This is a genomic window from Mycobacterium sp. NGS29 (assembly GCF_059812965.1).
The window spans coordinates 57,672-113,394 of record NZ_JCALDR010000018.1; the positions used below are offsets into that span (position 1 = coordinate 57,672).

Below are 55,723 nucleotides of genomic sequence, written 5' to 3' on the forward strand. Positions count from 1 at the left end.
CTGGCCACCCCGGCCGACATCGAAGTCACCGACGTCCACCAGGCGATTCTGGACACTCTGGCCGGCGGCGGCGCGTACTTCTTCCGCCAGCTCGCCCAGGGTGGCCACGCCGAGGCAGCGCTCAAAGCGGCGCTGTGGGAACTGATCTGGGCCGGCCGCGTCACCGGCGACACGTTCGCGCCGGTGCGGGCATTGCTGGGCGGCGGCGCGGGTGCCCGCAAACGCTCGGCTCCGGCGCACCGCACCCCACGCGCGCCGCGGCTGAGCCGCTACAGCGTCGCGCATGCGCAAACCCGGCCCAACGACCCCACCGTGGCCGGACGGTGGTCGGCGCTGCCGGTGGCCGAACCGGACTCCACCCTGCGGGCGCACTTCCAGGCCGAGCTGCTGTTGAATCGACACGGCGTGCTGACCAAAGGCGGGGTGGCCGCCGAAAGCGTGCCCGGCGGTTTCGCCACCCTCTACAAAGTGTTGCGCGCGTTCGAGGATGCCGGTCGCTGCCAGCGCGGTTACTTCGTCGAATTGCTGGGTGGCGCCCAGTTCGCGGTCGCCTCAACCGTCGACCGGCTGCGCAGTTACCTCGACGGTGTCGATCCGCAACGGCCCGAATACCACGCGGTCGTGCTGGCCGCCGCCGACCCGGCCAACCCCTACGGTGCGGCGCTGCCGTGGCCCGCCGCGCGTACTGACGGGGCACGGCCCGGCCGCAAGGCCGGCGCACTGGTGGTGTTGGTGGACGGCGCGCTGGCCTGGTTCCTCGAGCGGGGCGGCCGGTCCCTGCTGACCTTCACCGAGGACCCCGGGGCCGCGCGCGCGGCGGCCGCCGCGCTCGCCGATCTGGTGGCCGGCCGGCGGGTGTCGTCGATCCTGGTCGAGCGGGTCGACGGCGTCTCGGTGCTGCAGCCCGACGGACCCCAGGACGTGCTGGCAGCGCTGGTGGAAGCCGGATTCGCCCGGACCCCACGCGGACTGCGACTGCGTTGAGCCATGCCTGAAGGGGACACGGTCTTTCACACCGCGGACGCGCTGCGCCGCCAGTTGGCCGGGCAGACGCTGACGCGCTGCGATATCCGGGTGCCGCGGTACGCCACCATCGACCTGACCGGGCAGGTGGTGGATGAAGTGCTCAGCCGCGGCAAGCACCTGTTCATCCGGGTCGGCTGGGCCAGCATCCACTCACACATGAAGATGGACGGCAGCTGGCGAGTCGGCAGCCGGCCCAAGCCGCGCATTGACTACCGGGCACGGATCGTCCTGGAAGCCGGTGACACTCGCGCCGTCGGAGTCGACCTGGGGGTGCTGGAAATCCTCGACCGAGCCACCGATGCGGCTGCCGTCGAGCATCTGGGACCCGACCTGCTGGGCGACGACTGGGACCCGCACCGCGCCGCCGCCAACCTGACCGCCGACCCGGACCGTCCCGTCGCCGAGGCGCTGCTGGACCAGCGAGTCATGGCCGGGGTCGGAAACGTCTTCGCCAACGAACTGTGTTTCGTCAGCGGACACCTGCCGACCGCGCCGGTCAGCGCTGTCGCCGACCCGCTGCGGCTCGTCTCCCGGGCCCGGGACATGTTGTGGGCCAACAGGTTTCGCTGGAACCGCTGCACCACCGGCGACACCCGGGGTGGCCGGTTGATGTGGGTCTACGGGCGCGCCGGGCAGGGTTGCCGGCGCTGCGGCACGCCCATCGCATCCCAGGACCCGGCGCCGGGCAGCGCCGATCGGGTGCAGTACTGGTGCCCGTCCTGCCAGCGCTAGCGCTAGCCGTCCCGGCCGTGGGACAGGAAGAACTGGGCGATCACCTGCGAGCCGTCGAACGCCCGCGTGGTGGACCCGATGACCGTCTTGGGCAGGTACTGCTTGCTGCCCGGCCAGGTGTGGCCACCCTTCTCGATCTGGTAGTGGATCACTTCGGTGTTGTCGGCGCAGTTGCGGGAATCGAACCGGCGCACGGCAGTTCCGTCGCCCACGTCGGGCAGTTGCTCGACGGTGGGGTTGCCCGGGCAGCGGTCGACGACCCGCCACCGGTCGACGATGCTGTTGGCCGAGATCGCGTGGCTCAGTCCGCCGCGACCACGGACATCGCCGCCGTTGTACGGCACCACCGCATCGCTGGTGCCGTGCGCCTCCAGCACCGACACCGGCCGCGACGGATTGCACGCCACACCTACCCCCAACGTGCCCGAAATCGGCGCGATCGCGGCGAACACATCGGCGCGGTCGCAGGCCAACCGGTTGGACATGAACCCGCCGTTGGACATGCCGGTCGCGAAGACGTGCCCGGGGGGCACATTGAATTCATCGCGCAATTTAGTCACCAGCGTCACCAGAAAACCGACGTCGTCGAGCCGGCGGCGGTCCGCCGGAGCCGCCCCCCGGCCGTCGGCCCAGCTCTTGTCGTAGCCGTCGGGATAGACGACCAGCAGGCCGTTGGCGTCGGCGACGGAGTCGAAGTCGGTAAGCCCGCGCTGGCCGGCACCCGTGCCGCCGCCACCGTGCAGGTTCAGCACCAGGCCCACGGTGGGCCCGGGCGGCACATGCACCACATAGGTCCGGTTCAGGCCGCCGTACTGGAGCATCCCGGCCTGATTCCGGGCACCGGCGGCCTGCACCTGCCGTTCGCTGCACCCGGCCAGACAGACCAGCAGAACGGCCAGGGAGAGCAATCGCGCCCAAGGCATCAGTCAAAAGTACCGATCGCAGCGAGTGGAGCGGTACGGCGGCGGGGTGAACACTCATCCCGCCGACGGCGAGCGTGGAATGAACTTCCCCTCGACCTCCAGACCCATGGCCAGGTCTTCGTACTTCTGGTCCTTGCGTTTACGCCAGCCGCTGCCTGCGGCAATCGGTGGCGCCATCAGCGGCGGCAGCATCGGGAATCCGGCGTCGACGTCGCCTGCGGGCAGCGGCGACGCCGCCGAAGCGAGCTGCACCGGCAGGTGGGCGGCGGTCAGCACGCCCGTCGCGGCGGGCGGCGCAGACAGGTTGCCCATCGACACTGCGACGCCCATCGCTCCCGTCGGGGTCCCCGCCGCGCTGAAGGCTCCGACTGCCTCAGCCAGACTGGCCTCCGCACCGCCCAGCGCCGTCTCCCCTTCCGACAGGCCGGAGAAAACATCCGGAGCGATTCCCTGCAGTGCCTGGGCCGAGGTGGTCTGCGCAAAGTAGCTGAGCAGGTTGATCGGGAACCCGGACGAGACGAACTGGTTCAGATAGGTGTTGGTCAGGCCGAACCAGCCCTGATTGGGGTCGAACGTGACGCCCACCGCCTGCAGCAGCGCATCCAGCGGAGACACCGGCGGCGCGACCGCATCGGCGGGCAGGACCAGCGTCGCGGCGGCCGCCGCGGCGGGTACGGCCTCCGCCTGCGCCACCGATACGGCCTGCGCCTGCGCCGCTGAGCTGCCCGGGTCTGCGATGGACGGCGGCGTCGAGAACAGCTGCCGCACCGCGGCCTGTGCGGTGGTCGACTCGTAGCTGTACATCGCTGTCGCGTTGTTGACCCACATGCGCTCGTACTGGGTCTCGGTGGCGGCGATGGCCGCGAGATTGTGGCCGAAGGTGTTGGTGGCCAGCAGTTGCGCGAGTTGGGCGCGGTTGGCCGCCACCGTTGCGGGAGGGACCACCGAGGCGAGAGTGGATCCGAACGCGGCGGCAGCGACCTGCGCCGAGGCGGCCAGCTGGTGACACTGCGCCGCAGTGGTGCGCAGCCAGGTGAGATAAGGCGCGACGGACTGGCTCATCGCCAGGGTGGAGGTGCCGCGCCATTCCGCGGCCAGCATCGACAGCACGGCGGAGTAATTGCCGGCCGTCTCATCCAGGTCGGTGCTGAGCGCCTGCCACGCGCTGGAAGCCTCGAGCAGCGATCCGGCACCGGGACCGGCGTGGATCAGCGCCGAGATGACCTCGGGAGGCAGACCTATGTATTCCATAGCACCTTTATATGACGTAGTGAAGGAATTTTTGGAAACTTTATGTCGACCGCAGCGGGAAGAACCCCGAAACATTGCGCGTCGGCCAAGCCCCGATCACGCGATGGCGCTCACCGCGGCGGCCAACCGAGAACCGAAATCGGCCGGCACGGGAACGTAGCCGTTGTCCGACAGCCCGGCCTGACCAGGACCGATCGTGGCTTGCAGAAATGCCTTGACCGCGCGGCCCGCTTGGGCATCTGGGTACTTCGAGCACACGATCTCGTACGTCGCCAGCACGATCGGGTAGGAGCCCGGTTGGTTCGGCCGGTAGAACGAAATCGTGTCCAGCGCCAGATCGTTGCCCTCCCTGGTGAACCAGGCACCGGCGATGGTCTTGCCTACCGAGTCACCGCTGATCGATACCGGTTCAGGACCGGCCGACGTGATGATCCCGGCGGTGTTGAGCCGTTGCCGCTGCGCGAAGGACCACTCCAGGTAGGTGATCGACCCCTCGGTGGCACCGACGGCGGCGGCAACGCCGTCGCTTCCGGCGAATCCGTCGCCCACACCGCCCTTGAACTGCTTTCCGGCGCCCCTGCCCCAGGCGCCGTTGGCGGCCGTGTCGAGGTATCGCTGGAAGTTGTCCGAAGTTCCGGACTCGTCCTTGCGGAACACCACCCGGATGGGCGCCGCCGGCAGCGCGACGCCGGCGTTGAGCGCGGCGATCGCCGGATCGTTCCAGGTGGTGATGGCGCCGTTGAAGATTCTGGCCGCGGTTGGGCCGTCGAGACTCAACGACGACAGGCCTTTGATGTTGAACGCGATCGCGATCGGACCGAACACCACCGGCAGGTTCCACGCCGGTGACCCGCAGCGCTGCGTGGCCCGGTCGTACTCGCTCCTGCTCAGCGGTGAGTCGGAGCCGGCGAACTCGGTCCGGTTGTCCAGGAAATCGCTGATCCCGCCGCCGGATCCGTTGGTCGTGTACTTCAGCGTCTGGCCCGGACATGCCTGTTCGAACGCCTTGACGAACAGGGTCATGGCATTTTCCTGCGCGGTGGACCCGCTGGCGCGCACGGTCGGCTCGCCGCCGCAGGCGACGTTCGCCGACCGCGTGGTCGCACTCGACGCCGGGCTCGGGTGCTGCTGCGTCCCGCAGGCCGAAACCGCCGCGGCGGCGAGGGCGGGCGCGCTCAGGAGGGCACCGAACCGACTAATTTTCACGGTGATTCCTCGGACGGCAGGTGGTGGGCGTCCCCGCGATCATCGGGTCCGGTACAGATCATCCAGCAGGGAAATGTGATCGGCCATCGCTGCGGCGGTCCGGGGTCGCCAATTCAGCCACAGTTCCGTTTGGGTACACGGTCCGGACACCTAAGCTGTTAGCTCATACCAACTTCACATGCAATGATCAGCATGTCAGCAGGACATGACGCGACCAGCACAGGCGAGGGGGTTCAGCGATGGCGATCCGCCGGCTGCGTACGAGCTTTCTCGTGCTGCTGGGACTGCTGAGCTGTGCCGGCGTAGCCGCCCCACGCGCGCACGCCGACGCTGTCGACGACCAGTTCCTCAACGCGATGCGGTCCAAGGACATCCATTTCGGCTCGTCGCAAGCAGCCCTGCTCGCCGGCCATCAGGTGTGCAACGAACTCGACCAGGGCAAGCAGAAGAGCGACGTCGCCAACGACGTGTCCACCAGCAGCAACCTCGACGGCTATCACGCGGGGTTCTTCGTCGGCTTGAGCATCGCCGCGTTCTGCCCCAGGCATCACGCGTCAAATTAAGTTTGTGTGTCCGTCTCGGATTCGCGGGCTCGGCACACATACACTCTGGCGATACGCCTCACCGGGAGTCGAACTGATCAGCAGAGTGTTCTCCGTCGTCGTCGCCGCGCTGTGCGCCGCCCTGGTCACCGCCACCGCGGTCGGCGCCGAAGATGAGGCCGAGCCCAACATGTTCACCGAGCTCAGTTGCACGTGCGACGTGGTGCCGAGCGAGGCCATCGCCTCCGGGGACCCGGTCAGCGCAGGGATCAAGGACGGTCTTGCCGGGTTGCCGGGAGCTCTCGGCGACTGACGAACTCCCGGTGCGCGCCCGTCACCGGATCGTCGAATTCGATGCGCTGCGCCAGCAACTGCAGCGGCGTGGTGAAGTCGCCGTCGGGGACGGCTATGACGTTGGGGTACAACGGATCTGCGAAGATCGGCAGCCCCAGCGACGCCATGTGCACCCGCAACTGGTGGGTGCGTCCGGTGCGTGGCGTGAGCCGGTAGAGACCGACGGGCGACAGCAGCTCGACCAGTGTCTCGGCGTTGGCAGGTCCCGGTTCGCAGACCGCCTGCAGTTGGCCTCGATACTTGACGATGCGGGTGCGCACCAGCTGCGGCAGCGTCACCGACGAGTCGACCGCCGCTCGGGCCAGATAGACCTTGCTGACCTCGCCCCGGGCGAACAGCGTCTGATAGGCGCCCCGGATCTCACGTCGGGTGGTGAACAGCAGGACGCCGGCCGTCAGCCGGTCCAGCCGGTGCGCGGGGCTGAGTTCGGGTAGGTCCAACGAGCGCCGCAACCGCACCAGCGCGGTCTGCGCGACGTGGCGTCCGCGCGGCATCGTCGATAGGAAGTGCGGTTTGTCGGCGACGACGATGTTGTCGTCGCGGTAGAGCACCGGGATGTCGAACGGCACCGGCACCTCGTCGGGCAGGTCGCGGTACAGGTAGACGTGCGCGCCGCCGGGCAGCACGGTCGCGTCGTCGATCACCGCGCCGTCGGCGTCGACGACTTCGCCGGCCAGGACTTTGGCGCGCGCGGGCGCGCCGAACCGCGCGGTCAACTCCGCCAGGACCGGCCCGCCGTACATCCGGACCCGTGCCGGACCCAGCCCGTCGCGAACCGGCAGCGGGGCGGCCCTCAATTCAGGGGCACCGGTTCGAGGATCTCCGCGCGCGCCTCGGGTGCGCTGGCGCGCAACTCGTCGGCGGACACGTCGTCGGGCTGGGCCTGCGACAGGATCTCGGCGGTCACCCGCGCCTTGTAGTTGTCGACCTCGCGATCCACGTCGGCCGCACTCCAGCCCAGCACCGGCGCCACCAGCTCGGCCACCTCGCGCGCGCAGTCGACGCCGCGGTGGGAGTACTCGATCGAGATCCGCATCCGGCGCGCCAGGATGTCCTCGAGGTGCAGCGCCCCCTCAGCCGCGACGGCGTAGAGTGCTTCCACTTTCAGGTACCCGGGCGCGTCGGTGATCGGCCCCAGCAGGCTGGGGTCTTTGGCCGCCATCGCCAGTACCTCGTCGATCAGCGACCCGTAGCGATCCAGCAGGTGGCGCACCCGGTAGGGGTGCAGGCCACGCATCGCGCCGACGTTCTGGGTCTGGTTGATCAGGGCGAAGTAGCCGTCGGCGCCCATCAACGGCACCTTCTGGGTGATCGTCGGCGCGACCCGGGCCGGAATGAACTCGGCGGCGGCATCCACCGCGTCGGCCGCCATCACCCGGTAGGTGGTGTACTTGCCGCCGGCGATCGCGACCAGGCCGGCCGCGGGCACCGCCACGGCGTGCTCCCGGGACAGCTTGGAGGTCTCCTCACTCTCCCCGGCCAGCAGCGGCCGCAGCCCGGCGTAGACACCGTCGATGTCGGCGTGCGTCAACGGGGTGGCCAGCACGGTGTTGACCGTGCCCAGGATGTAGTCGATGTCGGCCTTGGTGGCCGCTGGATGGGCCAGATCGAGGTTCCAGTCGGTGTCGGTGGTCCCGATGATCCAGTGGCTGCCCCACGGGATAACGAACATCACCGACTTCTCGGTGCGCAGGATGATCGCGACGTCGCTGACGATGCGGTCCCGCGGCACCACCACGTGCACGCCCTTGGAGGCGCGCACCTTGAACCGACCGCGTTGCTTGGACAACGCCTGGATCTCGTCGGTCCAGACTCCGGTCGCGTTGATCACCACGTGCGCGCGGACCTCGGTGATCTCGCCGTCCTCGGAGTCGCGCACCCGCACCCCGGTGACCCGGTCACCCTCCCGCAGCAGCGCCACCACCTGGGTGGACGACCGCACCACCGCGCCGTAGTGCGCCGCGGTGCGCGCCACCATCATGGTGTGTCGGGCGTCGTCGACCACGGTGTCGTAGTAGCGGATGCCCCCGATCAGCGAGTTGCGCTTGAGGCCCGGGCTCAGCCGCAACGCCCCGGCGCGGGTCATATGCTTCTGCGCCGGCACCGATTTCGCGCCGCCCAGACTGTCATAGAGGAAGATGCCCGCAGCCATGTAGGGCCGTTCCCACAGTCGCTTGGTCAGCGGGAACAGGAACGGAAGCGGCTTGACCAGGTGCGGCGCCAGCGTGGTCAGCGACAGCTCGCGTTCGAACAGCGCCTCGCGCACCAGGCCGAACTCGAGTTGTTCCAGATAGCGCAGGCCGCCGTGGAACATCTTCGAGGAGCGACTCGAGGTGCCCGAGGCGAAGTCACGCGCCTCCACCAGCGCCACCTTCAGCCCGCGGGTGGCCGCGTCCAGGGCGCAGCCCGAGCCCACCACCCCGCCGCCGATCACCACGACGTCGAATTGCTCGGTACCGAGACGCTCCCAGGCGAGTGCCCGCTGTTCGGGGCCCAGGGCCGACGCGGCGGGTTCGCTCTCGATCGGGTTGCTCACGACCACAGACTCCTGTCGGTTACTCGTCAGTAGCGGTACTCAGCCAAGGCTAGTGGGTTGCCGGTCCTCGAGTCGGTCTTCACTCTGTGAATTCGACGATCAGTCCAGATCGTCGTGGGCCATCAGCCGCCGGGCGGCCTCGGTGATCGAACCGGACAGCGACGGATAGACGGCCAGGGTCTGGGCCAACTCGTTGACCGTGATCCGGTTCTGCACCGCGACCGCGATCGGCAGGATCAGCTCCGAGGCGATCGGCGCCACCACCACCCCGCCGATCACCACGCCGGTGGATTTGCGGCAGAAGATCTTGACGAAGCCCTGCCGCAGCCCCGACATCTTGGCGCGGGCGTTGGTGTGCAGCGGCAGCATGATGGTCCGGGCGCTGAACTCGCCGTCGTCGATCGCCGACTGGGGAACCCCGACGGCGGCGATCTCCGGCCGGGTGAACACCGTCGCCGCGACCGTGCGCAGCCGGATCGGGCTGACACCTTCGCCCAGCGCGTGATACATCGCGATGCGGCCCTGCATCGCCGCCACCGACGCCAGCAACAGCAGGCCGGTGCAGTCGCCCGCGGCGTAGATGCCCGGCACCGACGTCCGCGACACCCGGTCCACCTTCAGATAGTCGCCGGGGCCCAGCTCGATGCCGACCCGCTCCAGCCCGAGACCACTGGTGTTGGGGACCGACCCGATGGTCATCAACGCGTGGCTGCCCTCGACCGTGCGTCCGTCGGTCATGGTGACCAGGACGCCGTTGCCGGTGCGCTTGACCGACTCGGCGCGCGCGTTCTTGAACAACTTCACGCCGCGCTCGGCGAACGACTCTTCGAGCACCGCCGCGGCGTCGGCGTCTTCGTAGGGCAGCACCCGGTCGCGGCTGGCCGCCACCGTCACCGGCACCCCGAGCTCGGTGTAGGCGTGCACGAACTCCGCGCCGGTCACCCCCGAGCCCACCACGACGAGGTGTTCGGGCAGCTCCTTGAGGTCGTAGAGCTGCCGCCAGGTCAGGATGCGCTCGCCGTCCGGCTGCGCCGACGGCAGGACACGCGGGCTGGCGCCGGTGGCGATCAGCACGACGTCGGCGTCGTGCTCGGTGACGGTCCCGTCCGCGGCCGTAGCTTTGATCCGGTGCCGGGCCAGGTTGGGGGCCGGGTCGATCAGCTCACCGCGCCCGGCCACCAGGTGCACGCCCACATCGCGCAGTTGCGCCGCGATGTCCTCGGACTGCTCGACGGCGAGGTTCCTGACCCGCGCGTGGATCTGCGGCAGGTCGATCTTGGCGTCGTCGATGTCGATCTCGAAGCCGAGTCGCGGCGCCCGGCGCAGCTCGGTACGCAGCCAGGTCGAGGCGATGAAGGTCTTGGACGGCACACAGTCGTCGAGGACGGCCGCGCCGCCGATGCCTTCGGAGTCGACGACCGTGACTTCGGCATCGGGGCGCGAGTTGGCGGCCACCAGGGCCGCCTCGTATCCGGCCGGGCCGCCGCCGAGGATCACGATGCGCGTCGTCACAGCCACCAAACCTAGCGTCTAAGCTTTCCCCGTGCCGCTCTACGCCGCGTACGGCTCGAACATGGATCCCGAGCAGATGCTCAAGCGCGCACCGCACTCGCCGATGGCCGGAACCGGCTGGTTACCGGGCTGGCGGCTGACGTTCGGCGGGGAGGACATCGGCTGGGAGGGTGCGCTGGCCACCGTCGTCGAGGAGCCCACCTCGCAGGTGTTCGTGGTGCTCTACGACATGACGCCGGCCGACGAAATGAACCTGGACCGGTGGGAGGGCTCGGAGTTCGGCGTGCACAAGAAGATCCGCTGCCGCGTGCAGCGGGAATCCTCCGACACCGACATCGACCCGGTGTTGGCGTGGCTCTATGTGCTGGATGCCTGGGAGGGCGGGCTGCCGTCGGCGCGCTACCTCGGTGTGATGGCCGATGCCGCCGAAAAGGCCGGCGCCCCAGCCGATTACGTGCACGATCTGCGGACCCGCCCGGCCCGCAACATCGGTCCGGGGACCAGCGCCTGAGGCTTTCCGGTGCGCCCTGGTGCGCCCGGGTGCGCCCTGGTGCGCCCTGGTGCGCCGAGCGTCCTCATAGGTGCGGCGAAATGCCCGTTGTGACGGCATTTTCAGGCCGCTGGTGACGGTCCCGCCGCGCGACCTCGGTCCAGTCGCGTTCTGAGCCGGTGCACGAGATGCCAGGGTTCACACCTGACGTCCTGGGCCACCATCGCCACGACCATGAAGCCCAGATCCTGCAGCGCCGCGGTCCGGAGTCGGTCGTATCTGAACGCTTCGGGACTGCTGTGCGAGTCCACGCCGTCGTACTCGGCGACGACACGACATTCCGGCCAGGCGAAGTCGACCCGCCACAGCCGCCCGGTCAGGTCGACGATGTTGTACTGCAGCACCGGTTCCGGCAGTCCGCCGTCGATCATGACCAGGCGGGCTTCGCTCTCCATCGGCGACTCGGCCAGCGGTGACGCCAGCGGAAGCAGCGCCCGGGCGGTGCAGATGCCGCGACGCCCGGCCTGCGACTCGACGGCTTCGGCCAGCTCGTCGGGCCGGCAGCGACCGCTGCGCAGGGCCGCGTCCAGAGTAGCCAGCGCACGCGGCCGGCGCAGGCTGCGCGCCACCTCGATCGCTGTCCACGCGGGCGTCGTCGTCGGCCGGCCGCGCACTGATACCAGTGGCGCGTCCTCGCGGCGGTGCACCACGAGACCCCGCGTGGAGTGCAGGTGGCCCTGGTCGGGGTTGAGCACGTGCAGGTCGGTGTCGCGTTCGGTGGCAAACCCGTAACCGGCCGCGGCCGTGTGCAGGCAGGTGGCGACCGTCGTGCCCGCCAACAGGTCGAGCCCGCGCAGTCGCAGAGCAGCGGTGTCGCGGCCGCTGCCGTAGACGCCGTGCCAGATCCGGCGCAGCTCGCCGCGCCGGACGCAGGTCTCCAGGTTGCGGCGGCTGACCATGCTCAGGGCCTGGGCCGCGGTGACGACGCCCTGTTGTTCGTTGAGCAGCTGACCGAGTCCGGCATGCACGCGGCCCATCTTCGGCACCACGTAACGCGCCCACAATTCACCGCGCGAGCGTCCTCAAAATGCCGGTCGCAGAGCCGTTTTCGCGCACATATGGGGCCGCTCGGCAGTAACAAGCAGACCAAGTACCTCAGAAGGCAGCGGATTGCTCGATGATGTTGGCCATCACCCGCACGCCGATGGCCAGGGCGCGCTCGTCGAGGTCGAAGGTGGGCTGGTGCAGGTCGAGCTGCGGCCCCTCGCCCGACCAGACCCCCAACCGGGCCATCGCCCCGGGTATCTCCTCGAGGTACCAGGAAAAGTCCTCGCCGCCGCCGGACTGCCGGGTGTCGGCCAGCACGTCCGGGCCGACGGCCTCGATCGCGTGGGTGAGGATGCGGGTCGAGACGTCCTCGTTGACCACCGGCGGCACGCCGCGCCGGTACTGCAGCGTGTGCTCGATGGCCAGCGGCGACAACAGGCCCGCGACGGCGTCCCGGATGATCGCTTCCAGATCGACCCACGTCTGCCGGCTGGCGGTGCGCACCGTGCCCGCCAGCACCCCGGACTGCGGAATGGCGTTGGGCGCGTTGCCGGCGTTCACCGCCCCCCACACCAGCACGGTGCTGTTGCGCGGGTCGATGCGGCGCGACAACACACCCGGCAGGCCGGTGATCACCGTGCCGAGCCCGTAGACCAGGTCGGCGGTCAGGTGCGGGCGCGAGGTGTGCCCGCCGGGCGAATGCAGCGTGATCTCGAGCTGGTCGGCCGCCGAGGTGATCGGCCCCAGCCGCACTGCGACCTTGCCCACCTCGAGCCGGGGATCGCAGTGCAGCGCGAAGATCCGCGACACCCCGGTCAGCGCACCGGCGGCGATCGCATCGATCGCACCCCCGGGCATCAGCTCCTCGGCGGCCTGGAAGATCAGCCGCACCCCCACCGGCAGCTCAGGCACCGACGCCAGCGCCAGCGCGGTGCCCAGCAGGATCGCGGTGTGCGCGTCGTGACCGCAGGCATGTGCGACGTCGGTGACGGTCGAGGCGTACGGCGCGCCGGTCCGCTCGGCCATCGGCAACGCGTCCATATCGGCGCGCAACGCGATCCTGGGTTGGTGCTCGGGGCCGAAGTCGCAGGTCAAGCCGGTGCCGCCGGGCAGCACCTTCGGGTTCAGCCCGGCGTTGGCCAGCCGCTCGGCGACGAACTGCGTGGTGGCGAACTCCTGTCGGCCCAGCTCGGGGTACCGGTGGATGTGTCGGCGCCAGTCCACCAGGTCGTCGTAGTGCGCGGCCAGCCAGGATTCGGCGCTGTCGACCAGACTCATGACGCCACCCGGCGTCCCCGCAGCTCCAGCACCCGCTCGCGTTGACCGGAGTCGGATGCGAGCGCGACCACCGTGCGCGCCAGCATGATCGCGCCCTCCACGACGGCCCGGTCGGCGCTGGGTCCCGCGGCCGCGGCGGCGAAGGCCCGCTGATGCACGGTGGCGCCGCCGGCGTCGACGCCGATCACCGGATGAATGCCCGGCATCACCTGCGTCACGTTGCCCATGTCGGTGCTGCCCATCGGCAGTCCCACCTCGACCGCGGCGGGCACCGGCTCGCGACCCAGCCGCCGCATCTCCGCCCGGAACACGTTGGCCAGCCACTCGTCGGGCTGCAACTCCAGGTACGCCGGGCCGGCCGCGTCGATCTCGTATTCACAGCCCGTGGCCAGCGCCCCCGCGGAAAAACACGCGTAGGCGCGGCCTTCCAGCTCGCGCAGCGAATCGGAGTCGATCGCGCGCATCGCGTACTGCAACGCGGCGCGGCCGGGGATCACGTTCACGGCCTGTCCGCCGTCGGTGACGATGCCGTGCAACAGCTGTCCGGGCGCCAACTGCTGGCGCAGCAGGCCGACCGCGACCTGCGCGACGGTGACCGCGTCGGCGGCATTGACCCCCAGCTGCGGGGCGACCGCGGCGTGCGATTCCTTGCCCCGGTAGTGCACGGTCACCTCGGACAGGGCCAGCGACCGCGCCCCGGCGATGTCGGTGGGCCCGGGATGCACCATCACCGCCACCGCGACATCGTCGAACGCCCCGGCTTGCAGCATCAAGGCTTTGCCGCCGCCCGATTCCTCGGCCGGCGTGCCCAGCAGGGCCACCGTCAGGCCGAGTTCATCGGCGACGTCGGCCAACGCCAGCGCTGCGCCCACCCCCGCGGCCGCAATGATGTTGTGTCCGCAGGCGTGCCCGATCTCGGGCAGCGCGTCGTACTCCGCGCACACCCCGACGACCAGCGGGCCGCTGCCGAACTCCGCCCGGAATGCGGTGTCCAGTCCGGCGACCGGGCCGATCTGAAACCCGCGCTGGGCGATCAGCTCTTTGGCCTTGGCACAGCTGCGGTGCTCGGCGAACGCCAGCTCGGGCTCGGCGTGGATGGCGTGGGAAAGCGCTACCAGGTCACCGCCGCGCCGGCGCACCACTTCTTCGACGCGGTCCAGTGCTACGGGCATCTCGGCAGTATCTCATCGGCGCCCATGCCATCGGTCAGACCCGTGCGGCAAGGAACTGCGCGGCCTGGCCCGGCCAGGGCGGGTTCTCGTAGGCGTGATGCGCCTCGCGGTCGCGACCCCCGACCACGCAGACCGGATCGTTCTCGCTGCACAGGTCGATCGCCCGGCCCGCGAACCCGCCGGAGGTGGACAGCGGGGTGTTGAACCGGTTGCCGGGGTTGCCGAACACCGCGACGGCGGTGACGCGCCCGGTCAGGAACGGATCCAGCGGCGCAGCCGAGCCGAACGTGCCGATCCGCTCACCCAGCGGCGGCACCCCCGCCAGCATCGAGATCGCGGCCGCACCCTGGGAGAAGCCGCCGAGCGCGATCTTGGTGTTGGGGCACTGTTCGGCCATGAAGGCGATGTGGTCGCGGGCGTCGTTGGCCGCGTCGCCAGTGGTGAGGAAGTTGTAGCTGGCCGCGTAGTTGATCGGGTACACGCCCAGGCTGCGGCCGCCCAGGGCGGGGCCCAGCGCGGCCAGCAGCGCGTCCCCGACCCGGCCCAGGCCGGGCGGTTCAGCGGTGCCGCGGGCGAAGACGAGTTCGACGTCGGGGCACTCGTCGGCGATCGCGCGGGGCGGCGGGGCGATCAGCAGCGCGAAGACGGCAGCGAAAACTACGGCGGCCAACACAACACAGGACGGTTCGCGCAATCTCACAGAGCCGATCATCACACACCTCCGGAGTGCGGGGCGCGACGAGCTAGGCTCGCGCAATGTGACCAGCATGGCGCCCCGTCCTGACGAGATCGCGGCGCAGGCTGCTCGCGTCATCGCCGAACGCACCGGTATCGACCGGCACGACATCGCGGTGGTGCTGGGGTCGGGATGGTCACCGGCGGTCACCGCGCTGGGCGCCCCGACCGCCGTGTTGGCGCAGGCCGAGATCCCCGGCTTCGCCCCGCCGCAGGCCGCCGGTCACGCGGGTGAGTTGCTGTCGGTGCCGGTCGGCGCGCACCGGGTGCTGGTGCTGGCCGGCCGCATCCACCCTTACGAAGGACACGACCTGCAGCACGTCGTGCACCCGGTGCGGGCAGCGTGCGCCGCAGGGGCCCGGATCGTGGTGCTGACCAACGCGGCGGGCGGGTTGCGGGCCGACATGGCGGTCGGCCAGCCGGTGCTGATCAGTGACCACCTGAATCTGACCGCGCGCTCACCCCTGGTCGGCCCGCACTTCGTCGACCTCACCGACGCCTACGCGCCGCGGCTGCGGGCGCTGGCCCGCGACTGCGATCCGCAGCTCACGCAAGGCGTCTACGCCGCCCTGCCGGGGCCGCACTACGAGACCCCCGCCGAGATCCGGATGCTGCAGGTGCTCGGCGCCGACCTGGTCGGGATGTCCACCGTGCACGAGACGATCGCCGCGCGGGCGGCGGGTGCGGAGGTGCTGGGCGTGTCGCTGGTGACGAATCTGGCGGCCGGGATCTCCGGTGCGCCGTTGAGTCACGCCGAGGTGCTGGCCACCGGCGCCGCGGCCGCCGCCCGGATGGGGTCGCTGCTGGCCGACGTGATCCGCCGGGTGCCGTGACCCCGGAAACCTGGATCGCGCACGACCCCGACCCCCAGACGGCCGCCGAACTCGCCGCGCTGGATCCCGACGAGCTGGCCGCGCGTTTCGCCCGACCGCTGCGGTTCGGCACCGCCGGGTTGCGCGGGCCGGTGCGCGGCGGCCCCGACGCGATGAACCTGGCCGTGGTGCTGCGCGCGACCTGGGCGCTGGCCCGGGTGCTCGACCGGCCCGGCACCGTGATCGTGGGACGCGACGCCCGGCACGGCTCGGCGACGTTCGCCACTGCTGCCGCCGAAGTGCTTGCCGCTCAAGGTTTTTCAGTGCTGCTATGCAGCGCTCCGGTGCCTACGCCGGTGGTCGCCTACGCGGTGCGCGCCACTGGAGCGGTCGCCGGCGTGCAGATCACCGCCTCGCACAACCCGGCGGGCGACAACGGCTACAAGGTGTACCTCGACGGCGGTGTGCAGATCATCTCCCCCGCCGACCGCCGGATCGAAGCCGCGATGGCCGACGCTCCACCGGCCGACCAGATCGCCCGCACCCCGGTGCCGCCCGCCGACACCGATCTGGTCGAGCGCTACATCCGGCGGGCGGCCGCAGTGCGGCGCGGCGACGGCACGGTGCGGGTGGCGTTGACGCCGATGCACGGGGTGGGCGGCGCGGTGGCCGTCGAGACGCTGCGCCGGGCCGGCTTCGCAGATGTGCACACCGTCGCCGCGCAGTTCGACCCCGACCCCGACTTCCCCACCGTCGCCTTTCCCAACCCGGAGGAGCCGGGTGCCACCGATGCGCTGCTCGCGCTGGCCGCCGACGTCGGCGCCGACGTCGCGATCGCGCTGGACCCCGACGCCGACCGGTGCGCTGTCGGGATACCCGGGCCGAGTGGCTGGCGGATGCTTTCCGGTGACGAAACCGGGTGGCTGCTGGGCGATTACATTCTGTCCCGGCACCGCGGCGACCCTCCCACGGTGGCCAGCACCGTGGTGTCGTCCCGGATGCTGGCCGCGATCGCCGCGCACCGTGGCGCGCGGCACGTCGAGACCCTGACCGGGTTCAAGTGGCTGGCCCGCGCCGACGCCGATGAGCCGGGCAGCCTGGTGTACGCCTACGAGGAGGCGATCGGGCACTGCGTCGACCCGGCCGCGGTCCGCGACAAGGACGGCATCAGCGCCGCGGTGTTGTGCTGCGATCTGGTGGCCTCGCTGCGCGGCCGCACGGTCTCCGACGCGCTCGACGACCTGGCCCGTCGCCACGGCGTGCACGAGGTCGCCGCGGTGCCGCGCCGGGTCGCCGACACCGACGAGGCCGCCGCGCTGCTGCGTCGGCTGCGCGAGGCACCGCCGCCCGAGCTGGCCGGCTTCGACAGAACCGCCAGCGCCGACGCGCTGATCTTCACCGGCGGTGCCGACCAGACGTCCGTACGGGTGGTGGTCCGGCCGTCGGGTACCGAGCCGAAACTCAAGTGCTACCTCGAGATTCGCTGCACACCCAGCGCAGACCTGGATGCTGCCCGCATCCGCGCGCGTTCGGTGCGCGACGAACTGGTGGCTGCGATAGCCCGCTGGTGACTCAGCGCGGACCGAACTGACGATCGCCGGCGTCTCCGAGTCCGGGCACGATGTAGGCGATCTCGTTGAGCCCGTCGTCGATGGCCGCGGTGAACAGGCGCGCGTCCGGCGCCACCTTTTCCATCGCCGCCACCCCGTCCGGCGCCGCCACCACGCACAGCGCGGTGAGGTCGGTGGCGCCACGCTCCTGCAGCTGCTCGATGGTGTGCGCCATCGAGCCGCCGGTGGCCAGCATCGGGTCCAGGATCAGCACCGGCAGCCCGGACAGGTCGTCGGGCAGCGACGCCAGGTAGGGCACCGGCTGGGCGGTCTGCTCGTCGCGGGCCACACCGACGAACCCGACGTGCGCTTCGGGCAGCAGGGCATGTGCCTCGTTGACCATGCCCAGGCCGGCCCGCAGCACCGGCACCAGCAGCGGCGGACACGCCAGCTTGGACCCCGTCGTCTCGGCGAGTGGCGTGCGGATCGGCACCGGGACACTGGGCGCCTCACGCAGCGCCTCGTAGACCAGCATCACCGTGAGTTCGCGCAACGCGGCGCGGAACGTGGCATTGTCGGTGCGCTCATCACGCAGCACGGTCAGCCGGGCGGCGGCCAGCGGGTGATCGATGACGTGCACGTCCATCGGCCCGACCCTATATAACGATCGGGTGCAGGCCGGCTGACACGCGCGTCGTCGTGCGGCCGGCAGGCCATTCCCAGCCCTATACTCCGGGCGTGCGACGCCATCTGACCAGCCTTTTCTGTGCTATGGCGGTGCTTTGCGCGCTGCCGCTGCCCGCGGCGCGGGTGAGCCTGGCCGCCGCGACCCTGCCCAGGTATGCGCACGTGGTGATGGTGATCGAGGAGAACCGCTCGCAGGCCGACATCGTCGGCAACAAGGCGGCACCGTTCATCAACGCGCTTGCGGCCGGCGGCGCCATGATGGCGCAGTCGTTCGCCGAGACCCACCCCAGCGAACCCAATTATCTGGCCCTGTTCGCGGGCAGCACCTTCGGCGTCACCAAGGACAGCTGCCCGCTCAACGCGGGTGCCGCCCCGAACCTGGCGTCGGAGTTGCTGGCCTCCGGCCGCACCTTCGGCGGCTATTCCGAGGACCTGCCCGCGGTCGGTTCGCCGGTGTGCAGCGCGGGCAAGTACGCCCGCAAGCACGTGCCGTGGGTGAACTTCAGCAATGTGCCGGCCAATGTCTCGGTGCCGTTCTCGGCGTTCCCGCAGCCGGGCGGTTACGCGAACCTACCCACCCTCTCGATCGTCATCCCCAACAACGACAACAACATGCACGACGGGTCGATCGCCCAGGGCGACGCCTGGCTGAACACCCACCTCGCCGCGTACGCCACCTGGGCCAGGACCAACAACAGCCTGCTGATCGTGACGTGGGACGAGGACGACGGCGGCCCCCGCAACCAGATCCCGACGGTGTTCTACGGCGCGCACGTGCAGCCGGGCAGCTACAACGAGACCATCAATCACTACAACCTGCTGGCCACGCTCGAGGAGATGTACGGGCTGCCCAAAACGGGCCTGGCGGCCACCGCCGCACCCATCGCAACTATTTGGGGCGGATAAGCCGGGTCGGGCCGGGTCGCTATTGTGTGCCGCATGGCTGCTGACCTCGTGCCCATCCGCCTGAGCCTGTCCGAGGGGGACCGTTACACGCTGTGGGCGCCCCGCTGGCGCGACTCCGGGGACGAGTGGGAAGCGTTTCTGGGCAAGGACGACGACCTGTACGTTTTCGAGAGCGTCGCCGACCTGGTCGCTTTCGTGCGCAGCGACGCCGACAACGACCTGACCGACCACCCGGGCTGGCAGAGCGTCACCGAGGCGCACGCCCAGAAGCTGGAACCCGCCGAGGACAACCAGTTCGACCTGGTGGCGGTCGAGGAGCTGGTCGCCGAGAAACCGACCGAGAAATCGGTGACGGCGCTGGCCGGAGCGTTGGCCATCGTCTCGTCCATCGGGTCGGTCTGCGAGTTGCCGGCGATCTCGAAGTTCTTCAACGGCAACCCGATGCTGGGCACGGTCTCAGGCGGCATCGACCACTTCGCCGGGAAAGCCGGTCAGAAGCGGTGGAACACGATCGCAGAGGTGATCGCACGTAGCTGGGACGACGTGCTCGAGGCCGTCGACGACATCGCCACCGTCCCCGAGGTCGACGAGGACCTCTCGGCCAAGGCGGCTGCAGAACTCGACGAGGAGATCGAAGAAGACGAAGAGCCGGCCGTCACGGAGGACGCCGACGAGGCCGCCGAGCCGGAAGACGAGGCCGACGAGGCTGCGGCCGACGAAGACGAAGACGAAGCCGAAGAAGACGACGACGACGAAGAAGAAGAAGGCCGCGCCGAAGGCGACACCGTGGTGCTCGGTGGCACCGACGACTTCTGGACGCAGGTCGGCATCGACCCGATCCAGATCATGACCAGCTCGGGCACCTTCTATACCCTGCGCTGTTATCTGGACGACCGGCCGATCTTCCTGGGCCGCAACGGCCGGATCAGCGTGTTCGGCTCCGAGCGGGCGCTGGCGCGCTACCTCGCCGACGAGCACGATCACGACCTGTCGGACCTGAGCACCTACGACGACATCCGGACCGCCGCCACCGACGGCTCGCTGAAAGTCGACATCACCGACGAGAACGTCTACGTGCTCAGCGGACTGGCCGACGACTTCACCGACGGACCGGAAGCGGTGGACCGCGAACAGCTCGACCTCGCCGTCGAGCTGCTGCGCGACATCGGGGACTATTCCGAGGAGAGCACCGTCGACAAAGCGCTGGAGACGAACAAGCCGCTGGGCAAGCTGATCGCCTACGTGCTGGAGCCGGACTCGGTGAGCAAACCCGCCGGACCGTACGCCGCGGCGGTGCGGGGCTGGGAAAAGCTGGAGTCCTTCGTGGATTCGCGGCTGCGGCGCGAATAGGACGAGACCGGTATGGCTGACGTGGTGGTTGCGGCGCCGGAGCTCATCGCGCAGGCTGCGACCGATCTGGCGGCCATCGACTCGGCGCTGCGCGCAGCGCACCTCACCGCCGCGGCGCCCACCCAGGGCATTGTTCCCTCGGCCGCCGACGAAGTGTCCGGCGCCGTCGCGCAACTGTTCGCCGAATTCGGCCGGGATTATCAGAGCGTGGCCGGGCAGGTTGCCGCCTATCACGAGAAGTTCGTGCAGCAGCTCGGGGCGGCAGCCGGCGCCTACGCGGGCGCCGAGTCGGCCAACGCGGCATCGCTGCAGCCGCTGCCCGCCGCCACGCTGACCGACGTCGTGACCTCGATCATCGGCGACGTGACGTCGCTGTTTTTCCAGCTCGCGGCCGCTCTCTACTACGTGTTGTTCCTGATGCTGATCCCGATCTACGCCGCGCTCGCGATCTATCTGCCCTTCGCCTACCTGGGGTCGCTACTGGGGATCTAGACCGGCGACGCACGCCGCCAGGATGTCGTCCCAGTATTTGAGTGCGAAATGACCGTTGCCGGGGGCCCAGTGCAGATCCACCTCGGGGATCGCGTCCTCGAGATATTCGCCGATCGCCCGCGGGATGAAGGAGTCCTCGTCGCCCTGCCAGATATGCGTCGGCACCGCGACCTGACTGACCTCGAACCCCCACGGCCGGTAGATCAGAAACGACTCGTACGCGGCGCCCCGGCCGCCCTGCCGGAACGCTTCACGCTGGACGGCGCCGAAGTGCCGCAGGAAGAGCTCGTCGCGCATGTGGTCCCGGTCGATGTCGGGCAGTGACAGTGTCACCAGCCGGCCGAACAGGCCCGACGCGAATTGCGCACACCAGCCCAGCGGCACATACGCGGCGTTGAAGATCCAGGTACCGCGTTGTGCGGCACGGAAATAGAGCGTGTCGGTGCGACTGAGACTGGCCCGGATGCGCGGTGTCACCAGCGGACCCCACGGTGCCAGCGCTCCCACGAACTTCAGCCGCGCCGGCGGGATCAGCGCCCCGCACGCGAACAGGTGCGGCCCGGCACCGGAATGCCCGACGACGCCGAACTCGCCCAGTCCGAGCCCGTCGGCCAGGGCACACACGTCGGCCGGCCAGTCCCGGAACCGGCGCCCACGCTGCAAGGTCGACTGCCCGAACCCGGGCCGGTCCACCGCGATCAGCCGGATGCCGTGCCGGCGCGCGGCGCCGTCGGCAAAGGCGCCCTCTAACCGGCAACTCGGGGTGCCGTGAAAGTAGAACGCGGGATAACCCGCGGTGTCGCCGTACTCGAGATAGGCCAAGCTGCGTCCGTCGGGCAGGGTGAACGTCGACGCCTCGTCGACGCGAACACGCTCGGGCAGCTGCACACCATTGATCGTATTCAGCCGATCAGCACCGCGTACTGCGGCTTGATCACGTCATCGATGATGGCCAGCCGCTCGTCGAACGGGATGAAGGCGGATTTCATCGCATTGATGGTGAAGCGCTGCAGATCGCTCCAGCCGTAGCCGAACGCCTCGACCAGACGGAACATCTCCTCGCTCATCGTGGTGTCGCTCATCAACCGGTTGTCGGTATTGACGGTCACCCGGAAACGGCTGCGGGCCAGCAGGTCGAACGGGTGCTCGGCAATGCTGGCGACCGCACCGGTCTGCACGTTGGAACTGGGGCACATCTCGAACGGAATCCGCTTGTCCCGCAACAGTGATGCCAGCCGACCCAGCCTGACCGCACCATCGACGATTTCGATGTCGTCGACGATGCGCACGCCGTGACCGAGCCGGTCGGCGCCGCAGAACGCGATCGCCTCATGGATGGACGGCAGGCCGAATGCCTCCCCCGCGTGGATTGTGAAGCGCGCGTTGTTATCCCGCATGTATTCGAACGCATCCAGGTGCCTGGTCGGCGGGTGGCCGGCCTCGGCTCCGGCGATGTCGAATCCGACTACGCCCTTGTCCCGGAACCGGATCGCCAGCTCGGCGATCTCGCGGGACATGGCGGCGTGCCGCATCGCGGTCACCAGGCAGCGCACCTTGATACCGTGACCAGTTGCGGCACATGCTTTTTCGCCGGCCGCGAAGCCCTCCAGCACCGCGTCCACCACCTGGTCGAAGGACAGGCCGCGGTTGATGTGCAGCTCGGGGGCGAACCGGACCTCGGCGTACACCACCGAGTCCGCGGCCAGATCTTCCACGCATTCGTGGGCCACGCGATACAGCGCGTCGGGCGTCTGCATCACCGCCACGGTGTGCGAGAACGGTTCCAGATAACGCTCCAACGAGCCGCTGTGCGACTGGGTGCGAAACCACGTCGCCAGCGCGTCGGCGTCGGTGGCCGGCAGCCCGTCGTAGCCGATCTCAGCGGCGATCTCCAGCACCGTGGCCGGCCGCAGCCCGCCGTCGAGGTGATCGTGCAGCAGCGCCTTGGGCGCCGTGCGGATCTGTTCCAGGTCCAGGTTCATGGTGTGATCCGATCGATAATCAATGGCCTGCGCTCGGGCGGGTGGTCGGCCACGTGCCAGGCGCCGTCGAGTTCGGCCAGCGCCGGACCGAGCCGCCCGGGCGTCTCGGTGTGCAGGGTGAACAACGTCTCGCCGGCAGCCACCGGATCGCCCGGGCGGCGATGGATCCGGATCCCGGCGCCATGCTGTACCTGCGCACCCGGCCGGGACCTGCCCGCGCCGAGCCGCCACGCCGCCAACCCCACCGCCATCGCGTCAATGTCGCCCATTGTGCCGCCCCGGGTGGCTGCGACGGTTTCCGAATGCCCACCAACCGGCAACGGTTTCGCCAAATCTCCGCCCTGCGCGGCGACCAGCCGACGGAAGCTGTCCATCGCGGTCCCGTCGCGCAAGGTCTGTGCGGGATCGCGGCCGTCCAGGCCGGCCAGCTCCAGCATCTCGGCGGCCAGCCGCACGGTCAGTTCCACCACGTCGGGCGGCCCGCCACCGGCCAGCACCTCCAGCGACTCCTGCACCTCCAGCGCGTTGCCGACGGTCAGCCCCAGCGGGCACTGCATGTCGGTGAGCAGCGCGCGGGTGGGGACGCCGTGCGCGAGCCCCAGCTCGACCATGGTGTGCGCCAGCTCGCGGGACTCCGCCTCGGTCTTCAGGAAAGCCCCGGAACCGACCTTGACGTCCAGCACCAGCGCGCCGGCACCCTCGGCCAGTTTCTTGCTCATCACCGAACTGGCGATCAACGGCAGGGATTCGACGGTCCCGGTGACGTCGCGCAGCGCGTACAGCTTGGCATCCGCCGGCGCCAGTTCACCGGCGGCGAAGATGGCGGCGCCGACGTCGCGCAGCTGTTCGCGCACCCGCTGACCGGACAGGTCCGCGGTGAACCCGGGGATGGATTCCAGTTTGTCCAGGGTGCCGCCGGTGTGGCCCAACCCACGTCCGGCCGCCTGCGGCACCGTGCCGCCACAGGCGACGACGACGGGCACCAGCGGCAGCGTGATCTTGTCGCCGACACCGCCGCTGGAATGCTTGTCCACAGTCACCCGGCCCAGCTCGGTGAAATCCAGCCGTGGGCCCGACGCCAGCATCGCCGCCGTCCAATCGGTGATCTCGCCGCGGTCCATGCCGCGCAGGAAGATCGCCATTAACAACGCCGACATCTGTTCGGGGGCCACCCGGCCGCCGGTGTAGGCGTCGATCACCCAGTCGATCGCGGCCCCGGAGAGCCGGCCGCCGTCCCGCTTGGTGCGGATCACCGTCGGTGCGTCAAATGCGAAGTCTGTCAAGACGATTCCCGACCCAGATCGTCGGGACCGAACGCGTCCGGGAGCAGCTCCGCCAGGCGTCGCGGCCCACGCGGGTGGTCGATCAGCAGTTGCGGACCGCCGTGTTCGAGCAACACCTGGCGACAGCGCCCGCACGGCATCAGCGGCGCACCGCGCCCGTCGACGCAGGCCAGCGCGATCAGTCGGCCCCCACCGGTGGCGTGCAGCGCGCACACCAGCCCGCATTCCGCGCAGAGACCAAGGCCATATGAGACATTCTCCACATTGCAACCGGTGACCACCCGGCCGTCGTCCACCAGCGCCGCCGCGCCCACCGGGAACCCCGAGTACGGGGCGTACGCCAGCGCGGCCGCACCGATTGCTTTGTCCCGCAACACGTTCCAATCAATGCCAGGCACTGCGCAACCCCGCTCAACCAATGACTGCCTTCAGGTAAAGCCACCCTAACCTGAAAACAACATGCGATTCTGATCGGATGGTTCGGGACTACGGGCCACCTCGCGGCGTTATGTTTGGTAGCGGTTCTGCAAGGCTTTTCCCGGGCCGCTTCCAGGCCTCTTTCGAAGGCGGGTGATTCAGACGACGACGACCGCGGACCCGGCACCGCTGGGATCCTCTCGCAAACGAAGGCCGCCGCGGACCCTGTACCGGGGCGACCCCGGCATGTGGGCGTGGGTGTTGCACCGCATCAGCGGCGCCACGATCTTCTTCTTCCTGTTCGTGCACGTGCTGGACGCCGCCGTGCTCCGGGTGAGCCCGCAGACCTACAACGAGGTCTTGTCGACCTACAAGACCCCGATCGTCGGGCTGATGGAATTCGGTCTGGTGGCGGCGGTGCTCTTCCACGCGCTCAACGGGATCCGGATCATCCTGATCGACTTCTGGGCCGAAGGTCCGCGCCACCAGCGCACCATGCTGTGGATCGTCGCCGTGGGGTTCCTGGTGCCGTTCGTGATGGCCGGGGTGGTCATCGGCATTCACGCCTGGGATCACCTGCGATGAGCACACCCGATCTGCAGCTCGGCCCGGGCCAGGTCGCCCCGGTGCGGCAACGCAGCTACGACCGGCCGGCCAGCCTGGACAACCCGCGCTCGCCGCGGCGTCGCGCCGGCATCCCCAACTTCGAGAAATTCGCCTGGCTGTTCATGCGGTTCTCCGGGATCGCGCTGGTGCTCCTGGCGATCGGGCATCTGTTCATCATGCTGATGTGGGACGACGGTGTTTACCGCATCGACTTCAACTTCGTCGCCCAGCGCTGGGCGTCGCCGTTCTGGCAGTTCTGGGATCTGGCCCTGTTGTGGCTGGCGCAACTGCACGGCGGCAACGGTCTGCGCAACATCATCGACGACTACACCCGCAAGGACGTCACCCGCTTCTGGCTGAACAGCATCCTGCTGCTGTCGATGGGGTTCACGTTGGTGCTGGGCACCTACGTGATCGTGACCTTCAACCCGAACATCTCCTGAGAGGGGCGCCTTGATCCAGCAACACCGATACGACGTGGTGATCGTCGGGGCGGGCGGAGCCGGGATGCGGGCCGCGGTGGAGGCCGGCCCCCGCGTCCGCACCGCAGTGCTGACCAAGCTCTACCCCACCCGCAGCCACACCGGCGCCGCCCAGGGCGGCATGTGCGCCGCGCTGGCCAACGTCGAAGAGGACAACTGGGAGTGGCACACCTTCGACACCGTCAAGGGCGGCGACTACCTCGCCGACCAGGACGCCGTGGAGATCATGTGCAAAGAAGCCATCGACGCGGTGCTGGACCTGGAGAAGATGGGGATGCCGTTCAACCGCACCCCGGAGGGCCGCATCGACCAGCGCCGGTTCGGTGGGCACACCCGCGACCACGGCAAGGCCCCGGTCCGGCGGGCCTGTTACGCCGCCGACCGCACCGGCCACATGATCCTGCAGACGCTGTACCAGAACTGCGTCAAGCACGATGTGCAGTTCTTCAACGAGTTCTACGCATTGGACCTGGTGCTCACCCAGACCCCCACCGGGCCGGTCGCCACCGGGGTGGTGGCCTACGAACTGGCCACCGGTGAGATCCACGTCTTCCACGCCAAGGCGGTCGTGCTGGCGACCGGCGGATCCGGCCGGATGTACAAGACCACCTCCAATGCGCACACGCTGACCGGGGACGGCATCGGGATCGTGTTCCGCAAGGGACTCCCGTTGGAGGACATGGAATTTCACCAGTTCCATCCGACCGGCCTGGCCGGTCTGGGCATCCTGATCTCCGAGGCGGTGCGCGGCGAGGGCGGCCGGTTGCTCAACGGGGAGGGCGAACGCTTCATGGAGCGCTACGCCCCGACCATCGTCGACCTGGCGCCGCGCGACATCGTCGCCCGGTCGATGGTGCTCGAGGTGCTGGAAGGCCGGGGCGCCGGCCCGCACAAGGACTACGTCTACATCGACGTCCGTCACCTCGGCGAGGAGGTGCTGGAAGCCAAGCTGCCCGACATCACCGAGTTCGCCCGCACCTACCTGGGTGTGGACCCGGTGCACGAACTGGTCCCGGTCTACCCGACCTGTCACTACGTGATGGGTGGCATCCCGACCACGGTCACCGGCCAGGTGCTGCGTGACAACACCAACACCGTGCCCGGACTGTTCGCGGCCGGCGAGTGCGCGTGCGTCTCGGTGCACGGCGCCAACCGGCTGGGCACCAATTCGCTGCTGGACATCAACGTCTTCGGGCGCCGCGCGGGCCTGGCCGCCGCCGCGTACGCGCGGGGGCATGACTTCTCCGACATGCCGCCCGAACCCGCGGCGATGGTGCAGGGCTGGGTCGCCGACATCCTCTCCGAGCACGGCAACGAGCGGGTCGCCGACATCCGCGGTGCCCTGCAACAGACCATGGACAACAACGCCGCGGTGTTCCGCACCGAGGAAACGCTCAAGCAGGCACTCACCGACATCCATGCGCTCAAAGGGCGGTACTCCCGAATCACCGTGCAAGACAAGGGGAAACGGTTCAACAGCGACCTGCTGGAGGCTATCGAGCTCGGCTTTCTGCTGGAGCTCGCCGAGGTCACCGTGGTGGGTGCGCTGAACCGCAAGGAGTCGCGCGGCGGGCACGCCCGCGAGGACTACCCCAACCGCGACGACGTCAACTACATGCGCCACACCATGGCCTACAAAGAAGGTGCCGACCTGATCAGCGACATCCGGCTGGACTTCAAGCCGGTGGTGCAGACCCGGTATGAGCCGAAGGAGCGGAAGTACTGATGACTGCCGAGCCAGAGGTCCACACGCTCGAACCCCCGCTGCCGCCGGTCCCGGACGGCGCGGTGATGGTGACGCTGAAGATCGCCCGGTTCAACCCGGACGACCCGGAGAAGTTCGCGGCCACCGGTGGCTGGCAGAGCTTCCGGGTGCCGTGTCTGCCCAGCGACCGGCTGCTGAACCTGCTGCTGTACATCAAGGGCTACCTGGACGGGACGTTGACGTTCCGCAGGTCGTGCGCGCACGGGGTGTGCGGCTCGGACGCGATGCGGATCAACGGCGTCAACCGGTTGGCCTGCAAGGTGCTGATGCGCGATCTGCTGCCCAAGAAGCCCGGCAAGAAACTCACCATCACCGTCGAACCGATCCGCGGGCTGCCGGTGGAAAAAGACCTCGTGGTCGACATGGAACCGTTCTTCGAGGCCTACCGCGCAATCAAGCCGTACCTGATCACCAGCGGCAATCCCCCTACGCGCGAACGTATTCAGAGCCCAACCGACCGCGCCCGCTACGACGACACCACCAAGTGCATCCTGTGCGCCTGCTGCACCACCAGCTGCCCGGTGTTCTGGAACGAAGGCAGCTACTTCGGGCCGGCGGCCATCGTCAACGCGCACCGGTTCATCTTCGACAGTCGCGACGAGGCGGCCGCCGAACGCCTGGACATCCTCAACGAGGTCGACGGGGTGTGGCGTTGTCGCACCACGTTCAACTGCACCGAGTGCTGCCCGCGGGGCATCGAGGTGACCAAGGCGATCCAGGAAGTCAAACGCGCCGTGATGTTCACGCGCTGAGTCAGCTCGGCGGCAGTTTCAGCACCCGGTTGTTGCCGGAATCGACGACGTAGACATTCCCGGCGGCATCGACTGCGACGCCCTGCGGATTGCTCAGTCCCTGGAACGGCAGCGTGATCATCGTGTTGGAGGCCTTGACCAGCTTCAACACACTGTTGTGGCGGGTGTCGGTGACGTACAGGTCGTCGTCGGCATCGACGGCGATGTATTCCGGCCGACCGACCGCGTAGGACAGCACGGTGGCGACCGTCGCGGTGGCGGGTAGTTTGATCACCCGCTCGTTGTTCCGGTCGACGATGAAGAGTGTCCCGTTGCCGTCCAGCGCCACCGCCGAGGGATGGTTCAAGCCGGTGAAGGGCAACTCAGTCTGGTCCACGGCCGGCCCGCGCAGCGTCAGCACCTTGTTGAGCCGGGAGTCGACGACGTAGACGGCAAGGTCTGGACCGCGGGTGGAGATCGCGACGCCACTGGGTTCGGCCAGGCCGGCGAACGGCAGGACGGTCTGATCGGTCGATCCCGCGGTCAGCTGCAGCACTCGGCGGTTCTCGCCCACCACGACGGTGCCTTGGCTGTCGACCGCGATGTCGGTGGGGTGGTCCAACCCGGAGAACGGCGCAACGGTCTGTTCGGTCGAGCCGGTCGCCAGCTGCACGACGCGGTTGTGGCCGGTGTCGGTGACGTAGACGGTGCCCTTCGCGTCGACGGTGATCCCCAGCGGCCCGTCCAGGTCACTGAACGGCAGTACCGTCTGCGCCGCCGACTGGGTGGGACGAGATCTGTTGTGGGTCACCAAGAATGCCGCGCCGCACGCGACGACCAGCAGGGCGGCCGCGGCGGCGACAACACGGCGACGGTTGCGTCGCGGTTGCGGTGCCGCCAGCATCGTGGCGTCCAGTACCGGGTCGTCGATCGGTGCCGGCGTTGGTTCGCCGGGGTCGGTGAGGGCTTTGCGGGCGGCGACAGCGAGCTCGCTGGCCGACTGGTAGCGGGAATCGGGATCCTTGGCCATGCCGCGCGCGATCACGTTGTCGAACCCGGCGAGGGCAGGGTTGCAGCTGCTCGGCCGGGGCGGATCGGTGGACAGATGCGCGCCCACCAGCTGCCCGATACTGTCGCCGGCGAACGGCAGTTGACCGGTTAGACACTCGTAGAGCACACAGGCCAGCGAATACACGTCGGCCCGGGCGTCGGTGATCGACCCGCTGGTGAAGCGCTCCGGCGCCATATAGGCCGGGGTCCCCGGCGCGATGTTGGTCACCGTCAGACGGGCGGCCGAGGAGTCGTGGACGAGCCCGAAGTCGATCAGGTACACAAAGTCTTCGTCGACCATCAACAGGTTCGACGGCTTGACGTCGCGGTGCACCAACCCGGACTTGTGCGCCACTTCCAACGCGCCCGCGACCTGCTCGATCACCCGCACCGCCCGGTCCGGGTCCATGGCCCCGTCCCGCTGCAACACGGTGTGCACGTCGACGCCGTTGATGATCGGCATCACCAGATACAGCCGGCCGTCGACTTCGCCGGCCTCGTAGATCGGGATGATGTTCGGACTGGCCAGCCGGCCGGCGGCGTACGCCTCCCGGCGAAATCGCTCCTCATAGCCCGGCTCGACGGCCAGACCCGGCTGCAGCAGTTTGACGGCGACGTCCCGGTGCAGTTCGGTGTCGCGAGCCCGGTACACCGCACCCATCCCGCCCGCGCCGAGGACTTGCAGCAGGTGATAGCGGCCGAACTCGCGTTGGTCGGCCGAGACCGCCGACGCACCCCCGGCAGGCGTGAGCGCAGCTCTTGCGGCACGGGCGAATTCGCGTGCGGACTGGTAACGGTCATCGGGGTTCTTCGCCATGCCGCGGGCGACCACGTCATCGAAACCGACCGGGATCGACGGGTCGATGTCACACGGCTTCGGCGGCGCGCCGTGCAGATGCGCGGCGGCGATCTCCTCCAAGCTGTCGCCGCGCACGGCCTGCTGTCCGGTCAGGCATTCGTGCAACACACCGGCGAGGGAGTAGATGTCGCCGGCGGCTCCGGGGGCACTGGTCTGGGACCGCAGTCGCTCCGGGGCCAGATACGGCCAGCTTCCGCTATCCACGGCGGCGCCGGCCGCGTGGGCCCCGAAGTCGATCAGATACACGAATTCGCCGCCCACGACGAACAGATTCGACGGCTTCACGTCACCGTGCACCAGCCCGGATCGGTGCGCGGATTCCAGCGCCACCGCAGCCTGCTCGATCACCCGCACCGCCAGTGCCGGGCTCATCGCGCCGTCGCGGTCCAGCAGACTGCGCGCATCGATGCCGTCCAGGATGGGCATCACCAGGTAGAGGCGACCGTCGATCTCGCCGGCTTCATAGACCGGGATGACGTTCGGATTGTTCAGCTGGGCCGCGATGGAAACCTCGGAGCGGAACCGCTCCCGATATTCGGGATCGTCGGCGGACTCCGCGGGAAGCACTTTGAGGGCCACGTCGCGCGTCATCATGGTGTCCCGAGCCCGGTATACGGTCCCGGCCCCGGCCCAACGGAGCTCCTCGAGCAGCCGATACCGCCCGAAGGCCTCCCCATCCGCCACTAGCGCAGCCTAACGGCATCAAGGAAGCTGCAAGCATGCAACGCACCACCGAGTTGGCCCGACAGTTCTACGACCGCTTCGAACCCATCCACGCCGTGACGTACTTCGCGCCCGAGGTGCGCGCAGGGTTGGACGACCTCGGTTACCGCGGGTTCTGGATGGGGTACTTCGCCGCCCGGTCGGCACCGCTGGGTGTGGTGGCGCCACAGGTCGTGACGGCGGTGTTCTACAACTTCGCGCCTGCGCGGGTGGCCAAAGCCCTTCCGGCGGCGTGGGATATCGCCGGGCCGGACGCCGCGTTGCGCGTACGTCAGCAGTCGACGGTCGCCGCCCTGCACCGGGTGGGCCTTCTCGACGACGAAAACGTCCGCACTGCAGCGGAATTGGCGATCCGCGCGGCGCAGCGCGCCCCGGTGGACGCCCGCCCGCTGTTCGCGGCCAACGTCGCGCTGCCGGTGCCGTCCGATCCGGTGGCCGCACTCTGGCATGCGGTGACGCTGCTGCGTGAACACCGCGGCGACGGGCACGTGGCGGTGCTGGCCGCGGCGGGCATCTCCGGACGGGAGTCCAACGTGCTGCACACCGCCGCCGGGCAGGTGCCCGCCGACTACATGAAGCGCGCTCGTCACTACGACGATCAGGAGTGGGACGCCTGCCGGCGCAGCCTCGCCGCCCGCGGTCTCATCGACGCCGACGGAGCGTTGACCCAGGCCGGTCGTCAGTTCCGGGATCAGATCGAAACCGTCACGGACACAATGGCTTTGCATGTGTTCGACGGTCTCGACGACGACGAACTGCGGGCCTTGTTCGAAGCACTCACCCCGCTAGCGCGAGCGGTGATCGCGGGCGGCGATCTGCCCGCCACCACGCCCATGAGCGTGCGGCGCGACTTTTAGCCCGAAAGGTGATGTCGGGCGTGAGGGTAGCGCCCACGTACCCGGTCACCAGCGCATCGACCACGCTCTGCCACAACGCCTCGTCCACGCACAGCCTGCTGGCGGTGAGCACCAACCGCTCCGGCGAACCGGGCAGCAGCGACACCGCGAACAGTCGGCCGGTGCGCTTGTCGTAACCGGCACGTTGCCGCGCAATCACCTCGTCCACCAAGACCCCCGGCGGCTCGACCGCCCAACTCCAGCCACCGCCCGGCCGGGCCAGCCAGCGCTCCATGCTCGGCTCGAACACCGCACCCAGGGTGGGGTTGGCGTCGAAGACCGCGTCCACGGCGGCACGCACGCCCGACTGGTCCAGCCGCGAGTCGGCGACCAGCACCTCGGTGTGCGCCAGCTCCTCCAGGTCGGTCAGCAGGGACGCTTCGACGATGTCCCAGTACGACGAGGTTGTGAGTTCCATCGGGCAAGACTCGGCCGGAACCCTTGGAGCATTCTTGTCGGATCCTTGGAATTTTCTTGCGCCGAAGGTGTCACATCCTTCCGACCTGCCTCGTCTGATCGGTATGACACAGAAAACCCGCATCCAGCCCCTGCCCCCCAAGCGCGCCGGCCTGCTCGTCCGCGCCATGTACCGGGTCGCCAAACGGCGGTTCGGCGAGGTTCCCGAGCCGTTCACGGTCGCCGCGCACCATCCGCGCCTGCTGGTCGCCAATGCCGTGCACGAGACCCTGCTGCAGAGCGCGTCGCGGACGCTGCCGGCCAGCGTGCGCGAACTGGCGGTCTTCTGGACCGCCCGCACCGTCGGCTGCTCGTGGTGCGTCGACTTCGGGTCGATGCTGCAGCGGCTGGACGGCCTGGACATCGAGCGGCTCAAAGACATCGACCGTTACGCCACCTCGCCGGCCTTCAGCGACGACGAACGCGCGGCCATCGCCTACGCCGACGCGATGACCACCGACCCGCATGCGGTGACCGACGAGCAGGTCGAGGATCTGCGGGCCCGCTTCGGCGACGCCGGCGTGATCGAGCTGACCTACCAGATCGGCATCGAGAACATGCGCGCCCGGATGTACTCGGCGCTGGGCATCACCGAGCAGGGTTTCAGTTCGGGGGACTCCTGCCGGGTGCCGTGGGCCGACTCGGCGGAAATTCGGTCGAATCGGGCCTGACCTGCCTACGATTCGACAATGTCGTTGATCGCAGCGCCGGAGGCGCTGGCCGCAGCTGCCGGTGAGCTGACCGGGATCGGAAACGCCCTCCGGGAGGCAGCCGCTGCCGCGGCGCCATTGACGACGGACGTGCTCGCGGCGGCCGGTGACGAGGTGTCAGCGGCCATCGCGAGTCTCTTCGGCAGCCACGCCCAGGAGTTCCAGGTGCTCAGCGCCCAGACCACCCTGTGGCAGACGCAATTCGCACGGGCGTTGAGCGAAGCGTCGGCCGCCTACGCTGCCGCCGAGGCCGCCAATGTGTTGCCGCTGCTGGCCGCGCTGCAGCAGGCCGGGTTCTTCGCACCCATCGAGTTGCTGATCGGGCGCCCGTTGTTCGGCGCCAGCATCGGCGTGAACACCGCGACGCTGGGCGCGTTGCTCAACTGGGGAACCAACGCGGTCGGCCTGGGCGGGGTGCTGAACTTCCCCGCCACGGTCGCCGTTTCCGGGACCAACGGGGTGAGCGGGGTCAGGATCGGGTTCTCGTTCCTGCAGATCCCGGTCGGCCCGAGTTCCTTCCTGGGGCTCACGGTTCCCCAGTTCAACTACCCGGCGCCGGCGTTCTGGTACTTCCCGACCCAGGCGAGCGGCGCGGTGACCCCCACCGGCACCGTCTACCTGCAGCACGGTTTCGCCGCGATCGGCTGGTTCTATCAGCCGTTGGCCATGAACCTCGCACAGCAGACCAACAGCGTCGTGGTCACACCCACCATCCCGTCGATCCCACTGCCCCTGGGTGTGTACCTGAACAGCCCGCAGATGCAGCAGGGGGTGGGCTCGCTGTTCCTGGGCGGCCAGCCGGCGCTGAACACCGCCGCGCACCAGGCCGGCTACCTGGGCACGCTGCCGCAGCAGTTCATCCTCACCGGACACTCCGCCGGCGGTGGCCTGGCCACCATGGCGGCCAGCAACTACCTCTCGGCCCTCGGCAGCGGCACCAACAACCTGCAGGGCGTGGTGATGTTCGACGGCGTCGCGAGTAACAACGCGGCGTTCGCCGACGCGGCGACCACGTTGCAGACCGCCGGCATTCCGCTGTATGCGGTGGTTGCGCCGCCGCAGCCGTGGAATGCCTACGGCGCCACCACCGATACCCTGGTGAGCCTCTATCCGGGGCAGTTCAGCGGCGTCGAGATCGTCGGCGGCTCACACGTCGACTCCATGCTGGGCGGCAACCCGCTGGTCGACTTCGCCGCCCAACTGCTCACCGGGTTCTCCCCGCCCGGTGCGACCGCGGCGGTCCACACCCTGGCCGGCGGCTGGATCAACGACATCTACAACGGTTTCGGCCCGAGCACCGATCCCGCAGAGTACGGCATCTACGGGCCCACCGGCCCCTACGTGGCGCCCGGCGGCCAGCAGATCATCCTCGGCCCGGCCACCGGGATCGTCCTTTAGTCATCACCGGCGCAACGGGGATCCGGTGAACTTGTCGGGGTTGGCGATGTCCCACAGGGCGACCACCTTGCCGTCGCGCACCGTCATCGCGGTGATCCGCGGCGCCATCTCGCGGCGTCCCTCAGCGGCAGGGAAACCCGTTGTGTACGAACCTAATTCGCCGTTGACCAGAGCCAGGTGATTGGCGGTGTAGAACGCGTCGCCGTACCGGCCGGCCAGCCCGAGCATGAACCGGACCACCTTGTCCGCACCCCGGATGATCTGAACTGCGGTGGGCGCCTTGCCATTCGAGTCGCCGGTGAAGGTGACGTCGGGGTGCAGCAGCGCGACCACGGCCTCCAGATCGCCGGCCGCCATCGCCGCCATCAGCTTGCCGACCACCTCGGCGTGCCCGGGATCCGGCTTCGGCGGCGGCGCGGCCGCGACCGCTCTGCGGGCCCGCGACGCCAGTTGGCGGGCCGCGGCTTCGGTGGTGCCCAGCACGTCGGCCACGTCGGCGAACGGCACCGCGAAACCGTCGTGCAGCACGAAGGCCACTCGCTGATCGGGGTTGAGCTTTTCCAGCACCACCATCGCGGCGAAGCGGGCATCCTCGGCCGAGACCACCGCCGACAGCGGATCTGCCGGGTCGAAACCGGTGACCACCGGCTCGGGCAGCCAGTTGCCCGTATAGGTTTCGCGCCGGTGCGAGGCCGAGCGCAACTTGTCCAGCCCCAGCCGGCTCACCACCGTCGTCAACCAGGCCCGCAGGTCCCCGATCACGCTGTCCTGGGTGTGCCACCGCAGCCAGGCTTCCTGAACGATGTCCTCGGCGTCGGCAACGGTGCCGGTCAACCGGTAGGCCACCGACATCAGGTGGGGCCGTAGCGATTCGAATTCGTCGACCTGGGTGGATGTCATGAGCCGCTGCGGTGGCGTCGCTGACGACGAATCCAGTGGAGAGAGCTCTCGCCGTCGGACATGTGCCCGGCCAGCATCGTGACCGCGACGGCGCGCTCGGTGGCGGTGCCGAAGGCACGCCACACCCGGCCCATGCCGCCCTGACCGAGCAGCCGCCGATAGCGGCGTGTGTGATCGTTCATCGGATCGCCCCCGGTCCTGCGCTTGCCCACTCTCAGTGCAGTATTCCCCCGGACCGCTAGGCTCGCGAACACGATGTCCAGAAATCTTTGGCTGCACTTCGCCCAGCACGGCAATGGCATAACGCCGCCCGTCATCACCCGCGGTGACGGCGTCACCATCTACGACGACCGCGGCAAGAGCTACCTCGACGCGCTGTCGGGTCTGTTCGTGGTGCAGGTCGGCTACGGCCGCACCGAACTCGCCGAGGCCGCGGCCCGGCAGGCCGAGCAGCTGGCGTTCTTCCCGCTGTGGGGCAACACCACCCCGCCGGCGATCGAACTGTCCGAACGCCTGGCCCACTACGCGCCGGGCGACTTGAACCGGGTGTTCTTCACCAACGGTGGCACCGAAGCGGTCGAGACCGCGTGGAAGATGGCCAAGCAGTACTTCAAGCTGACCGGTAAACCCAATAAGTACAAGGTGATTTCGCGGGCCATCGCCTACCACGGCACCACCCAGGGCGCGCTGGCGATCACCGGCCTGCCGAAGTACAAGGAAGCCTTCGAGCCGTTGGCGCCGGGCGGGTTCCGGGTGCCGAACACCAACTTCTATCGCGCGCCCGAACCGTTGGACACCGACATCAAGGCCTTCGGCCGGTGGGCTGCGGACCGGATCGCCGAGGCCATCGAATTCGAGGGGCCCGACACCGTCGCGGCGGTCTTCCTGGAACCGGTGCAGAACGCCGGCGGTTCGTACCCGCCGCCGCCCGGTTACTTCGAGCGGGTCCGCGAGATCTGCGACGAATACGACGTGCTGTTGGTCTCCGACGAGGTGATCTGCGCGTTCGGGCGGATCGGGTCGATCTTCGCCTGCGATGACTTCGGCTACGTACCGGACATGATCACCTGCGCCAAAGGCATGACGTCGGGCTACTCGCCGCTGGGTGCGACCATCGCCAGTGACCGCGTTTTCGAGCCGTTCAATGACGGCAAGACGACGTTCCGGCACGGCTACACATTCGGCGGTCACCCGGTCTCCGCGGCCGTCGGGCTGGCGAATCTGGAGATCTTCGAGCGCGAGGGTCTCACCGACCACGTCAAGCAGCAGTCCCCCGCACTGCGGGCGACCCTGGAGAAGCTCTACGACCTGCCCATCGTCGGCGATGTCCGCGGCGAGGGCTTCTTCTTCGGCATCGAACTGGTCAGGGACCAGGCGACGAAACAGCGGTTCAGCAACGAGGAGCGCGCCAAGCTGCTGGCCGAGGTCGGGTCGGCGCTGTTCGAAGCGGGACTGTACTGCCGCACCGATGAACGCGGCGACGCCGTGATCCAGCTGGCGCCGGCGCTGATCAGCGGCCCGGCCGAGTTCGACGCGATCGAAACGATCCTGCGCAGCGTGCTGACTCCGATCTCGGAACGGTTCTAGCCGTGGCAAAGGCACGCATTCACCCGGTCCGGTGGCAACCACCGCCGATCGACCCGTTACCGGCCATGCCGGCACCGAGTGTCACGGTGGTCCCCCTGCCCGGCAACGGACCCGAAGATGTCGTCGTCGACGCCGCCGGCCGATTGTGGACGGGGCTGGAGGACGGGCGCATTGTGCGGCTATCCGAGGGCCGCCCCGACGTCGTCGCCGACACCGAGGGAAGGCCGCTCGGTATGCACGTCGCGCACGATGGCCGAATTTTGGTCTGCGACAGCCATCACGGATTGCTGGCTCTGGACCCATCCGGCGGCACGCTGGACGTGATCGTCGATTCGGTGGGTGGCAGACGGTTCAAGTTCTGCTCGAATGTCACCGAGACATCCGACGGCACAATCTATTTCACCGAATCGACGAGCGACTACCATTTCGATGACTACACCGCCCCGATCGTGGAGGCACGGGGTACCGGCGGGCTGTTGCGGCTCGACCCGGACGGCACCGTCACCACGCTGCTCGACGGACTGTTCTTCGCCAACGGGGTGACGCCGACGGCCGACGGCACCGCGTTGGTGTTCGCCGAGACCCAGGCCCGCCGGCTGTCCAAATACTGGTTGACCGGTCCGCAGGCCGGATCGGTGACGCCGCTGGCCGAGCACCTGCCCGGGATGCCCGACAACCTGTCCACCGGTGCCGACGGCCGCATCTGGGCGGCGCTGGTCACCGAGGCCAACCCCGCGCTGGAACGGTTGTTCCCGCGCGCGCCGATCATCCGCAAAGTGTTGTGGCGCCTGCCCGAGCGGTTCCAACCACGAATCAAACCGGAAATCTGGGCGGTCGCGTTCGACCCGGACAGCGGTGCGGCCGTCGCCGGTCTGCGCACCACACATCCCGACTTCGGCAGCGTGACCGGTCTGGTCGAAGCGGCCGGGCGGCTATGGATGGGCACGATCAGCTTCCCCGCCCTCGCGTACGTGGACCTGGCGGCCACTCAGCTGTAGCCGGCGCGGTTCATTCCCAGAATCTGCGCATGGTGCGGCGCCGCCCGCGGTCTGTGTCGCCGAGCAGCCGTTTGACCGCCTCCAGTGCCACCACCACCTCCCCCGACTGCGCTTGTTTCCGGCTCTTCAGAAAGCGCGCCAGGGCATTGCACAACTGCACCAGCGCCGCGCGCAGGTCGGGTTCCGTCGTGGCGTCGCGGTGCTGCTCGAGTTCGGCCAGCACCGCCTCGAGTCCCGAACGCCGAACCTGGGTGCCCTTCTCCACCTGTTTGAGCAAGTTGTCCAGCGACCGCCGCGGTGCGCGGCGTTTCGGTGCGGGAGCAGCCATCGGCGCGGCGGCCAGCACGGGCATCGGGGCACCCGCTGGCACGCCGGCATAGACGCGAGCGACCGGGGCGAACCCGACGTTCGTCGCCCACCCCGAGGGCTCCTCGACGGGCTGGATCACCTCGGTCAGCGGCCCGGCATCGGTCTGCTGGGGGTCGATCGCCACGAAGGCGGTGAACCGCGACAGCACCCCGAACCGGATGGAATGCGCGACGATTTGCGCGGCCAGGTCGTCGTCAGCGCGGTATGCGGCGTACTCGTCCTCCAGGTCACGTACCAACGAACGTGCCCAAATCGTCTGTACTGCAACAGCTTCCGGCGCGACACGGCCGGGCAGGGCGGTCGTGAAGCCGTCGGCGTCCACCCGGAACTCGGCCTCGGTCAGACCCCGGTACCGCCCGGAGATCACGCAGGGCACCCCGGCGAACGCGTCGGGAGCACGACCGGGCGTGACCGTCCCGTCGAGGAGCTGCACGCCCGCGGCGCTCACCCGCAGCCCGGTCAGCGCGGGGCGGCCGATGGTGCGGGCCAATCGGGCCATCGCTTCGTCGAGGCGTTCCTCGGATTCGACCAACTCCGATCGTCCGTTGCCCAACTTTGCCAACCGGTCCAGGAAGCCGGCGTTGACGGCGCGGTCGATGCCCACGCAGTAGATACGCGTCTCCCCCACCGCCGGTGCCAACCGGCGCAACAGGTGGTCTTCGCCGCTGATCTGGCCGTCGGTGACGAGTACGACGCTGGCCTGCCGGCCCGCGCCGGACGCGGCCAGCATGTCGGCCGCTTTGACCAGCGGTTCGTCCATCACCGTCCCGCCGCCGCTGTCCAGCGAACCCAGCCACGACGCCGCGGCGAACCGGTTGCGGTCGTCGGCTTCGACCAGGTCGCCCGGCAGCTGCGGAGGAGCGTCGATCCGGTCGTCGAACGCCAGCACACAGAACCGGTCTCCGGCGTCGAGCATGTCCACGATCCGGCCCGCGGCGCGGCGGGCGGCGATCATCTTCCAGCCGTGCATCGAGCCCGAGCGGTCCAGCAACACCACCACATCCCTTGGCGCACTGGATGTCTCAACAGGAGGCACGAGTGTCACCGACCAGGTGCCTTCGTCGCCCACCGGATCGGGCACCAGCAGCGCCGACGACGACAGCTCGCTGCGGTCGACCCGGAACCGCAGCACGAAGTCGCGGTCGGCGCGCGCACCCGCTTCGACGCGCCACCGCCCGTCGTCGCCGCGTGCCGTCGGCAGGCTGGACCGCAGATCGGACACCACGAGCCCGGCACCGTCCACGCTCAGCGAGATCTTCAGCTCCGGGCGCTCGTCGGAGTCGAGCAGGCGGGGCGGGGTGACCCGGGACGCGTCGGGAACCAGGTCGGTGTCGGCGGCCTCCCCCGGGCCGGTCTGATCGCCGGGGAGCGCGTCGCCTTTGGTGTATCGCGGCGCGACCACCAGGGGGAAGCGGAAGGTGGCCTCGCCGTCCTCGAACGACAGCGGGCCGGTCAGCCGCATCTCGATGGCCGCTTCCTCGCCGGGCCCGATGTTGCCGACCCGCACCGAGAACACGTCGGAGCGGTCCTCCTCGACGATCGCGGCACGCTGACCCGCAGCCAGGGCCTGCTCGTAGTCGACCCGCGCCGCACCCCGCTCCTTGAGCACCCCGATCACCCGCCGCCCAGCGAGGTCGGCGGCGAAGTCCGTCACGCCCGCGCGGGCCGGCAGCGGGAACACATAGGTCGCCTCGATGGTGGTGTCGCCGGGGTTGACGAACCGCTGCCGCACGGTCGACGTCGCGGTCATGCCCACGATGGCGGTGTTCACGCTGATCGCCTTCAGCGGCAGGACTCGTCCGTCCGCTGCGCTCAATTGACCGCAGGTCGGCCGCCCGGCCTCGGCCGGCCGGGCGGGCTGGACGGGCAGCAGGGGCAACAACTGAGCACTCATTGAGAGTCCTTTCCTGGGGTGGCGAGCAGATCCAGCAATGGCGCCGCGGCGCGGCGCAGCGCATCGAGTGGGGGCACCGGGCCGTCGACCAGCAAGGTGACAGTGTCGGACAGGCGGACGGCCTGCAGCCTGGTGACGGCCGGTGCATCGGCCACCGGCTCAGGCACGGTCCGCCAGAACGGCCCGGCCGCCCGGGCGGGTTCCGGGGTGGGCTCGGGGTCGCCGAGACCGGCCGGTATCGCGGCGGGTGGTATCGCGGCCAGGGCCTCCACGTCCGCGGCCGGCATGGTCTCCAGTCGGGTGGCGATCTCGTCCAGCGACAGGCCCTTGCCCTGCAGCCGCTTGATGGCCACCAGGCGAATCAGGTGGGTCCGGCCGTAGGTCAGGGCGCGGCCCCGGTTGCCGGGGCGCGGTAGCAGACCCCGGGCGGTGTAGTAGCGCACCATCCGCTCCGCCGGAACCGCCTTGGCCTGCCGGTTCTCCGGCGCAGCGCCGGAGGCCTGCACGGCTGCGGCGGCCGCGGCGGCGAATTCGGGCAAGGTGAGCAAGGTCATGGTGATGACAGTGTCATATAGATTTCCGACAGTGTCAAACGTGCTCGCTCCTTGACGCCCCCGCCCTCGCCGAGCGGCTCTCCTCCCCGCGCCCCGGACCACCCCACCCCGCCGCGCAGCTCCCCACCCCGCCGCGCAACTCCCCACCCCACCGCGCAGCTCCCCACCCCGCCGAGCGTCACGCAGGAGTGGCACTCGACACCCAACGTCCCACCAGCGTGACGACCCCCGGCGATAGCCCACCCCTACAAACCACCCCACCCCACCGCGCCTCCCCACCCCGCCGAACGTCACGCAGGAGTGGCACTCAACGCCCAACGTCCCACCAGCGTGACGACTCCCACCAGCGTGACGACCCCCGGCGATAGCCCACCCCACAAACCACCTCACCCCGCCGAGCGTCACGCTGGAGTGGCACTCAACGCCCAACGTCCCACCAGCGTGACAACCACCCGCAGCAACCGCGCCCTCAACAGCCCGCCTGATAACTTCCGCCCCAGCCGTCACAGCGCGGCAACCTGCCTTCCCGCTGCCGATCACTTAGTCTGCTCACCGATGCCCTTCTACCGGACCTCTGTACGTGCAGCGTCGTGTCTGGCCGCAGCGCTTTTCGCGGCCTCAGGCGCGCTGGCGTTGCCGGTCGCGCAGGCCGAACCCAGCGCCGAGGTGAACCCGGGCGCGGCTACCTGCCCGTACAAGATCAACACCCCACCCGCGGTCGACTCCTCCGAGGTGCCGCGCGCCGGTGACCCGCCGCTGCCGCTGTCGCTGCCCCCCACTCCCATCGGCGGCAACGCACTGGCCGGCTGCGGCATCGTCGCGGCCCCCGACACCCCGCCGGTACCCGGCGACATTTCCGCCGAGGCCTGGCTGATCGCCGACATCGACAGCGGTGCGGTGATCGCCGCCCGGGATCCGCATGGGCGACACCGCCCCGCCAGCATCATCAAGGTGCTGGTCGCGATGGCGTCCATCAACGCGTTCAACCAGAACAAGGCCGTCCCCGGCACCGACGACGACGCGGCCGCCGAGGGCACCAAGGTAGGCGTCGACGCCGGCGGCACCTACACCATCAACCAACTGCTGCACGGGCTGTTGATGCATTCGGGTAACGACGCCGCGCACGCGCTGGCCATGCAACTCGGCGGCATGCAGGCCGCCCTCGACAAGCTCAATGTGCTGGCGACGAAGCTGGGTGGTCACGACACCCGCGTCGCCACCCCGTCCGGACTGGACGGCCCGGGCATGAGCACCTCGGCCTACGACATCGGCCTGTTCTACCGGTACGCCTACCGCAACCCGATCTTCGCCGACATCGTCGCCACCCGGACCTTCAACTTCCCCGGACACGGCGACCACCCCGGCTACGAGCTGGAAAACGACAATCAACTGCTCTACCACTACCCCGGCGCGATGGGCGGCAAGACCGGCTACACCGACGACGCCGGCCAGACCTTCGTCGGCGCGGCCAACCACAACGGCCGACGGCTGATGGCGATCCTGCTGCACGGCACCCGGCAGCCCATTGCGCCGTGGGAGCAGGCCGCCCACCTGCTGGACTACGGCTTCAGCACCGCCCAGGGCACGCAGGTGGGTTCGCTGGTGGAACCCGACCCGTCGCTGGCGACCCCGAACAACAACCCCGCCAGCCGGGCCCCGGACAACACCCAGGCCGCCGGCCTGATGTCCCCCGCCGACGCATTGCCGATCCGGGTCGGGGTGGCGGTGATCGGTGCCGTCGTCGTGTTCGGATTGATCCTGGTCGCGCGCTCGATGAACCGCCGAACGCAGCACTAGACTCACCGCAATGACCGCCCTCTACGAGGACTCCGGCCTCGCGCTGGACGAGGACGGGATCACCGTCCGCCGCTACTACTTCCCGTTCGCCAATGACAAGCGGATCGAGTACGCCGACATCACCAGCATCAAGTCCAAGAAGATGGGCTGGGCGTCGGGCAAGGGGCGCATCTGGGGCACCGTCGACCCCCGTTACTGGTTTCCCCTCGACATCCACCGGGGCCGCAAGTCCACCGTGTTGATGCTGCGAACGGGCCGCTGGGTTCGCGCCTGCATCACCCCCGAGAACCCCGCCGAAGTGATCAAGATCCTGCGAGCAAAGGTAAAGGTCTGAGCGCTCGACGGCGGGGATTGCTGGTCGGCCTGACCGCCGCCAGCGTCGGGGTGATCTACGGCTACGACCTGTCCAGCATCGCGGGCGCGTTGCTGTTCCTGCCCGACGAGTTCGGCCTCACCATCCCGCAACAGGGACTGGTGACGACCATGGTCGTGATCGGCCAGATCGCCGGGGCCCTGGGTGGCGGCGTGCTGGCCGACCGGATCGGCCGCCAGAAGTCCATGGTGGCGATCCTGATCGGGTACGCGGCGTTCGCACTGCTGGGTGCGGCGGCGGTGTCGCTGCCGACGTTGCTGGTGGCGCGGTTCCTGCTGGGGGTCACCATCGGGGTGTCGGTGGTGGTGGTGCCGGTCTACGTGGCCGAGTCGGCGCCGGCCGCGGTGCGCGGACGGCTGCTGACCGCCTACCAATTCGCCACGCTCAGCGGCATCATCCTCGGTTACCTGACCGGCTACCTGCTGGCCGGCACCCAGGCGTGGCGCTGGATGCTGGGTCTGGCCAGCGTGCCAGCCGTGCTGCTGCTGCCGTTACTGCTGCGGATGCCCGACACCGCGCGGTGGTACCTGCTGCAGGGCCGCGCCGACGAGGCGCGCCGCGCGTTGCTGCGCATCGAGCCCGCCGAGACCGTCGAGACGGAGTTGACCGAGATCGAAACAGCCGTGCAGGCCGGGCGCGGCACCATCGGCGAGATGCTGCGGCGACCGTACCTGCGGGCCACCCTGTTCGTGGTCGCCCTCGGCTTCCTGGTACAGATCACCGGCATCAACGCGATCGTCTATTACAGCCCGAAGTTGTTCGAAGACATGGGCTTTCAGGGCAATTTCGGCAAGCTGGCGCTGCCGGCGATGGTGCAGGTCGCAGCGCTGGCGGCGGTGTGTGTATCGCTCGCCCTCGTCGACCGGGTGGGCCGGCGGCCGATCCTGCTGTCCGGTATCGCGCTGATGATCGTCGCCGACACGGTGCTGGTCGCGTTCTATCCCAAGGACATCGGCCACGAGAACAGTCTTGCGCTGCTGCTCGGTTTCGGCGGGGTGCTGTTGTTCACCGTCGGGTTCAACTTCGGATTCGGTTCGCTGGTCTGGGTATTCGCCGGCGAGAGCTTTCCGGCGCCGCTGCGGTCGATGGGGTCGAGCGTGATGCTGACCGCCAACCTGATGGCCAACGCCCTGATCGCCGCCTTCTTCCTGACGATGCTGAATCTGCTCGGCGGCGCAACGGTTTTCGCGACGTTCGGTACCTTCGCGGTGCTCGCTCTGGTCGTCGTGCACCGATACGCACCGGAAACCAGAGGCCGTGATCTCGAGGAGATCCGGTACTTCTGGGAGAACGGTGGTCGCTGGCCGGCTGAGGACTGGCCGTGACACTGATCAGCGCCGGGACCGTGGTCGCCGACGAAGGAGTGTGCCGGCCCGGTTGGGTGCAGATCGGCGGAGCGCGCATCGCGGCGTGCGGGACCGGTACACCGCCGGCGGCTGCCGACATCGACCTGCCGGATTCGGTTGTGGTGCCGGGTTTTATCGACATGCATGTGCACGGCGGTGGCGGCGCCGCGTTCACCGCGGCCGACAGCGCGGCGGTGGATTTTCACCGCAGCCACGGCACCACGACCACGCTGGCCAGTCTGGTCACCGCCGCACCCGCGGAGCTGCTGACGTCGGTCCGCACCCTGGCCGGGCTGACGCGCTCGGGCGCCATCGCCGGTATCCATCTGGAGGGGCCGTGGCTGAGTGTGGCGCGGTGCGGCGCGCATGACCCCACCCAGATCCGCCCGCCGGATCCCGCCGAGATCGACGCCGTGCTCGAGGCCGCTGACGGCACCATCCGAATGGTCACGCTGGCCCCCGAACTCCCGGGCGGCGACGCCGCGATCCGGCGCTTCCTCGACGCAAATATCGTTGTTGCCGTTGGCCATACGGATGCCACCTACGAGCAGACCCGACGGGCAATCGGGCTCGGTGCCACCGTGGGCACCCACCTGTTCAACGCGATGCCACCGCTGGGTCACCGAGATCCCGGACCCGTCCTGGCGTTGCTGCAGGATCCCCGGGTGACGGTGGAGCTGATCGCCGACGGCGTGCACGTGCATCCCGATCTGGTGGCGGCGGTGATCGCAGCCGCGGGCGCCAACCGGGTGGCTCTGGTGACCGATGCGACAGCCGCGGCCGGCTGCGCTGACGGCGAGTTCGCGCTGGGATCGGTGCCGGTCGTGGTCGCCGGCGGAGTGGCGCGGGTGCGCGGCACCGCCACCATCGCCGGCAGTACCGCCACCATGGACCGGCTCTTCCGGGCGGTGGCAACCACCTCAGGGCTGGCCGCCGCGGTGCACACCACCTCGACGACCCCGGCCCGGGCCCTGGGACTGAGTCAGGTGGGGTCGATCCGGCCGCAACTCAACGCTGATCTTGTTGTGCTGGATCATGATTCGCAAGTCACCGGGATCATGCTGGCCGGCGTATGGCGGCAGCGCCCCGCCCCCGTTTGCTAACATCAAATAGGTCAATCATCCGGACGAGGGGCACCGTACCCGGCCAGCAAAGACGGCGCTGCGGAGGTGCGCGATGGCTTGGCTCGTCTTGGTGGTGTCGGGAGTGCTCGAAGCGGTGTGGGCGACCGCGTTGAACAAGTCTGAGGGATTCACCCGCCTGGGTCCGTCGCTTATTTTCGCTGCGGCCCTGCTGTTCTCGATGACCGGGCTGGCCGTTGCCATGCGCAGCCTGCCCACCGGCACCAGCTACGCCGTTTGGGTCGGCATCGGTGCGGTGCTCACCGTGGGGTACGCGATGCTCAGCGGTGACGAGTCCGCCTCGCTGATCAAGTTGGGCCTGATTGCCGGCGTCGTCGCCTGCATCGTCGGACTCAAGCTGGTCGGCTAGCGACGTCGGCGGAACAGCCGCGAAAAGGTCAGTGCCCCAATGGCTCCCGCTCCCAGTGCGGCCAGCGTCTGGCGCGCGCTCAGACCTTCTTCAACCTGTATCCGCGGCCGGATGATCGCGGGCGCGGGCGGATCCACATGTGTTTCGCGCTCGTCGTCGGAGGCGGTCGCGGCCCAGGCGGTGGCGAACAACAGCAACGACCAGGTGACGAACGCGAACACCATCAGTCCCAGTACCGGCCCGAACGTCGCCCCGGCCGGGCTGCGCACCACGGTCTGCAGGTAGATCGATCCGAGTTGCTTGAACAGTTCGAATCCGACGGCAGCCATCAACCCGGCCCGCATCGAGGTGACGAAGCTGCCCGGCAACCGCGGCAGCCGGGCGATCATCCAGGTGAACAGCAGCCACGACACCAGCAACGCCACCAACAGCGAGACGCCGCGGAAGATCTCGTCGAAGATCGAAAAGTCCGGGATGTGAAGCCATTTGAGCACCGCGTTCATCGGTCCCGTCTGGCCCAGCGCGCTCAGCGCCACGGTGACCGTGAGCACCAGGAAGGTGCCCAGCATCGCGAGCAGATCCGAGAGTTTGGTGCGCACAAAACCGTCCGGATCGACCTGCTGCTCCCACATCTCGCTCAACGCTTCCCGCAGGTGCCACATCCAGCCCAGACCCGCCCACAGCGCGGTCAGCAACCCGATCACTCCGACCGATGCGCGCGCGTCGATGGCCGAGTTCATCAGTTCGACCATCTGCTGTCCCAGTTCCCCCGACACTGCCTGCCTGATCTTGTCGTCCAAGCTGTTCAGCAGCTGCGGCTGGCGCTTCAACGTATAGCCGGCCACCGCGAAAGCGACCATCAGCAGCGGGAATAGCGCAAAGATCGTGTAGTAGGTGAGGCCCGCGGCGAAGAAGGTGCCCTTCTGCTTGGCGAAGCGCTGGTACGCCTTGATCATGTGGGGCAGCCAGGGCAGCCTGGCCCGCAGCCGATCCAGAAATCCTGGCTCAGGCTGCTCGTCCATCGACTACCTATTCCTTTAGCGGTAGGAAACCTAACCGATCGTAGACCCGCTGCACGGTTTTGCTGGCGACTTCGTTGGCGCGCTGCGCACCGGTCGCCAGCGTCGCTTCCAACTCGGCGAGATCGGCGGTCAGTTCCTCGACCCGCGCCTTGATCGGACGGACGTATTCGACGACGGCTTCGGCGGTGTCCTTCTTCAGGTCGCCGTACCCGCGGCCGAAGTATCCCTCGACGAGCGCCTCGATACCGCGTCCGGTGACTGCCGATTGAATGCTGAGCAGGTTCGACACCCCCGGTTTGGTTACCGGGTCGTAGCGGATTTCCCGCTCGCTGTCGGTCACCGCGGAACGAATCTTCTTGGCGGATCTGCCCGGGTCGTCGAGCAGGCTGATCAGGCCGGCATCGGTGGACGCCGACTTGCTCATCTTGGAGGTGGGGTCTTGCAGGTCGTAGATCTTGGCGGTGATTTTGGGGACGAAGACGTCGGGAACCACGAAGGTGTCCGGGAAGCGGCTGTTGAACCGCTGCGCGATATCGCGGGCGAGTTCCAGGTGCTGGCGCTGGTCCTCCCCGACGGGCACCAGATCGGTGTCGTAGGCCAGCACGTCGGCAGCCTGCAGCACCGGGTAGGTGAACAGGCCGACGGTGGTGGACTCGGCGCCCTGCTTGGTCGACTTGTCCTTGAACTGGGTCATCCGTGAGGCCTGGCCGAAGCCGGTGAAGCAGCCCAGCACCCACGCCAATTGGCTGTGTGCGGGGACGTGACTCTGCACGAAGATGGTGGCGCGTTGGGGGTCGATGCCCAGCGCCAGATACTGCGCGGCGGTGACCAGGGTGCGGCGCCGCAAGGCCGCGGGGTCCTGCGGGATGGTGATGGCGTGCAGGTCCACCACGCAGAAGAACGCGTCGTGGTCGTCCTGCAGACCGACCCACTGGGCGACCGCGCCCAGTGCGTTGCCGAGGTGCAGCGAGTCGGACGTGGGCTGGACGCCGGAGAAAATGCGGCGGGATCCGCTGGGGGTGCTCATGATGCCTTCGATCTTTTCACGGACATTGCGCACTCTGAGCGGCGTCAGTCACCACCGGCGACGACACCACCCCCGGTGAACCTCGAGCCGACCGGATCCGCTTGCGATACCAGCGGTATCGCATTTACTGTCGGATTCATGCCACGCTTCCTCAAAGGCGCGTCCGAGGCGGATGCCACCCGCGACCCGATCCACCTGGGTTCGGGCGAGCCGGTCCTGCTGTTGCACCCGTTTTTGATGTCCCAGGCGGTGTGGGAGGTCGTCGCGCAGCAGATCGCCGAGACCGGCCGCTACGAGGTGTTCGCGCCGACCATGGCCGGCCACAACGGCGGCCCGCGGGCCGGCACCTACTTCTTGTCCTCTGAGGTCCTGGCCGATCACGTCGAGAAGCAGATGGACGAACTCGGCTGGGACACCGCCCACATCGTCGGCAATTCGCTGGGCGGCTGGGTGGCCTTCGAGCTGGAACGCCGCGGGCGGGCGCGCAGCGTCATGGGCATCGCACCGGCCGGGGGCTGGACGCGGTGGAGTCCGGCCAAGTTCGAGGTGATCGGCAAATTCATCCTCGGCATCCCGCTGTTGGTGGTCGCGTGGCTGCTCGGGCCGAAGGCCTTGCACATCCCGTTCAGCCGCCACCTGTCCACGTACGCGCTGAGCGCGTCTCCGGACGGCGTCAGCGAGCGCGAGTTGAGCGTCGTCATCGACGACGTCGCGCACTGCCCGGCCTACTTCCAGCTGCTGGTGAAGGCGCTCCTGATGCCTGGCCTGCAGGAACTCGCTGAGAACGCCGTGCCGGCGCACCTGGTGATCTGCACGAAGGACCGGATCGTCCCGTCGCCCCGGTTCAGCCGGCATTTCCGCAACAACCTGCCCGACGACCACCGCTTCACCAAGCTGGAAGGCGTCGGTCACGTGCCCATGTTCGAGGCGCCCGGTCGGGTCACCGAGGTCATCCTGGACTTCCTCGACGAGTGCGTGCAGTCCTCCCGCGTCGCCGAGCCGCCGGCCAGCTAGCCGGTCCCGCCCCGCCGTGCTGCGGAATTGGCAGCGCATCGCCGCCATGCGTTAAGCTGCGAGTCGGTCATGAGCGCCAGCGTCAAGCCCCGGCTTGCTGGCCGGCAACCCTCCAACCGCGGTGGGGTGCCCCGGGTGATGACCAGGTTGAGTAGCCACAACTGGCTATCCGGCAAGCGCGGGTCCGCCACGAACGGGCCCCTGAGCCAGACAGGGGAAGCATTCTCGTGACCACCGACAGCACCGCAGACCCGACCGCGCACTGGTCGTTCGAAACCAAACAGGTGCACGCCGGCCAGCACCCCGATCCCGCCACCAACGCCCGGGCGCTGCCGATTTACCAGACCACCTCGTACACCTTCAACAACGTCGCGCATGCGGCCGCCTTGTTCGGCCTGGCCGAGCCCGGCAACATCTACACCCGCATCGGCAACCCCACCACCGACGTCGTCGAGCAGCGCATCGCCGCACTCGAGGGCGGGGTGGCCGCGCTGTTCCTGTCCTCCGGGCAGGCCGCCGAAACGTTCGCGATCCTGAACCTGGCCGGCGCCGGCGACCACATCGTGTCCAGCCCCAGGCTGTACGGCGGAACCTACAACCTTTTCCACTACTCGCTGGCCAAGCTGGGCATCGAGGTCAGTTTTGTCCAGGATCCCGACGACTTGGACTCCTGGCAGGCCGCCGTCCGGGACAACACCAAGGCGTTCTTCGGCGAGACCATCTCCAACCCACAGATCGACGTGCTGAACATCCCCGGGGTCGCCGAGGTGGCGCACCGCAACGGGGTGCCGCTAATCGTGGACAACACCGTGGCCACGCCGTATCTGGTTCAGCCGCTCGCTCACGGCGCCGACATCGTGCTGCATTCGGCCACCAAATACCTGGGTGGCCACGGCTCCGCGATCGCCGGGGTGATTGTGGACGGCGGCACCTTCGACTGGACGCAGGGCCGCTTCCCCGGCTTCACCACCCCGGACCCCAGCTACCACGGTGTGGTGTTCGCCGAACTGGGTCCGCCGGCCTACGCGCTCAAGGCCCGCGTGCAACTGCTGCGCGACCTCGGCTCGGCGGCGTCGCCGTTCAACGCGTTCCTGGTGGCGCAGGGCATCGAGACGCTGAGCCTGCGGATGGAGCGACACGTCGCCAACGCCCAGCGGGTCGCGGAGTTCCTCGAAGCCCGCGACGACGTGATCTCGGTCAACTACGCGGGGCTGCCCAGTTCGCCGTGGTTCGAGCTGGGAAAGAAGTTGGCGCCCAGAGGAACCGGGGCGGTACTGGCCTTCGAGCTGGCCGGCGGCGTGGCGGCCGGCAAGGCGTTCGTCGATGCGCTGCAGCTGCACAGCCACGTCGCCAATATCGGCGACGTGCGCTCGCTGGTGATCCATCCCGCCTCCACCACGCACGCCCAGCTCAGTCCCACCGAGCAGCTGGCCACCGGCGTCACCCCGGGCCTGGTGCGACTGGCTGTCGGCATCGAGGGCATCGACGACATCCTGGCCGATCTGGAGCTTGGTTTCGCGGCGGCCGGGGTATCCGCGGCCAACGGTAGCGACCCGCAGACCGTGGCGGCATTCTGAGGGACTTGTACATGACGATCTCCGACGTGCCCACCCAGACGCTGCCCACCGAAGGTGAAATCGGCGTCGTCGGCATCGGTTCGCTGCCGCTGGAACGTGGCGGCGTGCTGGACGACGTGCACATCGCGATACAGCGCTGGGGCGAGTTGTCGCCGGAGCGGGACAACGTGGTGATGGTGCTGCACGCGCTCACCGGCGATTCGCACATCACCGGCCCCGCCGGCCCCGGCCACCCGACCCCCGGCTGGTGGGACGGCGTCGCCGGGCCGGGTGCTCCGATCGACACCGATCGCTGGTGCGCGGTTTCGACCAACGTGCTGGGCGGCTGCCGGGGCTCGACCGGCCCGAGTTCGCTGGCCCGCGACGGCAAGCCCTACGGCTCCAGGTTTCCGCTCATCACGGTGCGCGACCAGGTGGAAGCAGACATCGCCGCGCTGGCCGCGCTGGGAATAACTCAGGTGGCCGCCGTCGTTGGCGGGTCCATGGGCGGTGCCCGTGCGCTGGAATGGATCGTCGGCCACCCCGACCGGGTGCGGGCGGGACTGCTGCTCGCGGTGGGGGCCCGGGCGACGGGCGACCAGATCGGCACCCAGTCCACCCAGATCGCAGCCATCAAGGCCGACCCCAACTGGCAGGGTGGCGACTACTACGAGACCGGGCGCGCACCCGAGGACGGTCTGAACATCGCGCGCCGGATCGCCCACCTGACCTACCGGGGCGAGATCGAACTCGACACCAGGTTCCGCAACGACCCCCAGCCCGGGGAGGATCCGGCGGCCGGCGGCCGGTTCGCGGTCCAGAGTTACCTGGAGTATCAGGGCGAAAAGCTGCTGGCCCGGTTCGACGCCGGCAGCTATGTGATCCTGACCGAGTCGCTGAACAGCCACGACGTCGGACGCGGTCGTGGCGGGGTGCATGCGGCGTTGACCAGTTGCCCGGTCCCGGTGGTGGTGGGCGGCATCACCACCGACCGGCTCTACCCGTTGCGGTTACAGGACGAGCTCGCCGAGCTGTTGCCGGGTTGCACCGACGTCCGGGTGGTCAGCTCCGTCTGCGGACACGACGGGTTCCTGGTCGAGACCGAAGCTGTCGGCGAATTGATCCGGGAGACATTGGCTTTGGCGCAAGGCGCGTGTTCGCGGTGACCCGATCCAGACGCAACCGCTCCCTGTCGTTCGGCTCAGCAGCGGCCGCCTACGAGCGGGGCCGCCCCACCTATCCGCCGGAGGCGATCGACTGGCTGCTGCCGGCCGGGGCACGCAAGGTTCTCGACCTCGGAGCGGGGACGGGGAAGCTGACCACCCGGCTGGTCGAACGCGGCTTGGATGTGGTGGCGGTCGACCCGGTTCCCGAGATGCTGGAAGTGCTCACCGCATCGCTGCCGGAGACGGTGGCGCTGTTGGGTACCGCCGAAGAGATCCCGTTGGAGGACAACAGCGTTGACGCCGTGCTGGTAGCGCAGGCGTGGCACTGGGTCGACCCGGCCCGGGCCGTCCCGGAGGTGGCGCGGGTGTTGAAGCCGGGCGGCCGGCTGGGCTTGGTGTGGAACACCCGCGACGACCGGATGGGCTGGGTGCGTGAACTGGGCGACATCATCGGACGCGACGCCGACCCGGTGAACGACCTGGTGACCCTGCCCGAGCCGTTCACCGACGTGCAACGTCACCAGGTGGAATGGACCAGTTACCTTACGCCCCAGGCACTTATCGATCTGGTGGCATCCCGCACCTACTGCATCACCTCGCCGACCGAGGTGCGGTCCAAGACGTTGGACCGGGTCCGTCAGCTGCTGGCCACCCACCCGGCACTGGCCGGGTCGGCGGGCTTAGCGCTGCCCTACGTCACCGTCTGCGTACGGGCGACGCTGGGCTGACCGCCCTAGCCCCGTCCCCGTCGACTGTGCATTCCACGACTCACCCGCGGCGTGTCGTGTCGCAGACGGCACACTCGGCAGCTGGTGAGTTCAGAAGCGTAGCAGGCGAATTCAGAAACTGAGCCCGGAGTACATCAGCTGGCCGGGGTCGTACTGTTGCCGAACGGCACTCAGCCGCGCCAGGTTCGTCCCGAAATATCGCGCCGCCTGGGTGTTGGCTTCCAGATAGTTGACGTAGCCGCCGACCGAATACTGCTTCACCGTCTGATGCGCGGTCGCCACCCAGGTACTGGCTGTCGACGTCGACCCACTGCCGGTTTCGACATACCACTGCGCGACGGCAGCGGCGCGTCGCCACGGGAAAGCCGTTGCCGCCGTGTCCACGTCACCGACCGCGCCAGACAGCGTGTCGACGATCACCGAGGCCCGGCCACCCTCGGGCGGCCACTTCCCGAGTGCACCCACGATCGCCTGCGCCGCCGCCGAATCGAGGGTGCCGATCACGTCGGAGCCGGCCACGAATCCGCGTGGCGAACTCGTCGCGCTGCCACCGGCCAGGTAGGTCACCAGTTCCATGCGCCCGAGCGTCTTGTGTTCGGTGGCGGTGGGCGCCACTCCGACCGCGGCTTTGATCGCCTCGGCCACTGCCGGTCCGGTACCGGCCGGGCAGGTGGCCAGCACGTGGCAGGCGCCCTGGGTGCCGTTGACCGAGAGGTCGACCAGACCCCAGGTGTTCCGGTCCGCCGACCCGAGCCAGGTCTGCCATCCGGTGAGCACCTGCGCGCCGGCCGACGGCGCGAAATCGACCCGCACCACGTCGGAGTCGGCGGTGGGGAATGTGGTGAAGGTCAGCGAGGTGGTCACCCCGAAGTTGCCGCCGCCACCGCCGCGCAGCGCCCAGAACAGCTCCGGGTTCTCCTGCTCGGACGCGGCGACCGTTTGACCGCTGGGCAACACCACCGTCGCCGACCGCAAGGCATCGCAGGCCAGGCCCGCATGCCGGGAGTCCGCCCCCATGCCGCCGCCTAGCGTCAGACCAGCCACCCCGACGGTGGGGCAACTTCCGGTCGGTATCGCACGGCCACCACCGGCCAGGGCCTGGTTGATCGCGTAGAGCTGGGTTGCGGCCGGCACGGTCACGGTGCCAGCACCGTTGTCGACGTTGACCCCGCCGGTCAGGCCGCGCAGGTCGAGGACCATGGCCCCGGTCGCGCTGGACGCGCCGGTATAGGAATGGCCACCACCGCGGGGAGCGATCTTGAGTCTGTTGGCCGCCGCGAACGCGACCGCTTTCTGGACGTCCGCCGGCGAGGTGACCAGCACCACCGCCGCCGGACTGGAACCGTTGTACAGCGAGTTGAACACCTGCTTGCCGCCGGCGAAACCGGCGTCGGAGGGCAGCAACACCTTGCCGCTGATGGCGGACGCCAGGCTGCTCCACGCACCGGTCGGCTCAGCCCAGGCCCGCACCGCCGGGAACAACGCCGAGCTGGCCAATGCTCCGACTGCGCCCCGTAGAAAGGCCTGCCGCGAGATCATGAGTCGCATTGTCGATCGCCGACCCGGCCAAACCCATTGCCTGCCAACGTGTCGCGGCACAGCGTGACGCGATCGTGTCGTAGCGCACCCGAAACGCCGGGCGGGCCAAACCTTTACACCTTCGTGTCCTGAACGAGACCGCCGTAGACGAAGGTTCGTAGAGTCACTGAGTGCCGCCTGGGTGCTCTCCAACTATCGGGAGCCGACATGATGCCATGGCGCCACCAACCACTGACCGTCCGGCTACTGGCCGGAACCGCCGGGCTGCTCACCGCGGCCGCGGCGTTCGCCGCCCCCGCCGAGGCGAGTCCCGTCGACGACGCGTTCATCTCCGCCCTGTCCAACGCCGGCGTCAACATCGGCGATCCGATGGACACCGAAGCGCTGGGACAGTCCGTCTGCCCGATGCTGGCCCAGCCGGGCGGGAACTTCGCCGCGGCCGCGACGCGGGTCCGGGGCAGCAACGGTATGTCGCCCGAGATGGCCAGCATGTTCACCACGATCGCGATCCAGATGTACTGCCCCTCGGCGATGGCCGACATCGCCAGCGGCCGGATGCCGGGCGCACTGCAGCAGATCCCGGGCATGGCGGGCATCCCGGGGCTGCCCGCGGGCCTGCCCGGGATGTAGCTAGCCGGTGCCCAGCGGATCGATGGTCCACGCGACGTAGACCATCGCGGCAGCCACCGACGCCGTGGTCAGCAGATCGGTCCCCCGGCTGCGCACCACCAGCAGGCCGGCCCGCTCCTCGGGCAGGGCCAGCCGCAGCGCCGCGGCCACCCCGACACCGATGCCGATCAGCAACGCGCCGCGGCGCCAGAAGTTCGCCCCGGCCAGTACGAACGCCACCAGGAAGATCAGTCCGACGAGCAGAATCGGCCACTGGGCGCGGACCGCGCGTCCCAGAATGGTCCGGATCGTCATCGTTATCCGGCCAGCCCTTCGGCCAGCTCGACGACGTTGGTCAGCAGGAAGGCGCGGGTCAGCGGACCGACCCCGCCCGGGTTGGGCGACACGTGACCGGCCACCTCCCACACGTCGGGATGCACGTCACCGGTGAGTTTGCCGTCCACCCGGCTGACGCCCACGTCGACGACTGCGGCCCCGGGGCGCACCATGTCGGCGGTCAGCAGGTGCGGCACCCCGACGCCGGCGACGATGATGTCAGCCTGCCGCGTGATCGCGGGCAGGTCACGAGTTCCGGTGTGGCACAACGTCACTGTGGCGTTCTCCGAGCGACGGGTGAGTAGCAGTCCGAGCGGCCGGCCCACCGTCACGCCGCGGCCGATCACCACCACGTGCGCGCCGGCGATCTCGACGTCGAAGCGGCGCAGCAGGTGCACGATGCCGCGCGGCGTGCACGGCAGCGGCGCGGGGTCGTTCAGCACCAGCCGGCCCAGGTTGGTCGGGTGCAGCCCGTCGGCGTCCTTGTCCGGGTCGACGCGCTGGAGTGCGGCGTTTTCATTCAGGTGTTTGGGCAGCGGCAACTGCACGATGTAGCCGGTGCACTCGGGGTTGGCGTTGAGTTCGTCGATGGTGTCGTTGAGCGTCTCGGCAGAGATGTCGGCGGGCAGGTCGCGGCGCAACGAGGTGATGCCCACCTTGGCGCAGTCGGCGTGCTTGCCGCGCACGTAGGCCTGGGAGCCGGGGTCGTCGCCGACCAGGATGGTGCCCAATCCGAGGGTGCGGTCCGCAGCGTTCAAAGCCGCCACCCGTTTGGTCAGATCGACGAAGATCTCGTCCCGGGTGGCCTTGCCGTCCAGCGTGATTGCGCCCACGCCAGACAGTCTGGCATGGTCCCTCTCATGTCGTCTGCTGCCCCAGACGTGCTCAGCCCGGCCACGCTCGGTCCGATCACATTGCGCAACCGCATCATCAAGTCCGCGACTTTCGAAGCGCGCACCCCGGACGCGTTGGTGACCGACGACCTGATCGAGTACCACCGCCTGCCGGCCGCCGGCGGTGTCGGCATGACCACCGTCGCCTACTGCGCGGTCTCCCAGGGCGGACGCACCGAAGGCAACGGGATCTGGCTGCGCCCAGAGGCGGTGCCCGGCTTCCGGCGGCTCACCGACGCGATCCACGCCGAAGGCGCGGCGGTCAGCGCGCAGATCGGCCACGCCGGCCCGGTCGCCAACGCCCGCTCGAACAAGGCCCCCGCGCTGGCCCCGGTGCGGTTCTTCAACCCGATCGGCATGCGCTTCGCGAAGAAGGCCAGCGCCGACGACATCGACGACGTGCTGGCCGACCACGCCAGGGCCGCCCGGTTCGCGGTGGAAGCCGGCTTCGACGCCGTCGAGATACACCTCGGCCACAACTACTTGGCCAGTTCGTTCCTGTCGCCGCTGATCAACCGTCGCACCGACGAATTCGGCGGCTCGCTGGCCAACCGGGCCAAGGTGG

55 protein-coding genes, 1 pseudogene and 2 riboswitches (2 of these 58 only partly in view) are annotated in these 55,723 nt (G+C 69.0%); of the genes and pseudogenes, 30 read left to right on the forward strand and 26 right to left on the reverse strand.

Features of this window, described 5'->3' with window-relative positions; genetic code table 11:
* Positions 1–984: the 3' end of an ATP-dependent helicase gene (locus AC5Y5Z_RS21025; protein WP_499927310.1), read on the forward strand. 3,570 nt of this gene lie to the left of the window's left edge; 984 of the gene's 4,554 nt are visible here — the last part of the coding sequence; the start codon falls outside the window, past its left edge; its stop codon occupies positions 982–984.
* Positions 985–987: 3 nt separating this feature from the next.
* Positions 988–1,758, forward strand: a complete 771-nt coding sequence (gene nei2, locus AC5Y5Z_RS21030; protein WP_473139725.1) for an endonuclease VIII Nei2 — start codon at positions 988–990, stop codon at positions 1,756–1,758.
* Positions 1,759–1,760: 2 nt separating this feature from the next.
* On the opposite strand, the gene AC5Y5Z_RS21035 is transcribed toward nei2, so the two are convergent.
* The 3 genes from AC5Y5Z_RS21035 to pstS form a co-directional block, all read right to left on the reverse strand.
* Positions 1,761–2,681, reverse strand: a complete 921-nt coding sequence (locus tag AC5Y5Z_RS21035; protein ID WP_463828314.1) for an extracellular catalytic domain type 1 short-chain-length polyhydroxyalkanoate depolymerase — start codon at positions 2,679–2,681, stop codon at positions 1,761–1,763.
* Between the two features lie 54 nt (positions 2,682–2,735).
* Positions 2,736–3,932: a PPE family protein gene (locus AC5Y5Z_RS21040; RefSeq protein ID WP_499927313.1), complete on the reverse strand. Its 1,197-nt coding sequence runs from the start codon at positions 3,930–3,932 to the stop codon at positions 2,736–2,738.
* 96 nt (positions 3,933–4,028) lie between these two features.
* Entirely contained in the window at positions 4,029–5,138 is a 1,110-nt protein-coding gene (pstS, locus tag AC5Y5Z_RS21045; RefSeq protein WP_463828316.1) for a phosphate ABC transporter substrate-binding protein PstS, read from the reverse strand.
* 239 nt (positions 5,139–5,377) lie between these two features.
* Here pstS and AC5Y5Z_RS21050 point away from each other — a divergent pair, with 239 nt between their 5' ends.
* Both AC5Y5Z_RS21050 and AC5Y5Z_RS21055 read left to right on the forward strand, forming a co-directional pair.
* Positions 5,378–5,701: a DUF732 domain-containing protein gene (locus AC5Y5Z_RS21050; protein WP_463828317.1), complete on the forward strand. Its 324-nt coding sequence runs from the start codon at positions 5,378–5,380 to the stop codon at positions 5,699–5,701.
* Positions 5,702–5,786: 85 nt separating this feature from the next.
* Complete coding sequence (locus tag AC5Y5Z_RS21055; protein WP_463828318.1) at positions 5,787–5,993, forward strand: hypothetical protein; 207 nt, start codon at positions 5,787–5,789, stop codon at positions 5,991–5,993.
* Here AC5Y5Z_RS21055 and AC5Y5Z_RS21060 read toward each other — a convergent pair.
* The 3 genes from AC5Y5Z_RS21060 to AC5Y5Z_RS21070 form a co-directional block, all read right to left on the reverse strand.
* Positions 5,950–6,777: a pseudouridine synthase gene (locus AC5Y5Z_RS21060; RefSeq protein WP_499927378.1), complete on the reverse strand. Its 828-nt coding sequence runs from the start codon at positions 6,775–6,777 to the stop codon at positions 5,950–5,952. The genes AC5Y5Z_RS21055 and AC5Y5Z_RS21060 overlap by 44 nt on opposite strands.
* 50 nt (positions 6,778–6,827) lie before the next feature.
* On the reverse strand, positions 6,828–8,570 hold the full coding sequence (locus AC5Y5Z_RS21065; protein ID WP_463828319.1) for a glycerol-3-phosphate dehydrogenase/oxidase: 1,743 nt from the start codon (positions 8,568–8,570) through the stop codon (positions 6,828–6,830).
* 99 nt (positions 8,571–8,669) lie between these two features.
* Positions 8,670–10,082 (reverse strand): NAD(P)H-quinone dehydrogenase, encoded by a 1,413-nt coding sequence (locus AC5Y5Z_RS21070; protein WP_463828363.1) that lies wholly within the window; start codon positions 10,080–10,082, stop codon positions 8,670–8,672.
* 31 nt (positions 10,083–10,113) lie between these two features.
* Here AC5Y5Z_RS21070 and AC5Y5Z_RS21075 point away from each other — a divergent pair, with 31 nt between their 5' ends.
* Positions 10,114–10,593: a gamma-glutamylcyclotransferase family protein gene (locus AC5Y5Z_RS21075; RefSeq protein ID WP_463828320.1), complete on the forward strand. Its 480-nt coding sequence runs from the start codon at positions 10,114–10,116 to the stop codon at positions 10,591–10,593.
* Positions 10,594–10,694: 101 nt separating this feature from the next.
* Here AC5Y5Z_RS21075 and AC5Y5Z_RS21080 read toward each other — a convergent pair whose 3' ends face one another.
* From AC5Y5Z_RS21080 to AC5Y5Z_RS21095, 4 genes are all read right to left on the reverse strand, one after another.
* Positions 10,695–11,600 (reverse strand): type IV toxin-antitoxin system AbiEi family antitoxin, encoded by a 906-nt coding sequence (locus AC5Y5Z_RS21080; protein WP_499927380.1) that lies wholly within the window; start codon positions 11,598–11,600, stop codon positions 10,695–10,697.
* A 127-nt stretch (positions 11,601–11,727) separates the two neighbouring features.
* On the reverse strand, positions 11,728–12,897 hold the full coding sequence (locus tag AC5Y5Z_RS21085; protein WP_499927316.1) for a M20 family metallopeptidase: 1,170 nt from the start codon (positions 12,895–12,897) through the stop codon (positions 11,728–11,730).
* Positions 12,894–14,069, reverse strand: a complete 1,176-nt coding sequence (locus AC5Y5Z_RS21090; protein WP_463828322.1) for a M20 family metallopeptidase — start codon at positions 14,067–14,069, stop codon at positions 12,894–12,896. The genes AC5Y5Z_RS21085 and AC5Y5Z_RS21090 overlap by 4 nt, the downstream gene beginning before the upstream one ends.
* Positions 14,070–14,103: 34 nt before the next feature.
* Positions 14,104–14,769 carry a cutinase family protein gene (locus AC5Y5Z_RS21095; RefSeq protein ID WP_499927318.1) on the reverse strand — a complete coding sequence of 222 codons (666 nt, stop codon included), beginning with the start codon at positions 14,767–14,769 and terminating at the stop codon, positions 14,104–14,106.
* Between the two features lie 67 nt (positions 14,770–14,836).
* Between AC5Y5Z_RS21095 and AC5Y5Z_RS21100 the strand changes: the two genes are divergently transcribed.
* Together AC5Y5Z_RS21100 and AC5Y5Z_RS21105 are read left to right on the forward strand one after the other, a co-directional pair.
* Positions 14,837–15,637 (forward strand): purine-nucleoside phosphorylase, encoded by an 801-nt coding sequence (locus AC5Y5Z_RS21100; RefSeq protein ID WP_463828324.1) that lies wholly within the window; start codon positions 14,837–14,839, stop codon positions 15,635–15,637.
* A complete protein-coding gene (locus tag AC5Y5Z_RS21105) occupies positions 15,634–17,187 on the forward strand; it encodes a phospho-sugar mutase (RefSeq protein WP_499927321.1) in 1,554 nt (517 codons plus the stop codon). Before AC5Y5Z_RS21100 ends, AC5Y5Z_RS21105 begins: the two co-directional genes overlap by 4 nt.
* A 1-nt stretch (position 17,188) precedes the next feature.
* On the opposite strand, the gene upp is transcribed toward AC5Y5Z_RS21105, so the two are convergent.
* The gene (gene upp / locus AC5Y5Z_RS21110) at positions 17,189–17,812 is read right to left on the reverse strand and encodes a uracil phosphoribosyltransferase (RefSeq protein ID WP_499927322.1); all 624 of its coding nucleotides are present in this window, start codon (positions 17,810–17,812) and stop codon (positions 17,189–17,191) included.
* A 125-nt stretch (positions 17,813–17,937) separates the two neighbouring features.
* On the opposite strand from upp, the gene AC5Y5Z_RS21115 reads away from it, so the two are divergent.
* The 3 genes from AC5Y5Z_RS21115 to AC5Y5Z_RS21125 are packed head-to-tail and all read left to right on the forward strand — an operon-like array spanning position 17,938 to position 20,601.
* A complete protein-coding gene (locus AC5Y5Z_RS21115; protein ID WP_499927382.1) occupies positions 17,938–18,759 on the forward strand; it encodes an alkaline phosphatase family protein in 822 nt (273 codons plus the stop codon).
* A 33-nt stretch (positions 18,760–18,792) separates the two neighbouring features.
* Positions 18,793–20,109, forward strand: a complete 1,317-nt coding sequence (gene satS / locus AC5Y5Z_RS21120) for a protein export chaperone SatS (protein WP_499927324.1) — start codon at positions 18,793–18,795, stop codon at positions 20,107–20,109.
* 12 nt (positions 20,110–20,121) lie between these two features.
* Complete coding sequence (locus tag AC5Y5Z_RS21125) at positions 20,122–20,601, forward strand: PE family protein (RefSeq protein WP_499927326.1); 480 nt, start codon at positions 20,122–20,124, stop codon at positions 20,599–20,601.
* Here the strand turns inward: AC5Y5Z_RS21125 and AC5Y5Z_RS21130 are convergent.
* Genes AC5Y5Z_RS21130 through AC5Y5Z_RS21145 form a run of 4 tightly spaced genes read right to left on the reverse strand, consistent with a single transcriptional unit; the run spans position 20,587 to position 24,264 of the window.
* Positions 20,587–21,483: an alpha/beta fold hydrolase gene (locus AC5Y5Z_RS21130; protein ID WP_499927384.1), complete on the reverse strand. Its 897-nt coding sequence runs from the start codon at positions 21,481–21,483 to the stop codon at positions 20,587–20,589. The two genes, AC5Y5Z_RS21125 and AC5Y5Z_RS21130, sit on opposite strands and share 15 nt — an antisense overlap.
* Before the next feature lie 20 nt (positions 21,484–21,503).
* Positions 21,504–22,583 carry an adenosine deaminase gene (locus tag AC5Y5Z_RS21135; RefSeq protein WP_499927328.1) on the reverse strand — a complete coding sequence of 360 codons (1,080 nt, stop codon included), beginning with the start codon at positions 22,581–22,583 and terminating at the stop codon, positions 21,504–21,506.
* A complete protein-coding gene (locus tag AC5Y5Z_RS21140; protein WP_463828330.1) occupies positions 22,580–23,866 on the reverse strand; it encodes a thymidine phosphorylase in 1,287 nt (428 codons plus the stop codon). The genes AC5Y5Z_RS21135 and AC5Y5Z_RS21140 overlap by 4 nt, the downstream gene beginning before the upstream one ends.
* The gene (locus AC5Y5Z_RS21145; RefSeq protein ID WP_499927330.1) at positions 23,863–24,264 is read right to left on the reverse strand and encodes a cytidine deaminase; all 402 of its coding nucleotides are present in this window, start codon (positions 24,262–24,264) and stop codon (positions 23,863–23,865) included. Before AC5Y5Z_RS21145 ends, AC5Y5Z_RS21140 begins: the two co-directional genes overlap by 4 nt.
* Positions 24,265–24,529: 265 nt before the next feature.
* Here AC5Y5Z_RS21145 and sdhC point away from each other — a divergent pair, with 265 nt between their 5' ends.
* The 4 genes from sdhC to AC5Y5Z_RS21165 are packed head-to-tail and all read left to right on the forward strand — an operon-like array spanning position 24,530 to position 27,888.
* Positions 24,530–24,868 (forward strand): succinate dehydrogenase, cytochrome b556 subunit, encoded by a 339-nt coding sequence (gene sdhC / locus AC5Y5Z_RS21150; RefSeq protein WP_463828332.1) that lies wholly within the window; start codon positions 24,530–24,532, stop codon positions 24,866–24,868.
* Positions 24,865–25,332, forward strand: a complete 468-nt coding sequence (locus tag AC5Y5Z_RS21155; RefSeq protein WP_463828333.1) for a succinate dehydrogenase hydrophobic membrane anchor subunit — start codon at positions 24,865–24,867, stop codon at positions 25,330–25,332. Before sdhC ends, AC5Y5Z_RS21155 begins: the two co-directional genes overlap by 4 nt.
* Positions 25,333–25,342: 10 nt before the next feature.
* A complete protein-coding gene (gene sdhA / locus AC5Y5Z_RS21160; RefSeq protein WP_463828334.1) occupies positions 25,343–27,097 on the forward strand; it encodes a succinate dehydrogenase flavoprotein subunit in 1,755 nt (584 codons plus the stop codon).
* On the forward strand, positions 27,097–27,888 hold the full coding sequence (locus AC5Y5Z_RS21165) for a succinate dehydrogenase iron-sulfur subunit (RefSeq protein WP_499927333.1): 792 nt from the start codon (positions 27,097–27,099) through the stop codon (positions 27,886–27,888). The genes sdhA and AC5Y5Z_RS21165 overlap by 1 nt, the downstream gene beginning before the upstream one ends.
* A gap of 1 nt (position 27,889) precedes the next feature.
* Here AC5Y5Z_RS21165 and AC5Y5Z_RS21170 read toward each other — a convergent pair whose 3' ends face one another.
* Entirely contained in the window at positions 27,890–30,460 is a 2,571-nt protein-coding gene (locus AC5Y5Z_RS21170) for a serine/threonine-protein kinase PknD (protein WP_499927335.1), read from the reverse strand.
* 35 nt (positions 30,461–30,495) lie between these two features.
* Between AC5Y5Z_RS21170 and AC5Y5Z_RS21175 the strand changes: the two genes are divergently transcribed.
* On the forward strand, positions 30,496–31,356 hold the full coding sequence (locus AC5Y5Z_RS21175) for an SCO6745 family protein (RefSeq protein ID WP_499927337.1): 861 nt from the start codon (positions 30,496–30,498) through the stop codon (positions 31,354–31,356).
* On the opposite strand, the gene AC5Y5Z_RS21180 is transcribed toward AC5Y5Z_RS21175, so the two are convergent.
* Complete coding sequence (locus AC5Y5Z_RS21180; RefSeq protein ID WP_463828338.1) at positions 31,277–31,813, reverse strand: condensation domain-containing protein; 537 nt, start codon at positions 31,811–31,813, stop codon at positions 31,277–31,279. The genes AC5Y5Z_RS21175 and AC5Y5Z_RS21180 overlap by 80 nt on opposite strands.
* A 70-nt stretch (positions 31,814–31,883) precedes the next feature.
* On the opposite strand from AC5Y5Z_RS21180, the pseudogene AC5Y5Z_RS21185 reads away from it, so the two are divergent.
* Both AC5Y5Z_RS21185 and AC5Y5Z_RS21190 read left to right on the forward strand, forming a co-directional pair.
* Positions 31,884–32,522 (forward strand): annotated as a pseudogene (locus AC5Y5Z_RS21185) (carboxymuconolactone decarboxylase family protein); the annotation flags it as partial.
* 18 nt (positions 32,523–32,540) lie between these two features.
* A complete protein-coding gene (locus AC5Y5Z_RS21190; protein WP_463828339.1) occupies positions 32,541–33,959 on the forward strand; it encodes a PE domain-containing protein in 1,419 nt (472 codons plus the stop codon).
* A 3-nt stretch (positions 33,960–33,962) separates the two neighbouring features.
* Here the strand turns inward: AC5Y5Z_RS21190 and AC5Y5Z_RS21195 are convergent, their stop codons facing one another.
* Both AC5Y5Z_RS21195 and AC5Y5Z_RS21200 read right to left on the reverse strand, forming a co-directional pair.
* A complete protein-coding gene (locus AC5Y5Z_RS21195) occupies positions 33,963–34,859 on the reverse strand; it encodes a sigma-70 family RNA polymerase sigma factor (protein ID WP_463828340.1) in 897 nt (298 codons plus the stop codon).
* Positions 34,856–35,041 carry a hypothetical protein gene (locus tag AC5Y5Z_RS21200; protein ID WP_499927340.1) on the reverse strand — a complete coding sequence of 62 codons (186 nt, stop codon included), beginning with the start codon at positions 35,039–35,041 and terminating at the stop codon, positions 34,856–34,858. Before AC5Y5Z_RS21200 ends, AC5Y5Z_RS21195 begins: the two co-directional genes overlap by 4 nt.
* 22 nt (positions 35,042–35,063) lie before the next feature.
* Between AC5Y5Z_RS21200 and AC5Y5Z_RS21205 the strand changes: the two genes are divergently transcribed.
* Positions 35,064–36,446, forward strand: coding sequence for an aspartate aminotransferase family protein (locus tag AC5Y5Z_RS21205; RefSeq protein ID WP_463828342.1), 1,383 nt, complete (start codon positions 35,064–35,066; stop codon positions 36,444–36,446).
* 65 nt (positions 36,447–36,511) lie between these two features.
* Positions 36,512–37,444, forward strand: coding sequence for an SMP-30/gluconolactonase/LRE family protein (locus AC5Y5Z_RS21210; protein WP_473139798.1), 933 nt, complete (start codon positions 36,512–36,514; stop codon positions 37,442–37,444).
* A gap of 10 nt (positions 37,445–37,454) precedes the next feature.
* Here AC5Y5Z_RS21210 and AC5Y5Z_RS21215 read toward each other — a convergent pair whose 3' ends face one another.
* Positions 37,455–39,707 (reverse strand): VIT domain-containing protein, encoded by a 2,253-nt coding sequence (locus AC5Y5Z_RS21215; RefSeq protein WP_499927342.1) that lies wholly within the window; start codon positions 39,705–39,707, stop codon positions 37,455–37,457.
* Positions 39,704–40,261 (reverse strand): MerR family transcriptional regulator, encoded by a 558-nt coding sequence (locus AC5Y5Z_RS21220; RefSeq protein ID WP_499927344.1) that lies wholly within the window; start codon positions 40,259–40,261, stop codon positions 39,704–39,706. Before AC5Y5Z_RS21220 ends, AC5Y5Z_RS21215 begins: the two co-directional genes overlap by 4 nt.
* Before the next feature lie 555 nt (positions 40,262–40,816).
* Between AC5Y5Z_RS21220 and dacB1 the strand changes: the two genes are divergently transcribed.
* From dacB1 to AC5Y5Z_RS21245, 5 genes are all read left to right on the forward strand, one after another.
* On the forward strand, positions 40,817–42,058 hold the full coding sequence (gene dacB1, locus AC5Y5Z_RS21225; protein WP_499927346.1) for a D-alanyl-D-alanine carboxypeptidase DacB1: 1,242 nt from the start codon (positions 40,817–40,819) through the stop codon (positions 42,056–42,058).
* Between the two features lie 10 nt (positions 42,059–42,068).
* Positions 42,069–42,392: a hypothetical protein gene (locus tag AC5Y5Z_RS21230; protein ID WP_499927348.1), complete on the forward strand. Its 324-nt coding sequence runs from the start codon at positions 42,069–42,071 to the stop codon at positions 42,390–42,392.
* Entirely contained in the window at positions 42,389–43,756 is a 1,368-nt protein-coding gene (locus AC5Y5Z_RS21235) for a sugar porter family MFS transporter (protein WP_499927386.1), read from the forward strand. The genes AC5Y5Z_RS21230 and AC5Y5Z_RS21235 overlap by 4 nt, the downstream gene beginning before the upstream one ends.
* Positions 43,753–44,880 carry an N-acetylglucosamine-6-phosphate deacetylase gene (gene nagA, locus AC5Y5Z_RS21240; RefSeq protein WP_499927350.1) on the forward strand — a complete coding sequence of 376 codons (1,128 nt, stop codon included), beginning with the start codon at positions 43,753–43,755 and terminating at the stop codon, positions 44,878–44,880. Before AC5Y5Z_RS21235 ends, nagA begins: the two co-directional genes overlap by 4 nt.
* A gap of 4 nt (positions 44,881–44,884) precedes the next feature.
* Positions 44,885–44,942: riboswitch (guanidine-III (ykkC-III) riboswitch) on the forward strand.
* An 11-nt stretch (positions 44,943–44,953) separates the two neighbouring features.
* Positions 44,954–45,268, forward strand: coding sequence for a DMT family transporter (locus AC5Y5Z_RS21245; protein WP_463825957.1), 315 nt, complete (start codon positions 44,954–44,956; stop codon positions 45,266–45,268).
* Here the strand turns inward: AC5Y5Z_RS21245 and yhjD are convergent.
* Positions 45,265–46,290: an inner membrane protein YhjD gene (gene yhjD, locus AC5Y5Z_RS21250; RefSeq protein WP_463825956.1), complete on the reverse strand. Its 1,026-nt coding sequence runs from the start codon at positions 46,288–46,290 to the stop codon at positions 45,265–45,267. The two genes, AC5Y5Z_RS21245 and yhjD, sit on opposite strands and share 4 nt — an antisense overlap.
* A 7-nt stretch (positions 46,291–46,297) precedes the next feature.
* Complete coding sequence (gene trpS, locus AC5Y5Z_RS21255; RefSeq protein WP_499927352.1) at positions 46,298–47,317, reverse strand: tryptophan--tRNA ligase; 1,020 nt, start codon at positions 47,315–47,317, stop codon at positions 46,298–46,300.
* Between the two features lie 216 nt (positions 47,318–47,533).
* Here trpS and ephH point away from each other — a divergent pair, with 216 nt between their 5' ends.
* From ephH to AC5Y5Z_RS21275, 4 genes are all read left to right on the forward strand, one after another.
* Positions 47,534–48,331 carry an epoxide hydrolase EphH gene (ephH, locus tag AC5Y5Z_RS21260; protein WP_499927388.1) on the forward strand — a complete coding sequence of 266 codons (798 nt, stop codon included), beginning with the start codon at positions 47,534–47,536 and terminating at the stop codon, positions 48,329–48,331.
* 65 nt (positions 48,332–48,396) lie between these two features.
* A riboswitch (SAM riboswitch) is annotated at positions 48,397–48,516 on the forward strand.
* Positions 48,517–48,558: 42 nt separating this feature from the next.
* A complete protein-coding gene (locus AC5Y5Z_RS21265) occupies positions 48,559–49,908 on the forward strand; it encodes a bifunctional o-acetylhomoserine/o-acetylserine sulfhydrylase (protein WP_463825954.1) in 1,350 nt (449 codons plus the stop codon).
* Positions 49,909–49,919: 11 nt separating this feature from the next.
* On the forward strand, positions 49,920–51,053 hold the full coding sequence (metX, locus tag AC5Y5Z_RS21270; protein ID WP_473139747.1) for a homoserine O-acetyltransferase MetX: 1,134 nt from the start codon (positions 49,920–49,922) through the stop codon (positions 51,051–51,053).
* Positions 51,050–51,781 carry a class I SAM-dependent methyltransferase gene (locus AC5Y5Z_RS21275; protein WP_463825952.1) on the forward strand — a complete coding sequence of 244 codons (732 nt, stop codon included), beginning with the start codon at positions 51,050–51,052 and terminating at the stop codon, positions 51,779–51,781. The genes metX and AC5Y5Z_RS21275 overlap by 4 nt, the downstream gene beginning before the upstream one ends.
* Positions 51,782–51,892: 111 nt before the next feature.
* Here AC5Y5Z_RS21275 and AC5Y5Z_RS21280 read toward each other — a convergent pair whose 3' ends face one another.
* The gene (locus AC5Y5Z_RS21280) at positions 51,893–53,329 is read right to left on the reverse strand and encodes an FAD-dependent oxidoreductase (protein ID WP_499927355.1); all 1,437 of its coding nucleotides are present in this window, start codon (positions 53,327–53,329) and stop codon (positions 51,893–51,895) included.
* Between the two features lie 198 nt (positions 53,330–53,527).
* Between AC5Y5Z_RS21280 and AC5Y5Z_RS21285 the strand changes: the two genes are divergently transcribed.
* Positions 53,528–53,950, forward strand: coding sequence for a DUF732 domain-containing protein (locus tag AC5Y5Z_RS21285; RefSeq protein WP_463825950.1), 423 nt, complete (start codon positions 53,528–53,530; stop codon positions 53,948–53,950).
* On the opposite strand, the gene AC5Y5Z_RS21290 is transcribed toward AC5Y5Z_RS21285, so the two are convergent.
* Complete coding sequence (locus AC5Y5Z_RS21290; RefSeq protein WP_463825949.1) at positions 53,951–54,244, reverse strand: DUF3017 domain-containing protein; 294 nt, start codon at positions 54,242–54,244, stop codon at positions 53,951–53,953. It lies immediately after the preceding gene.
* Between the two features lie 2 nt (positions 54,245–54,246).
* Positions 54,247–55,098, reverse strand: coding sequence for a bifunctional methylenetetrahydrofolate dehydrogenase/methenyltetrahydrofolate cyclohydrolase (locus AC5Y5Z_RS21295; protein WP_499927358.1), 852 nt, complete (start codon positions 55,096–55,098; stop codon positions 54,247–54,249).
* Between the two features lie 27 nt (positions 55,099–55,125).
* Here AC5Y5Z_RS21295 and AC5Y5Z_RS21300 point away from each other — a divergent pair, with 27 nt between their 5' ends.
* Positions 55,126–55,723: the 5' portion of an NADH:flavin oxidoreductase gene (locus tag AC5Y5Z_RS21300; RefSeq protein ID WP_463825947.1), read on the forward strand. 602 nt of this gene lie beyond the right edge of the window; only the first 598 of its 1,200 coding nucleotides appear in the window; its start codon is at positions 55,126–55,128; the stop codon falls past the right edge of the window.

What these genes read in the sequence shown, in the direction of transcription:
- dacB1 (WP_499927346.1), top strand. Translation starts at nt 40,817, where the DNA reads ATGCCCTTCTACCGGACCTCTGTACGTGCAGCGTCGTGTCTGGCCGCA.
- AC5Y5Z_RS21115 (WP_499927382.1), top strand. Translation starts at nt 17,938, where the DNA reads ATGGCGGTGCTTTGCGCGCTGCCGCTGCCCGCGGCGCGGGTGAGCCTG.
- AC5Y5Z_RS21200 (WP_499927340.1), bottom strand. Translation starts at nt 35,041, where the DNA reads ATGAACGATCACACACGCCGCTATCGGCGGCTGCTCGGTCAGGGCGGC.
- metX (WP_473139747.1), top strand. Translation starts at nt 49,920, where the DNA reads ATGACGATCTCCGACGTGCCCACCCAGACGCTGCCCACCGAAGGTGAA.
- AC5Y5Z_RS21100 (WP_463828324.1), top strand. Translation starts at nt 14,837, where the DNA reads ATGGCGCCCCGTCCTGACGAGATCGCGGCGCAGGCTGCTCGCGTCATC.
- satS (WP_499927324.1), top strand. Translation starts at nt 18,793, where the DNA reads ATGGCTGCTGACCTCGTGCCCATCCGCCTGAGCCTGTCCGAGGGGGAC.
- AC5Y5Z_RS21060 (WP_499927378.1), bottom strand. Translation starts at nt 6,777, where the DNA reads ATGTACGGCGGGCCGGTCCTGGCGGAGTTGACCGCGCGGTTCGGCGCG.
- AC5Y5Z_RS21210 (WP_473139798.1), top strand. Translation starts at nt 36,512, where the DNA reads ATGCCGGCACCGAGTGTCACGGTGGTCCCCCTGCCCGGCAACGGACCC.
- AC5Y5Z_RS21155 (WP_463828333.1), top strand. Translation starts at nt 24,865, where the DNA reads ATGAGCACACCCGATCTGCAGCTCGGCCCGGGCCAGGTCGCCCCGGTG.
- AC5Y5Z_RS21165 (WP_499927333.1), top strand. Translation starts at nt 27,097, where the DNA reads ATGACTGCCGAGCCAGAGGTCCACACGCTCGAACCCCCGCTGCCGCCG.
- trpS (WP_499927352.1), bottom strand. Translation starts at nt 47,317, where the DNA reads ATGAGCACCCCCAGCGGATCCCGCCGCATTTTCTCCGGCGTCCAGCCC.
- AC5Y5Z_RS21050 (WP_463828317.1), top strand. Translation starts at nt 5,378, where the DNA reads ATGGCGATCCGCCGGCTGCGTACGAGCTTTCTCGTGCTGCTGGGACTG.
- yhjD (WP_463825956.1), bottom strand. Translation starts at nt 46,290, where the DNA reads ATGGACGAGCAGCCTGAGCCAGGATTTCTGGATCGGCTGCGGGCCAGG.
- upp (WP_499927322.1), bottom strand. Translation starts at nt 17,812, where the DNA reads ATGGACGTGCACGTCATCGATCACCCGCTGGCCGCCGCCCGGCTGACC.
- AC5Y5Z_RS21195 (WP_463828340.1), bottom strand. Translation starts at nt 34,859, where the DNA reads ATGACATCCACCCAGGTCGACGAATTCGAATCGCTACGGCCCCACCTG.
- AC5Y5Z_RS21125 (WP_499927326.1), top strand. Translation starts at nt 20,122, where the DNA reads ATGGCTGACGTGGTGGTTGCGGCGCCGGAGCTCATCGCGCAGGCTGCG.
- AC5Y5Z_RS21285 (WP_463825950.1), top strand. Translation starts at nt 53,528, where the DNA reads ATGATGCCATGGCGCCACCAACCACTGACCGTCCGGCTACTGGCCGGA.
- AC5Y5Z_RS21035 (WP_463828314.1), bottom strand. Translation starts at nt 2,681, where the DNA reads ATGCCTTGGGCGCGATTGCTCTCCCTGGCCGTTCTGCTGGTCTGTCTG.
- AC5Y5Z_RS21280 (WP_499927355.1), bottom strand. Translation starts at nt 53,329, where the DNA reads ATGCGACTCATGATCTCGCGGCAGGCCTTTCTACGGGGCGCAGTCGGA.
- AC5Y5Z_RS21215 (WP_499927342.1), bottom strand. Translation starts at nt 39,707, where the DNA reads ATGAGTGCTCAGTTGTTGCCCCTGCTGCCCGTCCAGCCCGCCCGGCCG.
- sdhC (WP_463828332.1), top strand. Translation starts at nt 24,530, where the DNA reads ATGTGGGCGTGGGTGTTGCACCGCATCAGCGGCGCCACGATCTTCTTC.
- AC5Y5Z_RS21175 (WP_499927337.1), top strand. Translation starts at nt 30,496, where the DNA reads ATGCAACGCACCACCGAGTTGGCCCGACAGTTCTACGACCGCTTCGAA.
- AC5Y5Z_RS21085 (WP_499927316.1), bottom strand. Translation starts at nt 12,897, where the DNA reads ATGAGTCTGGTCGACAGCGCCGAATCCTGGCTGGCCGCGCACTACGAC.
- AC5Y5Z_RS21190 (WP_463828339.1), top strand. Translation starts at nt 32,541, where the DNA reads ATGTCGTTGATCGCAGCGCCGGAGGCGCTGGCCGCAGCTGCCGGTGAG.
- AC5Y5Z_RS21290 (WP_463825949.1), bottom strand. Translation starts at nt 54,244, where the DNA reads ATGACGATCCGGACCATTCTGGGACGCGCGGTCCGCGCCCAGTGGCCG.
- nei2 (WP_473139725.1), top strand. Translation starts at nt 988, where the DNA reads ATGCCTGAAGGGGACACGGTCTTTCACACCGCGGACGCGCTGCGCCGC.
- AC5Y5Z_RS21040 (WP_499927313.1), bottom strand. Translation starts at nt 3,932, where the DNA reads ATGGAATACATAGGTCTGCCTCCCGAGGTCATCTCGGCGCTGATCCAC.
- AC5Y5Z_RS21230 (WP_499927348.1), top strand. Translation starts at nt 42,069, where the DNA reads ATGACCGCCCTCTACGAGGACTCCGGCCTCGCGCTGGACGAGGACGGG.
- AC5Y5Z_RS21220 (WP_499927344.1), bottom strand. Translation starts at nt 40,261, where the DNA reads ATGACCTTGCTCACCTTGCCCGAATTCGCCGCCGCGGCCGCCGCAGCC.
- AC5Y5Z_RS21245 (WP_463825957.1), top strand. Translation starts at nt 44,954, where the DNA reads ATGGCTTGGCTCGTCTTGGTGGTGTCGGGAGTGCTCGAAGCGGTGTGG.
- AC5Y5Z_RS21180 (WP_463828338.1), bottom strand. Translation starts at nt 31,813, where the DNA reads ATGGAACTCACAACCTCGTCGTACTGGGACATCGTCGAAGCGTCCCTG.
- AC5Y5Z_RS21135 (WP_499927328.1), bottom strand. Translation starts at nt 22,583, where the DNA reads ATGAACCTGGACCTGGAACAGATCCGCACGGCGCCCAAGGCGCTGCTG.
- AC5Y5Z_RS21090 (WP_463828322.1), bottom strand. Translation starts at nt 14,069, where the DNA reads ATGCCCGTAGCACTGGACCGCGTCGAAGAAGTGGTGCGCCGGCGCGGC.